This window comes from Psychromonas arctica (assembly GCF_036697365.1).
GTDB classification, from domain to species: Bacteria; Pseudomonadota; Gammaproteobacteria; order Enterobacterales; family Psychromonadaceae; genus Psychromonas; species Psychromonas arctica_A.
On sequence record NZ_JBAHZA010000013.1, the window covers coordinates 1 to 57,671 of the forward strand.

The 57,671-nt window shown below is 35.7% G+C and carries 50 protein-coding genes and 2 tRNA genes; 43 read left to right on the forward strand and 9 right to left on the reverse strand.

What is annotated here, in order from left to right:
• The 7 genes from V5290_RS13605 to V5290_RS13635 all read left to right on the forward strand — a co-directional run.
• Positions 1-3,021: VCBS domain-containing protein (locus tag V5290_RS13605; protein ID WP_333386821.1), on the forward strand; the 3,021-nt coding region annotated here is incomplete at its 5' end.
• A gap of 115 nt (positions 3,022-3,136) precedes the next feature.
• Positions 3,137-5,317: a type I secretion system permease/ATPase gene (locus V5290_RS13610; protein WP_333386824.1), complete on the forward strand. Its 2,181-nt coding sequence runs from the start codon at positions 3,137-3,139 to the stop codon at positions 5,315-5,317.
• Positions 5,317-6,690, forward strand: coding sequence for an HlyD family type I secretion periplasmic adaptor subunit (locus V5290_RS13615; RefSeq protein ID WP_333386827.1), 1,374 nt, complete (start codon positions 5,317-5,319; stop codon positions 6,688-6,690). Before V5290_RS13610 ends, V5290_RS13615 begins: the two co-directional genes overlap by 1 nt.
• Before the next feature lie 25 nt (positions 6,691-6,715).
• Positions 6,716-8,122, forward strand: coding sequence for a TolC family outer membrane protein (locus tag V5290_RS13620; protein ID WP_333386831.1), 1,407 nt, complete (start codon positions 6,716-6,718; stop codon positions 8,120-8,122).
• Complete coding sequence (locus tag V5290_RS13625) at positions 8,109-8,714, forward strand: OmpA family protein (RefSeq protein ID WP_333386833.1); 606 nt, start codon at positions 8,109-8,111, stop codon at positions 8,712-8,714. Before V5290_RS13620 ends, V5290_RS13625 begins: the two co-directional genes overlap by 14 nt.
• 20 nt (positions 8,715-8,734) lie before the next feature.
• On the forward strand, positions 8,735-9,415 hold the full coding sequence (locus V5290_RS13630) for a transglutaminase-like cysteine peptidase (RefSeq protein WP_333386836.1): 681 nt from the start codon (positions 8,735-8,737) through the stop codon (positions 9,413-9,415).
• A gap of 7 nt (positions 9,416-9,422) precedes the next feature.
• Positions 9,423-11,363, forward strand: a complete 1,941-nt coding sequence (locus V5290_RS13635; protein WP_333386841.1) for a bifunctional diguanylate cyclase/phosphodiesterase — start codon at positions 9,423-9,425, stop codon at positions 11,361-11,363.
• 64 nt (positions 11,364-11,427) lie between these two features.
• Here the strand turns inward: V5290_RS13635 and msrA are convergent, their stop codons facing one another.
• A complete protein-coding gene (gene msrA, locus V5290_RS13640) occupies positions 11,428-11,967 on the reverse strand; it encodes a peptide-methionine (S)-S-oxide reductase MsrA (protein WP_333386844.1) in 540 nt (179 codons plus the stop codon).
• Between the two features lie 476 nt (positions 11,968-12,443).
• Between msrA and nrdR the strand changes: the two genes are divergently transcribed.
• The 9 genes from nrdR to V5290_RS13685 all read left to right on the forward strand — a co-directional run bounded on the left by nrdR (position 12,444) and on the right by V5290_RS13685 (position 21,093).
• Positions 12,444-12,902, forward strand: coding sequence for a transcriptional regulator NrdR (nrdR, locus tag V5290_RS13645; RefSeq protein ID WP_333387029.1), 459 nt, complete (start codon positions 12,444-12,446; stop codon positions 12,900-12,902).
• Between the two features lie 30 nt (positions 12,903-12,932).
• Positions 12,933-14,072 carry a bifunctional diaminohydroxyphosphoribosylaminopyrimidine deaminase/5-amino-6-(5-phosphoribosylamino)uracil reductase RibD gene (ribD, locus tag V5290_RS13650; RefSeq protein WP_333386847.1) on the forward strand — a complete coding sequence of 380 codons (1,140 nt, stop codon included), beginning with the start codon at positions 12,933-12,935 and terminating at the stop codon, positions 14,070-14,072.
• 1 nt (position 14,073) lies between these two features.
• Complete coding sequence (locus tag V5290_RS13655) at positions 14,074-14,736, forward strand: riboflavin synthase (RefSeq protein WP_333386850.1); 663 nt, start codon at positions 14,074-14,076, stop codon at positions 14,734-14,736.
• A gap of 48 nt (positions 14,737-14,784) precedes the next feature.
• The gene (gene ribBA / locus V5290_RS13660; RefSeq protein ID WP_333386852.1) at positions 14,785-15,891 is read left to right on the forward strand and encodes a bifunctional 3,4-dihydroxy-2-butanone-4-phosphate synthase/GTP cyclohydrolase II; all 1,107 of its coding nucleotides are present in this window, start codon (positions 14,785-14,787) and stop codon (positions 15,889-15,891) included.
• Positions 15,892-15,953: 62 nt separating this feature from the next.
• Positions 15,954-16,421, forward strand: coding sequence for a 6,7-dimethyl-8-ribityllumazine synthase (gene ribE / locus V5290_RS13665; protein WP_290039134.1), 468 nt, complete (start codon positions 15,954-15,956; stop codon positions 16,419-16,421).
• Positions 16,422-16,426: 5 nt separating this feature from the next.
• Positions 16,427-16,855: a transcription antitermination factor NusB gene (gene nusB / locus V5290_RS13670; protein ID WP_333386857.1), complete on the forward strand. Its 429-nt coding sequence runs from the start codon at positions 16,427-16,429 to the stop codon at positions 16,853-16,855.
• A 113-nt stretch (positions 16,856-16,968) separates the two neighbouring features.
• Positions 16,969-17,688, forward strand: a complete 720-nt coding sequence (locus V5290_RS13675; protein ID WP_333386860.1) for a DUF445 domain-containing protein — start codon at positions 16,969-16,971, stop codon at positions 17,686-17,688.
• Positions 17,689-17,922: 234 nt separating this feature from the next.
• The gene (locus V5290_RS13680) at positions 17,923-18,822 is read left to right on the forward strand and encodes a DMT family transporter (protein WP_333386863.1); all 900 of its coding nucleotides are present in this window, start codon (positions 17,923-17,925) and stop codon (positions 18,820-18,822) included.
• A gap of 435 nt (positions 18,823-19,257) precedes the next feature.
• Positions 19,258-21,093 (forward strand): chondroitinase-B domain-containing protein, encoded by a 1,836-nt coding sequence (locus tag V5290_RS13685; protein ID WP_333386865.1) that lies wholly within the window; start codon positions 19,258-19,260, stop codon positions 21,091-21,093.
• A 109-nt stretch (positions 21,094-21,202) separates the two neighbouring features.
• On the opposite strand, the gene metG is transcribed toward V5290_RS13685, so the two are convergent.
• Positions 21,203-23,263: a methionine--tRNA ligase gene (metG, locus tag V5290_RS13690; RefSeq protein ID WP_333386868.1), complete on the reverse strand. Its 2,061-nt coding sequence runs from the start codon at positions 23,261-23,263 to the stop codon at positions 21,203-21,205.
• 269 nt (positions 23,264-23,532) lie between these two features.
• Between metG and apbC the strand changes: the two genes are divergently transcribed.
• From apbC to V5290_RS13710, 4 genes are all read left to right on the forward strand, one after another.
• The gene (gene apbC / locus V5290_RS13695) at positions 23,533-24,618 is read left to right on the forward strand and encodes an iron-sulfur cluster carrier protein ApbC (RefSeq protein ID WP_333386871.1); all 1,086 of its coding nucleotides are present in this window, start codon (positions 23,533-23,535) and stop codon (positions 24,616-24,618) included.
• A 296-nt stretch (positions 24,619-24,914) separates the two neighbouring features.
• Positions 24,915-25,514 (forward strand): recombination mediator RecR, encoded by a 600-nt coding sequence (gene recR, locus V5290_RS13700; protein WP_333386874.1) that lies wholly within the window; start codon positions 24,915-24,917, stop codon positions 25,512-25,514.
• A 228-nt stretch (positions 25,515-25,742) separates the two neighbouring features.
• Positions 25,743-26,435: a hypothetical protein gene (locus V5290_RS13705; RefSeq protein ID WP_333386877.1), complete on the forward strand. Its 693-nt coding sequence runs from the start codon at positions 25,743-25,745 to the stop codon at positions 26,433-26,435.
• A gap of 615 nt (positions 26,436-27,050) precedes the next feature.
• Positions 27,051-27,713: a hypothetical protein gene (locus V5290_RS13710; RefSeq protein ID WP_333386880.1), complete on the forward strand. Its 663-nt coding sequence runs from the start codon at positions 27,051-27,053 to the stop codon at positions 27,711-27,713.
• 103 nt (positions 27,714-27,816) lie between these two features.
• On the opposite strand, the gene V5290_RS13715 is transcribed toward V5290_RS13710, so the two are convergent.
• Together V5290_RS13715 and V5290_RS13720 are read right to left on the reverse strand one after the other, a co-directional pair.
• A complete protein-coding gene (locus V5290_RS13715) occupies positions 27,817-30,018 on the reverse strand; it encodes a YgiQ family radical SAM protein (protein ID WP_333387031.1) in 2,202 nt (733 codons plus the stop codon).
• A gap of 243 nt (positions 30,019-30,261) precedes the next feature.
• Positions 30,262-32,223: an exoribonuclease II gene (locus V5290_RS13720; RefSeq protein WP_333386882.1), complete on the reverse strand. Its 1,962-nt coding sequence runs from the start codon at positions 32,221-32,223 to the stop codon at positions 30,262-30,264.
• A 237-nt stretch (positions 32,224-32,460) separates the two neighbouring features.
• Between V5290_RS13720 and V5290_RS13725 the strand changes: the two genes are divergently transcribed.
• The 10 genes from V5290_RS13725 to V5290_RS13770 all read left to right on the forward strand — a co-directional run bounded on the left by V5290_RS13725 (position 32,461) and on the right by V5290_RS13770 (position 43,190).
• Positions 32,461-32,551 (forward strand) — tRNA-Ser (locus tag V5290_RS13725).
• A gap of 696 nt (positions 32,552-33,247) precedes the next feature.
• Positions 33,248-33,338: transfer RNA gene (locus V5290_RS13730), tRNA-Ser, on the forward strand.
• Positions 33,339-33,894: 556 nt separating this feature from the next.
• Complete coding sequence (locus V5290_RS13735) at positions 33,895-34,242, forward strand: hypothetical protein (protein WP_333386885.1); 348 nt, start codon at positions 33,895-33,897, stop codon at positions 34,240-34,242.
• A gap of 1,116 nt (positions 34,243-35,358) precedes the next feature.
• Positions 35,359-36,882 carry a hypothetical protein gene (locus V5290_RS13740; RefSeq protein ID WP_333386887.1) on the forward strand — a complete coding sequence of 508 codons (1,524 nt, stop codon included), beginning with the start codon at positions 35,359-35,361 and terminating at the stop codon, positions 36,880-36,882.
• Positions 36,883-37,119: 237 nt separating this feature from the next.
• Positions 37,120-37,245, forward strand: a complete 126-nt coding sequence (locus tag V5290_RS13745; RefSeq protein WP_333386890.1) for a hypothetical protein — start codon at positions 37,120-37,122, stop codon at positions 37,243-37,245.
• Between the two features lie 437 nt (positions 37,246-37,682).
• The gene (gene serC / locus V5290_RS13750; protein ID WP_333386892.1) at positions 37,683-38,867 is read left to right on the forward strand and encodes a 3-phosphoserine/phosphohydroxythreonine transaminase; all 1,185 of its coding nucleotides are present in this window, start codon (positions 37,683-37,685) and stop codon (positions 38,865-38,867) included.
• Between the two features lie 643 nt (positions 38,868-39,510).
• Complete coding sequence (locus tag V5290_RS13755) at positions 39,511-41,103, forward strand: GGDEF domain-containing phosphodiesterase (protein ID WP_333386893.1); 1,593 nt, start codon at positions 39,511-39,513, stop codon at positions 41,101-41,103.
• 207 nt (positions 41,104-41,310) lie between these two features.
• A complete protein-coding gene (locus V5290_RS13760) occupies positions 41,311-41,784 on the forward strand; it encodes a Dps family protein (protein WP_290039150.1) in 474 nt (157 codons plus the stop codon).
• A gap of 77 nt (positions 41,785-41,861) precedes the next feature.
• Complete coding sequence (locus V5290_RS13765; RefSeq protein WP_333386898.1) at positions 41,862-42,524, forward strand: YoaK family protein; 663 nt, start codon at positions 41,862-41,864, stop codon at positions 42,522-42,524.
• Between the two features lie 36 nt (positions 42,525-42,560).
• Positions 42,561-43,190 (forward strand): LysE family translocator, encoded by a 630-nt coding sequence (locus tag V5290_RS13770; RefSeq protein WP_333386901.1) that lies wholly within the window; start codon positions 42,561-42,563, stop codon positions 43,188-43,190.
• 51 nt (positions 43,191-43,241) lie between these two features.
• Here the strand turns inward: V5290_RS13770 and V5290_RS13775 are convergent, their stop codons facing one another.
• Both V5290_RS13775 and V5290_RS13780 read right to left on the reverse strand, forming a co-directional pair.
• Positions 43,242-44,234 (reverse strand): LLM class flavin-dependent oxidoreductase, encoded by a 993-nt coding sequence (locus V5290_RS13775; protein WP_333386905.1) that lies wholly within the window; start codon positions 44,232-44,234, stop codon positions 43,242-43,244.
• Between the two features lie 143 nt (positions 44,235-44,377).
• Complete coding sequence (locus V5290_RS13780; protein WP_333386909.1) at positions 44,378-45,124, reverse strand: siderophore-interacting protein; 747 nt, start codon at positions 45,122-45,124, stop codon at positions 44,378-44,380.
• Positions 45,125-45,474: 350 nt separating this feature from the next.
• Here V5290_RS13780 and V5290_RS13785 point away from each other — a divergent pair, with 350 nt between their 5' ends.
• From V5290_RS13785 to V5290_RS13820, 8 genes are all read left to right on the forward strand, one after another.
• The gene (locus tag V5290_RS13785; protein WP_333386912.1) at positions 45,475-45,894 is read left to right on the forward strand and encodes a MarR family winged helix-turn-helix transcriptional regulator; all 420 of its coding nucleotides are present in this window, start codon (positions 45,475-45,477) and stop codon (positions 45,892-45,894) included.
• A 44-nt stretch (positions 45,895-45,938) separates the two neighbouring features.
• A complete protein-coding gene (locus V5290_RS13790; protein WP_333386915.1) occupies positions 45,939-46,478 on the forward strand; it encodes a DUF924 family protein in 540 nt (179 codons plus the stop codon).
• A 45-nt stretch (positions 46,479-46,523) separates the two neighbouring features.
• On the forward strand, positions 46,524-47,018 hold the full coding sequence (locus tag V5290_RS13795) for an N-acetyltransferase (protein ID WP_333386917.1): 495 nt from the start codon (positions 46,524-46,526) through the stop codon (positions 47,016-47,018).
• A gap of 182 nt (positions 47,019-47,200) precedes the next feature.
• On the forward strand, positions 47,201-47,602 hold the full coding sequence (locus V5290_RS13800) for a phosphate-starvation-inducible protein PsiE (protein WP_113819168.1): 402 nt from the start codon (positions 47,201-47,203) through the stop codon (positions 47,600-47,602).
• Between the two features lie 35 nt (positions 47,603-47,637).
• Positions 47,638-48,114: a GNAT family N-acetyltransferase gene (locus tag V5290_RS13805; protein WP_333386921.1), complete on the forward strand. Its 477-nt coding sequence runs from the start codon at positions 47,638-47,640 to the stop codon at positions 48,112-48,114.
• Between the two features lie 24 nt (positions 48,115-48,138).
• Positions 48,139-48,702, forward strand: a complete 564-nt coding sequence (locus V5290_RS13810) for a DJ-1/PfpI family protein (protein WP_333386924.1) — start codon at positions 48,139-48,141, stop codon at positions 48,700-48,702.
• Between the two features lie 9 nt (positions 48,703-48,711).
• Positions 48,712-48,963, forward strand: coding sequence for a Rho-binding antiterminator (locus V5290_RS13815; protein WP_333386926.1), 252 nt, complete (start codon positions 48,712-48,714; stop codon positions 48,961-48,963).
• Positions 48,964-48,994: 31 nt separating this feature from the next.
• Positions 48,995-49,783 carry a hypothetical protein gene (locus V5290_RS13820; RefSeq protein ID WP_333386929.1) on the forward strand — a complete coding sequence of 263 codons (789 nt, stop codon included), beginning with the start codon at positions 48,995-48,997 and terminating at the stop codon, positions 49,781-49,783.
• Between the two features lie 69 nt (positions 49,784-49,852).
• Here V5290_RS13820 and V5290_RS13825 read toward each other — a convergent pair whose 3' ends face one another.
• Positions 49,853-50,728 (reverse strand): flagellar protein MotY, encoded by an 876-nt coding sequence (locus V5290_RS13825; protein WP_333386932.1) that lies wholly within the window; start codon positions 50,726-50,728, stop codon positions 49,853-49,855.
• A gap of 125 nt (positions 50,729-50,853) precedes the next feature.
• Here V5290_RS13825 and rnt point away from each other — a divergent pair, with 125 nt between their 5' ends.
• Positions 50,854-51,465 carry a ribonuclease T gene (gene rnt / locus V5290_RS13830; RefSeq protein WP_333386935.1) on the forward strand — a complete coding sequence of 204 codons (612 nt, stop codon included), beginning with the start codon at positions 50,854-50,856 and terminating at the stop codon, positions 51,463-51,465.
• Between the two features lie 450 nt (positions 51,466-51,915).
• A complete protein-coding gene (locus V5290_RS13835) occupies positions 51,916-52,320 on the forward strand; it encodes a fibronectin type III domain-containing protein (RefSeq protein WP_333386937.1) in 405 nt (134 codons plus the stop codon).
• A 128-nt stretch (positions 52,321-52,448) separates the two neighbouring features.
• Here the strand turns inward: V5290_RS13835 and grxD are convergent, their stop codons facing one another.
• Complete coding sequence (gene grxD, locus V5290_RS13840; protein WP_333386940.1) at positions 52,449-52,781, reverse strand: Grx4 family monothiol glutaredoxin; 333 nt, start codon at positions 52,779-52,781, stop codon at positions 52,449-52,451.
• A 205-nt stretch (positions 52,782-52,986) separates the two neighbouring features.
• Here grxD and sodB point away from each other — a divergent pair, with 205 nt between their 5' ends.
• The gene (sodB, locus tag V5290_RS13845) at positions 52,987-53,571 is read left to right on the forward strand and encodes a superoxide dismutase [Fe] (RefSeq protein WP_113819160.1); all 585 of its coding nucleotides are present in this window, start codon (positions 52,987-52,989) and stop codon (positions 53,569-53,571) included.
• 142 nt (positions 53,572-53,713) lie between these two features.
• On the opposite strand, the gene cysZ is transcribed toward sodB, so the two are convergent.
• Complete coding sequence (cysZ, locus tag V5290_RS13850) at positions 53,714-54,493, reverse strand: sulfate transporter CysZ (protein ID WP_333386943.1); 780 nt, start codon at positions 54,491-54,493, stop codon at positions 53,714-53,716.
• 190 nt (positions 54,494-54,683) lie between these two features.
• On the opposite strand from cysZ, the gene zipA reads away from it, so the two are divergent.
• Both zipA and ligA read left to right on the forward strand, forming a co-directional pair.
• The gene (gene zipA / locus V5290_RS13855) at positions 54,684-55,562 is read left to right on the forward strand and encodes a cell division protein ZipA (protein ID WP_333386945.1); all 879 of its coding nucleotides are present in this window, start codon (positions 54,684-54,686) and stop codon (positions 55,560-55,562) included.
• An 86-nt stretch (positions 55,563-55,648) separates the two neighbouring features.
• A complete protein-coding gene (gene ligA, locus V5290_RS13860) occupies positions 55,649-57,667 on the forward strand; it encodes an NAD-dependent DNA ligase LigA (protein ID WP_333386947.1) in 2,019 nt (672 codons plus the stop codon).
• Positions 57,668-57,671 lie beyond the last annotated feature (4 nt).

The following is a 57,671-nucleotide window of genomic DNA, read 5'->3' on the forward strand; positions in this document are numbered from 1 at the left end:
GAAGATACGCCAGTGGTTATCGATGTCGTCGCAAATGATACCGATGCAGATGGTGTCACATCTCCTGTTGCGTCAGTAACAGACGGCACAAACGGGACTGTAGCAATTAACGCTGACGGTACCGTGACCTACACGCCAAACGCAGACTTCAATGGTGAAGACGAATTTACGTACACTAATGAAGATGGCAATACAGAAACTGTGACAGTGACGGTTGATCCGATTGATGATCCAACTGAAATTCTAGTAGGAGCATCAGATAGTGATACTGGTGAAGTAACTGAAGATGAAGATGTAAGTACTACACAAACTTTAACGGATTCAGGAACATTAACATTTTCTGATGTAGATGCTGAAGATAGTGCGAACTTTGCACCTACTGTAGCGTTTTCTCCTGAGAACGAAGGCGATACTGCTTTAGGTGAAATATCTATCGATGCTGATGGAAATTGGACTTATGAAGTAGATAATAGTGCTGTTCAATACTTAGCAGAAAATGAGTCATTAGTAGAAGTATTCACAGTGACATTAAACGGAACTACACACGATATTTCAGTCACCATTAATGGTACTGATGATCCTACAACCATTGAACCAGTAGGAACAAGAGATGCGTACGCTAGACTTACTGAAGATGACGATGTTACATCTGGATTCTTAACAACAAATGATACTCTTGAATTTACGGATGCAGATGATTCGGATAATGCTTCTTTTGAGCCTGAAGTTAACTTTACAAGTACCACTTCTAACTTAGGTCAATTAGGAACAGTCACTTTAGAGAGTGACGGTAACTGGAGCTATAGTGTTGATAACTCATTAGTTCAACATTTAGATGAAAACGAAATAATAACTGAAATATATACGGTCACTTTAAATGGTACCGAAGAAATTATTACGATTGATATTATAGGTGCCGAAGATCCTACTGAAATTATTGTTGATAGCAGTGTTGGCGATAGTGCAGAAGGGCAAGTATCAGAAAATAGTGCGGATACCACTGCAACATTAACCGATTCTGGAAAGGTTACTTTTGCTGATGTAGATGACTCGGATAGAAGTAATTTTTCACCAACAGTCACATTTGCTTCTTCAACAGCAGGTACTAGTGCACTTGGCTCGTTGATTATCGATGCAGATGGGAATTGGACATATGAAGTTGATAACAGTGATATTGAGGATCTAGATACTGGTGAAACTATTGTAGAAACATTTACCGTAGAATTAAATGGTGAAACTCAGGATATTTCTATCACCATTAATGGTGCTGATCCTGTAATAGCAGTTGATGATGCGGAAGCACCTATCACTGGGTTAATCGGACAATACTGGGGATACGATGAAAATGCAGAAGGTCAAAATACTGAAACCTTAACAATTGTAAAAGATTATATCGATGCAAACCCTGTTGCAGATATTTCATTTGTTTCAACTGAATTAGATTATGGGAATGTAAACGGTTCTAATTTAGCTACTGGAGTTCAAGATGGAGTGCCAAATCGCCTAGTTGGGTTTTTAAATAATGATGCCGACTCTATTGAGACAATTAATGGTGGTTCATCAAACACAGCAACTGACGCGATTATTGATTTAACAGGTAATTTATATGTCGCTGAAACAGGCTTATATACTATTGATGTTCAACATGATGATGGATTTCAGCTGTTAATTGATGGCGAAGAAGTCATTACTTTTTCTGAAATCACACCAAGTATCCAAACAAGTGTTTCATTAACTCTAGCTGAAGGTTATCACTCAATAGAGATTATTTATTGGGATCAGGCTGGCGATTATGAATTGACTCTAGATATGAGTTTAGCGAATGGAGATAATATTTGGGTTGCTGAAAACTTATCTTACGCTGATGGAGCAAGTGTCGACACAGGAAGTTCAGTTGAACTAGATCTGTTATCTAATGATACTGGTAACGGTCTTTCGATCAATTCAATTAGCGATCCCGATAATGGTACTATCACTTTGGTTAATGGGGTTGCTACTTATATTCCAGATGATGGTTATACAGGTATTGATTCGTTTACTTATGATGTGATTGATGAAAATGGTAATGTATCAAACACTGCGACAGGATATGTAACCGTTACTCATGCTAGTCCAGATGGGATCATTGACAGTACAATTGACGAAACAGATTCGACTACCACTGACGAAGCTGTAGATGGTAATGAAACAGATTCGGATACCACTAACGAACCTGTAGATAGTAATGAAACAGAGGGCCAGAACATCGAAGGGACTGGTAACGCCGATACACTAGAAGGCGGTGCTGGTGATGATCAAATTAACGGTAACTCTGGTGATGATATAATTTATGGTAATGCTGGAGAAGATACTATTTCTGGTGGCGATAATAACGATCAAATATTCGGTGGAGTTGGTAACGATACATTAAGTGGCGGCACTGGTAGCGATACTGTACTAGGCGAAGACGGTAATGATACTATCTACGGTGGAGATGGAAGCGATACCCTTCATGGTAATGCTGGTGATGACACTATTTTTGGAGGAGACTATGCTTCAGATGTATTGTTTGGCGGAGATGGTGACGACTTATTAACAGGCGGTATCGGAGGCGGTGACATACTTACAGGTGGAGATGGAGCAGATACCTTTATTTGGGGAGATGCAGATACTTATGGTAGCGATTCAATCACCGACTTTAACGTCGCAGAAGGGGATAAGTTAGACTTGAGTGATTTATTGCAGGGAGAAACAGAAGACTCTCTTGGACAATACTTTGATATTAGTTTTGATGGAACCGATACGACGATTAGTGTTAGCAGTAACGATATTAATGAAAACCCAAATAACACATATAAAGGCACAACGATTGTGTTGGAAGATACGCAGTTAGACGGTATTACTCATGAGGGAGATTTAACTTCCGATGAAGTAGAAACTGTTATTAATACTTTATACGATGAAGGAGCATTGATTATTACTGAAGCAGATTCAGGAGAGGTGTCTACCTCTTCAGCTGGCATAGATGATAATATTGTGTAATAAAATGATATCATCAACAAAAGCGTGCTGATGGTCAATAAAAGGTATTTAATAGGTCATGACAATGCTGTTGGAAAAATAGTATCATCATGACTATTAATTTTAAGGGGTAACTTTGAATCCAAACAATTCTCAACAAAATAAATGGGAAATTAACGCGTCAACACGCATCGGGCATGATCCTTTATTAGACTGTTTAGTTCTCTTAAGTGAATATTTTTCTACACCATGTTCTGCGGAAGCATTGGCAGCTGGTTTACCATTGGCACAGCAAAACTTAACTCCTGAATTAGTTCCTCAAGCCGCTAGCCGAGCTGGGTTAAGTGCAAAGCTTGATCGTCGAAACTTAGATTCATTACCTGGTATGTTATTGCCTTGTATCTTAATGCTTAAAAATAAACAAGCATGTATTTTACATGAAATAGATACGCAAAATAATGAAGCAAAAGTATCCTTCCCTGAAACTGGAGGGCAAGAAGTACTCAGTATTGAAGCGTTAGAATCTGAGTACGTTGGTTATCTGTTTTTAATTAAGCAGAAATACCACGGTGATCGACATTTCGATGTTCATATTCATGAATCTACCAATACTTGGTTGTGGGATAGCATTAAAGAGTCTGCATCTATATATCGAGATGTCATTATTGCGTCTGTTTTGATTAATATTTTTGCCTTACTCTCACCGTTATTTGTAATGAATGTTTACGATAAGGTTGTTCCTAATTTAGCTTTTGAAACATTATGGGTGCTAGCTATAGGTGCTTTTATAGCTTATATTTTTGATTTCATCTTAAAGCAAATTAGGGCTTATTTAATCGATGTTGCTGGTAAAAAAGTTGACGTTGAAATATCTTCCAAACTATTTTCAAAAGTTATTGGGGTACCACTAGAAAAAAGGTCGTCAAGTGTCGGTGGTATGGCTCGCCAACTTGGTGAGTTTGATAGTGTTCGAGAATTTTTATCTTCTGCAACAATCACTGCTTTGGTTGATCTCCCTTTTTCTATTTTATTTATGTTTATCATTTGGCTTGTCGCAGGTGATCTAGTTTACTTTCCAGTTATTGCAACTTTCTTAATTATTGGATATAGCTTTACTGTTCAATCAAGGCTAAAGGTTGCTATTGAAGAAAGTAATAAGTTTTCGGGTTTACGACATGGGCATCTTGTGGAAAGTTTATCTTCATTAGAGTCGATTAAAGCAAATGGAGCAGAAGGGCTTATTCAACATACCTGGCAGCAGATGGTTGGTCACACAGCTAAATGGCAGCTAAAGGTGAAAATGATCACTAACTCTGTATCTAATGTTTCAAGTTTCGTTATTCAAGCCTCGGTTATTGCGGTTATTGTTCTTGGGGTTTATCGTGTCTCTGAAGGATTAATCTCAATGGGGGCTATTATTGCTGCAGTTATGTTATCGAGCCGAGCAATAGGACCTATGGCAAGAATTGCTGCTTTGATGACTCGTTATAATCAAACAACTAGTTCACTCCGCCAAATTGATGGAATAATGGAGCAAGAGAGTGAATTTGAAAATAAAGGGCATCTAGTCAGTCGTAATAAGTTGGAAGGTAATATTGAATGTGAGCAAGTTTCGTTTCAATATCCTAACAACGAGAAAACAGCATTATATCCATTTTCACTAAAAATTAAGCCTGCTGAAAAAGTCGCTATTATTGGACGTAATGGCTCTGGTAAAACAACTTTAGCTAAATTGATTCTAGGGTTATATAAACCATCATCTGGCAGTATTCGTTATGATGGTTTGCATCAAGAGCAAATACACCCGAGTGATTTACGAAGTAATATTGGCTATTTACCTCAAGATATAACACTTTTTCACGGTACAATTAAAGACAATATCTTATTTGGTACAAGACAAGTTACTGAATACCAATTACTGCGTGCAGCGCAATTATCAGGTGTTTGTTTGTTTACGGATTTAGCATCGGAAGGATTAGATTTACAAGTAGGAGAAGGTGGTATTTCTTTATCTAGAGGGCAAAGACAAGCCGTTGCTTTGGCTCGTACTATTTTAAATGATCCTCAAATATTATTATTAGATGAACCCACTGCGAGTTTAGATGCGCGAGCTGAAAAACAATTCATTAATTCAATGAAACAAACAATTAAAGATCGTAGCATGTTATTAATTACACATAAAATGCATCTTTTACAATTAGTTGACCGTATCATCATTGTCGATAATGGAAAAATTGTTGCGGATGGACCTAAAGAAAATGTATTAGAAAAACTAGCATCAGGCCAATATGCTACAGCAACAAAAGAGGCTGAATAATGAAAGGTTCTAAGCAAGATTTAGAGATGGCTGATGATGTATACGGAGCAATGATAACCGAAACACCAACAGCACAACGCTTAACAATATGGGCTTTATTTGCATTATTTTTATGTTTTTTTATATGGGCTTATTTTGCTAAATTAGATCGCGTTGTCAGAGGGGAAGGTAAAGTCGTACCTTCATCACAAGTACAAGTTATTCAAAGTTTAGACGGCGGTATTCTTCAAGAACTTTACGTTAAAGAGGGAATGCTTGTGACTAAAGGGCAACCCTTAGCACGTATTGATGACACTAGATTCCGTTCAGATCTTGCCCAGCAAGGACAGGAAGTAGACGCTTTAAGAGCAGATATTATTCGTTTGCGTGCTGAACTAAGTAGTATTCTTATTGCAAATGTAAAAGATTGGACTCTGCAAATTCAGATTCAGCAAAAGAAATTAGAGTTCCCCGAAGATATGCAAACTACAGCAGCGGCATTAGTGGAACAACAGCAAGATGAATATATAGGCCGTTTGAATAGCTTAGAAAATCAAGTGGCTATCCAAGCACAGCAAATTAAACAAAGACAACAAGAGATCACTGAACTTAATTCAAAAATGCGTACTTTAAGAAGTAGTTTAAATTTAGCTAACAGAGAGTTAAAGTTGACTCGTCCGTTAGCACTGAAAAATATTGTACCTGAAGTCGAATTACTAAAATTAGAAAGAACGGTCAATGAGTTAAGTGGTGAATTACGTTCATTACAAACACAGTTACCAAGGAATGAGTCTGCATTACAAGAGTCTATTTTAAAGCGTCAAGAGTTAGTGTTGGAGTTTCGTAAAGATGCTCGAGCTCAACTTAATGAAAAACAAGCGGCTTTATCAAGTATTACCGAAGCTCAAGTTGGCGTGCAAGATAAAGTAAGTAAAGCACTAATTACCTCCCCAGTAGTAGGTACAATAAAGACGCTACACATCAATACTTTAGGTGGAGTCGTGAAGCCTGGTCAGGTATTATTAGAAATAGTACCAACAGAGGATAAATTGTTGGTTGAGGCTAAAATTATCCCTAAAGATATTGCATTCATTCATGTTGGATTACCAGCGCGAGTAAAAATAACTGCTTATGATTTTACACGTTACGGTGCTTTGGATGGTGTTGTTGAATTAATTAGTGCGGATACCACTCAAGACGAAGAAGGTAATAGCTTTTATATTGTAAGAATTCGTACGACTGAATCGAGTATGAATAAAGACAATAAAAACGAAATGTCTATTATTCCAGGGATGTTAACCAGTGTTGATGTCATGGTAAGTAAAAGAACCGTACTTGAATATATGTTTAATCCAATTTTAAGAGCCAAAGAATCGGCTTTACGAGAGTATTAAGTTGAGTAAAGGATATGGAGAAAGAATGAAATCATTACAAAATGGAATTACTAAAAAAGTGGCCTTAGTTGCCTTCAGTTCTTTAGTATTAATGCCTTTTCAGGCGCAAAGCCAATCTTTAGAGGAGGCCGTTGCACATACTCTAGATACAAATCCAGAGATTCACACTTCCTTTACACAATTTAAAGTGAAAGAAAAACAAGTGGAGCAAGCAGAAGCTGATTATTATCCAACGCTTGAGGCTACTGGTGGTATTGGCTATGAATATACAGATAGCCCGACAACAAGGCGTTATACTGATAGTTTAAATAATACAGAAGAACTTACTAGACGAGAACTTGGGTTAAGTTTAACTCAAAATCTATTCAATGGTTTTAAAACCAGTGGTGAAGTCGATCGTACTAGTTATGCAACAAGTGCTGAACAGTGGCGTCTACATTCTATTGCTGAAGATATTACACTAGAGGTGACTAAAGTTTATATTGACTTGATTGAAGCTGAAAAGTTAGTGGTTTTATCAGAAAAAAATCTTCAGTCGCATATCGATATTTATGACCAAATAAAAGAACGTACTGAGTCTGGTTTTAGTAGTAAAGCAGATTTGTCTCAAATAAGTGGTCGTTTAGCACAAGCTGAATCAAACTTAATTGCTGCTAAGAATAATTATTTAGACAGTAAAACTATGTTTTATAGTGTAGTTGATCAAACACCTGAAAACTTAGTTATTCCTTTTCCAGATAACAGCATGCTACCTAAAACACAGGCAGAAGGGCTAGAAGCCGCACTTAAAAATCACCCTTCAATCTGGGCATCAACTAATGATATTCAGTCTGCGAATGCACAATATAAAAGCGCAAAGTCGACTTTTTATCCGGAATTAAACTTAGAGATTGAAGCTAATTTTAACGATAATATAGACGGTGTAGATGGTTACAATGGTACTAATGATGTAGGGGGTAACAATGATGACGTTGTTGCAATGTTACGTTTTAGGTATAACTTGTATAATGGCGGAAGAGATAAAGCTTACGCTAAAGAAACTGCTTACAAAATTAATGAAGCTAAAGCACTGAATATGAAAGCTCACCGTGAAGTAAAAGAAGGTTTTACATTATCATGGGATGCTTTCGAATTACTTAATAAGCAAAAGCAATATATCAAAATGCATGTTATTGCAGCTAAAGACTCTCAAGAAGATTACAAAGAGCAGTTTAAAATTGGTCAACGTAGCTTGTTAGACTTGCTTGATACTGAAAATGAGCTTTTTGAAGCAAGAAAAGATTTTTTAGAAGCTGAATTTGATGAAATTACAGCACAATATAGAGTATTACATGCAATGGGAACATTGCTGGATTCTTTACGTGTAACACGCCCTGAAGCGTGGAAAGGGGAGCAAGAATTTGATGGTGGAGTTTACAATGAAAAAGATTAGTTTATTAGCCGGAGTCGTTTTATTAAGTGGTTGCTCAATCAATGTCATTGATCCTGCCAATGTAACCACTGAGCAACTTTATGATTTATCTGACCCTGAAGGTGATGGTGTAATCAATGCTCGTGATAATTGTATTGATACTCCTTTGGGAGCTGCTATCGATAATAGTGGTTGTAGTGAAGATGTCATTGAAAAAATGAGAGTGACGTTGTTAGTAAACTTCGATAATGACTCATCCATAGTAGACCCTAAGTATTTTCCTGAAATACAAAAGCTAGCTATCCTATTAAAGGATTATAAATCTGTGAATGTTTCAATTGAGGGACATACAAGCAAAGTTGGCTCAGCTGAGTATAATAAACAGTTATCATTAAAACGAGCTGAAGCTGTTAAATCGATTTTAGTGAATAGATACAGCGTTAACCAAGATCGTGTAAAAGCGATTGGTTATGGCTTCGAAAAACTATTATCTGAAGGCGATAGTGATTATGCAAACGCACAAAATCGTCGTATTGTTGCTGAAATTGCCGGTGGTAAAGAAGTTATTGATATGAAATGGAATATTTACAGTGTAGATAAGCGTGATCAATAGTCTATATTACGACTAATAAAGTGTCATTTTTAACAAAATTCATAATAACTGTTTTGCTTTTGTATGTAAGTAATCTTTATACCTATGCAAGCAGTTCATTAAGTTTTAATACAAGTAAACTCATTTCTACATTAAGTCAAAACTATGGAGATAGGGCTGCATTACGTGGAAAAGCTTGGTTGAAATTATTAAATGCAAGTTATGAAAATGAACAGCAAAAATTACTTCGCACTAATAGATTTTTTAATCAATTACGATTTACAACGGATAAAAAATTATGGGGCGAAAGTAATTATTGGGCTACACCTGTAGAGTTTATTGGTGTTAATGCTGGAGATTGTGAAGACTTTGCATTAGCTAAGTACTTCACATTATTAGCAATTGGTGTTGATGACGATAAGCTTCGTATTGTTATGGTTAAGTCATTAACTTTAAATCAATATCATATGGTTGTTGCTTATTATGATAAGCCTACATCGGAACCGTTAATTTTAGACAATATTGATGGCCGAATAAAAAAGGCGAGTAACCGAAGTGATTTGGTTCCTATATATAGCTTTAACGGTAAAAGGCTATGGTTAAACAATGAAAAAAGACAAGGTCGTGTCGCAGGAAAACCAAGTAGACTCAAACGATGGAATGATTTAAATACTCGTATGGGACTTAACAAACTAAAACAACCTGTATTATCTATGGAGTAACTTATTTATGACACTGTTTAATCAGATCAACTCATTATTACTAGGGCTATTTTTACTAGTAGTAACGAGTTTGGCGTATTTTCAGTTCACCGAAACTAAAACGTTTATGGACAGCCAGATAGCATCTGACTTAAATAATACAACTAATGCATTAACATTAATGTTAAAGCCGCATTTAGAAACTGGTGATATAGCATCTGCAGAAACGGTCATCAATGTTATTTTTGAAGGTGGTTTTTATAAGAAAGTTAGTTTAACTTGGCTTGAAAATGGCAAGACTCAGGTTTGGGATAATCCAGTACAAGCTCAAGGTGTGCCTGATTGGTTTATCAATTTAGAGCTATTTGAAACGCAAAGCACAGAAAGCACCATTACTAATGGCTGGATACAGTTAGCGACATTAAAGTTAGAAGCTAATCCTGCAATTGGTTACAGCCAATTATGGAAAGTAATGGCCGATACACTGATTACACTAACTATTTTATTTATCTTATCTGTTATTATTTTACGCCTTCGTTTAACTAGGATCTTGGCTCCACTTCATCGTGTTGCAGATCAAGCTAAGTTGATTGCAAAACGTGAATTTCAACCAGATCTTAATATTCCTGAAACCATTGAATTGAAAGAAGTTGTACTAGCAATCAATAGTATGTCCGGTCAACTTCAGACCGTCTTCTCTCAACTTGATAAAGAAGTTGTTTCATTAAAAAATGAAAAACTGACTGACAAAGTATCGCAATTACCGAATCGATTATACCTCAATGGCCAATTAGGAAGCTGGATGAAAGATCCTGGCTATGGTGGCGTTTTAATTGCGAGATTAGATTGGCTACAAGAGATCGATGATCAATTTGGTTACCAAGTAAGAGATAATACGATTCAAATTTTAGCAAAGGAGATGCAACGTTCTTTACCCTCTATTGCGCCTTGTGTTATCGCCCGTATTTCTAGTAGAGAGTTTGTGTTTTTAGTTACTAAAGCTTCAAATGAACAATTAAAAGTATATTTACAGAGCGTTATTCGTCTTATTAACCAAGCAATGATCAGCGCTAATTATCAAGAAGAAGACCAATTCTCAATTGGTGTAGCTGTTAGAGCACAAGGTATGACTGCATCTCAGTTATTAGGGAATGCAGATAGTGCTTTGCAATCTGCTTTATCAGACAAACAAGTTTGTCAATGGTTTGAGAATAACGAAGAGCAAGAAGTTGCTATTTCACAATGGCGAGACCTGTTACAAGAAGCAATTGTTAAACGAAATTTCCTATTACAATGGCATCCGGCACTATCTTTTGAAGATGGTACAGTTATGCAACGTGAAATTTATAGTGGATTAAAAATAGAAGAAAATATTGTTCGTGCTGCTCAATTTATGCCTTATATTGAACAACTTGAGTTAGGTAGTGAGTTTGATCAGTCGTTATTAAAAGTGATTGCCGAAAACTCAACTATTTTATCAAAACAAGAAAAAGTGGCGATTAATATAACCCAAGACAGTATCTTAGACTTACATTTCCATGATTGGTTGGAGTTGTTCATGAGTCGTCAAAAGAACCCACAACGTTTTCATTTTGAAATACAAGAAAGTACTGTGTTGACGTACCCTAAACAGTCGCAGAAATTCACTAATATCGTTAAGCAGCAGGGTGGTAAAGTGGGTATTGATCACTATGGACGAGAAATTGGCTCGGTAGCTTACTTACAATCAGTAAAACCTGACTATGTTAAATTAGATCAATCGCTGTCTTGTAATTTGAAAAATGAGATGGAAGTGGATGAATTAACCGAACGCCTAGCTCTAAGCCGAGCAGTAATTAATACTGCACGTGGTTTGGGTATTGAAGTTATTATCACCGCAGTGGAAGATCAAGAGCAATTAAATATGCTTAAAAGCTTACACGCTAACGGTTATCAAGGCTTTATTACACCACCGACTTATATTAGCTAAACTAGCTCTTAATGTTAATAAATGAATAAGCCCTGTGCACCTGTACAGGGCTTTTTATTAATGTCTATTTCTTCAATAAAGCCTGATGTTGTGCTTTAAATTTTTGAAATTTAGGGGAAATCACTGCCATGCAGTACCCTTGGTTTGGATTATTTAAGTAATAATTTTGGTGATAATCTTCAGCAATAAAAAACTCAGTTCCAGCTTCTAATGTCGTCACAATATCTTGATCAAATAATTGTTGCTCATTAATTGTATTGATCATTGCTTGCGCTATTTCTTTCTGTTCTTTGCTTTGATAGAAGATAACAGAGCGATATTGGGTACCAATATCATTACCCTGTCGATTTAGTTGTGTTGCATCATGCACACTAAAGAAAAGAGTTAATAGTTGAGAGTAATTGATAACTTGATTATCAAAAGTGACTTCAACTACTTCGACATGTCCAGTGTTACCAGTACAAACTGCTTGGTAATTGGCTTGTGATGCTTCTGACCCTCCGGTGTACCCAGAAACCGCCTTGATTACACCTTCAATTTGATTAAATGCTGCTTCTACGCACCAAAAGCAACCTGCACCAACAACCATTTTTTCTTGTGCCATAAAACCTCTCGTTAAATTATATCGATCATCAAGGATTGAAATAATAGGAAATAGTGAATCTCTCTTTTTATTTACAGCATATTGGTATTAGTTTCCATTATTCATACCAATTACATTAAATAAGTGACCTAGATTTTACGCAGAAAAAATGACTGAGTTCAAGGCGTAATTTAAGTTAAATATTTGTTCTATTTGCGAAAATTACAACGAAGAAATAAGTTATTTTAACAAGTAAAATAGATCAGTTAATTAGTGTGATTGGTTTTAACAATCAAATGATTAAAATAATAGCAATTATGCTTGTGGAACACCTTATTCATAAGGCTTTGTTCAGCAAAATTTACTGATAAAAAATGCCAAATATTGTAGAAATTATGTTAACTTACTTATCAATTTTAATCTTTATTATTAGTTGCTTAACTGAGTCTAGAACAGGCTTTTAAGTGGCAGTCGTTTATTACACAGAGAAATACGCCATGTTTTGTCCTTTTTGTAATACTCAAGATACAAAGGTTATCGATTCTCGCCTTGTATCCGAGGGTTCTCAGGTGCGTCGCCGTCGTTCATGTAATGAATGTAATGAGCGTTTTACTACCTTTGAACTTGCAGAGTTAATTATGCCTCGTTTGATTAAATCAGACGGAAGTAGAGAACCATTTAACGAAGAAAAATTACTCGTTGGTATCAATATCGCTTTAGAAAAAAGACCGGTAAGTATTGAAGCTGTTGAGAGTGCTGTTAATAAACTAAAATCCACCTTACGAGCAACAGGAGAGCGTGAGGTACCAAGTAAAATGGTAGGAGAATTAGTCATGGATTTACTTAAAGGGCTGGACAAAATAGCCTATATCCGTTTTGCTTCCGTTTATCGTGCATTTGAAGATGTTAAAGAATTTGGCGAAGAAATTGCTAAATTAGATACAACGAATAAATAAACTTACCTACAACTTAAAAAGTATTTATACATGTTATTTACTGACGCAGATTATCATTACATGCAACGTGCCTTATTACTTGCTAAAAAAGGGCGTTTTACTACCTCACCAAACCCAAATGTTGGTTGCGTTATTGTCAAAGATGCTGCAATCATTGGTGAAGGCTTCCATCAAAAAGCCGGTACTCCTCATGCAGAAGTACATGCTTTAGCGATGGCTGGTGAATTAGCTAAAGATGCAACTTGTTATGTTACTTTAGAACCTTGTGCTCATTTCGGTCGTACTGGACCTTGTGCATTAGCATTAGTAAAAGCTGGTGTTAAACGAGTTGTTGTCGCAATGATCGATCCTAACCCCAAAGTGGCTGGAGGAGGAATACGTATTTTACAAGAGGCAGACATACAAGTTGATGTTGGCTTATTGACTAAAGAGGCTGAACTGTTAAATCCGGGTTTTATTACTCGTATGAAGCACCAACGTCCACGTATCACCGTAAAAATGGCATCCAGTTTAGATGGTAAAACGGCTTTAAAGAATGGCGTAAGTAAATGGATTACAGGTGCAGATGCTCGCGCTGATGTTCAATATTATCGAGCACAGCAAAGCGCTATTTTAACAGGTAATCAAACTGTATTGGCGGACGACCCTAGTTTGAATGTTCGTTATCAAGAGTTATTAAATAGTGCTAGCTTCGACCGAGAGTTATTGACTGAATCGAAATTGCGTCAACCCATCCGTATTATTTTGGATTCTCATAATAAATTGACGTTAAATGAGAAGCTATTTGATTTGCCTGGAAAGGTATGGATTATTTCTACTGTTGAACGCGATACGACAGGTTTCTCAACTAAAAAAGCATTAATAGAACAAATTATTGTACCTGCAAACAACAACAACCAAATTGATTTACAAGCTTTGTTAACAACACTGAATGCTCGTGAAATTAATGATTTATGGGTTGAAGCCGGTGCGACCTTAGCGGGTGAGTTTTTTAAAGAGGATTTGGTAGATGAATTTATTCTTTACCAAGCGCCAAAATTACTGGGCGATCAAGGCAGAAACTTAGTAAACTTACCAGAATTTTCCACGATGAATGATATTGTTAATCTGACTTTGCACTCAGTTGTAAAAGTAGGTGATGATATTCGTCTTATTAACCATCGAGAATAATATGTTTACAGGCATTGTAGCCGCAGTGGGCAAAGTCACTGCAATTCAAAATAACGAAAAAGATATGACTATTACCGTGCATGCCGGAGATCTTGGTATGAATGATGTTAAATTAGGCGATAGTATTGCTAATAATGGGGTGTGTTTAACAGTAACGCACCTAACGACTGATAGTTTTAATGTAGACCTTTCCTATGAAACACTTAAATTGAGTGCCTTTTCAGGTATTCAACCAGGTTTTCTGGTGAATTTAGAAAAAGCGATGCAGATGAATGATCGCTTTGGTGGACATATTGTAAGCGGACATGTCGATGGTGTCGGTGAAATAACCGCCATTTCACCACTAGGTAATGCTGTGGAATATTGGATAAAAGCCCCAACAAACTTAGCAAAATATATTGCTAAAAAAGGCTCAATTACCGTCGATGGTATTAGCTTAACGACTAATGACGTTGATGGCGCTAGTTTTAAGTTAACTATTATTCCTCACACAATTAGTCAAACGACCATGCAGCAATATAGTGTTGGTAGTAAAGTGAATTTAGAAGTTGATGTGATTGCTCGTTACCTTGAGCGCTTAATGTTAGGCGAACAAGCTGCAAAACCAAACGACAAACAAAAATCGACAATGGAACTATTAGCAAAAAGCGGTTTCATGGGTTAACACAAATTTAAGTACATATTTTAAAGTACAGAGCGTTAAGGAAAAATAATGAAGTTGAATACAAGTGCAGAAATTATCGAAGATATTCGCTTGGGTAAGATGGTTATATTGATGGATGATGAAGATCGTGAAAATGAAGGCGATTTAATCATGGCTGCTGATATGGTCACTCCTGAAGCAATTAACTTTATGGCGACACATGGCCGAGGTTTGATTTGCTTAACATTAACAGGGCAACGTTGCGAACAGCTTAAATTACCATTAATGGTAGAAGATAACACAGCAGCATTTTCAACTAACTTTACTGTTTCCATTGAAGCAGCTGAAGGTGTTACGACAGGTATTTCTGCTGCTGACCGAGCTGCAACAGTATTAGCAGCAATAGCAAAAGATGCAAAACCAACAGATATTGTAATGCCTGGTCATATCTTCCCACTAAAAGCACAAGAGGGTGGCGTATTAACTAGAGCAGGGCATACAGAAGCAGGTTGTGATCTAGCTCGTCTAGCTGGTCGTGAACCTGCTGGAGTTATTGTAGAAATTCTTAAGGAAGATGGCAGCATGGCTCGCCGAGCTGACTTAGAAATCTTTGCAGAAAAACACGGTATTAAGTTAGGTACAGTTGCCGATTTAATTGAGTACCGTAATAATAACGAAACCACTATTGAGCGTGTTAGTCAGTGTAAATTACCTACTGAATTTGGCGAATTTGACCTCGTTGCTTATCAAGATACTATTGATAAGCAAGTTCACTTTGCATTAGTAAACGGTGATATAAAGCCTGGTGATACAACAAATGTTCGTGTTCACCTGCAAAATACTTTTGCTGACAACTTCTTCTCTGATCGTTTAGCTCCTCGTACTTGGCCTATGCATACGGCTTTAGCGCGTTTAGCAAAAGATGGTGGTGTATTAGTGATGTTAGGGCACCAAGAAACCGCTGAATCATTAATAGAGCAAATTAAATACATTAATAAAGAAGATGCAGGCGAGCGCGTAGCCGCTAAAGCTCAGGGAGCTAGCCGTCGTGTTGGTGTTGGTTCTCAAATATTGCAAGATCTTGGTGTACAGAAGATGGCGTTATTTAGTTCGCAGAAAAAATATCATGCACTTTCAGGTTTTGGGCTAGAAGTGGTTGAATATATCACTGAATAAACAGTGTCGATATAGAAATGAATTGTGTTAGAATGCACAAAATTTTGTAATAAGGGTAGAAAATGAAAATAATTGAAGGTGGCTTAGCCGCTCCACACGCTAAAATCGCAATCGTGATTTCTCGCTTTAACAGCTTTATTAACGAGCAATTATTAGCTGGTGCCGTTGATACCCTTAAACGAACAGGTCAAATTGCAGATGATAATATTACTGTCGTTCGTGTACCTGGTGCTGTTGAATTACCGTTAACTGCAAAACGTGTTGCAGCGTCTGAAAAATTTGATGCAATTGTTGCATTAGGTTGTGTTATTCGTGGCGGAACACCACATTTTGAACTTGTTATCAATGAATGTAATAAAGGTTTAGCACAAGTGTCATTAGACTTTAGTGTTCCAGTTGCATTCGGTGTGTTGTCTACAGACTCTATCGATCAAGCAATTGAGCGAGCAGGAACGAAAATGGGTAACAAAGGTAGTGAAGCTGCTTTAAGTGCGTTAGAAATGGTTAATGTAATGGCGGAATTAGGATAATGGCAATGAAACCAGCTGAACGTCGCCGTGCTCGTCAATTTGCAGTACAAGCTGTTTACCAATGGCAAATCACTCAAGCGGGTGTAACGCAAATTGTTGAGCAGTTTGCTGTTGACCAAGATATGTCTAAAGCGGATGTACCTTATTTTAAAGAGTTATTAATGGGGGTTGTTAAAAACTCTGATTCTTTAGATGATAAATTAGCACCGTACCTTTCTCGTAAAATTGACGATGTTGACATGGTTGACCTTGCGGTATTACGTTTAGCAATGTTTGAATTGACTTTCCGTACTGATGTACCACATAAAGTAGTATTGAATGAAGCAATTGAACTAGCAAAAGATTTTGCTACTGATGAGTCATACAAGTTTGTAAACGGCGTATTAGACAAAGCACTTCGAAGCTTAAAGTTACGTGAAGATATTGCTAAATAAATACTAGTTATATTTTATGATGTAATAAAATCCAGTTATTTATAACTGGATTTTTTTTGTTAAAAATATCATATCAAAGTCTATTAATTTGTTAATCCAAATAAGGAAAAATCATGAATAAAAGTTTAATGACTAATTTAATTGCTGCATTAATTTTAGTGATTGGCCTATTACTTGAGGAAAGTACCGCTTCTTCTATCTTAGTAATGGTAGGGTTATTTGCCTTATCAGGTGCAGTCACAAACTGGCTTGCAGTATTCATGCTTTTTGAAAAAGTCCCTCTTTTATATGGCTCAGGCGTTATACCTGCTCATTTTGAAGAGTTTAAATCAGGTATTAGAAACTTGATGATGAAACAGTTTTTTACAGCCCAAAATGTAGAGCGTTTTTTATCGGCAGGGAGCTTTTCATCAACTCAATTAAATCTTGAACCTGTGATTGAAAAAATAGATTTAAATCCAACTTATGACGGGCTGATTAAAGTGATTATGGAGTCTTCTTTCGGTAACATGATAGCTATGTTTGGCGGTGAAGAGTCATTACAGCCATTACGAGAACCTTTTATTAAACACATGAAAAGCTCTGTGATTGATTTGACACAATCTGATAAATTCAATGAGCTCTTGCAAAGTGAAATGGATCAACCTGAAATGATGAATAGTATTTTAACTAAAATAGAAAGCATCATTGAACAGCGTTTAGATGAATTAACACCACAAATAGTCAAAGAAATTATTCAAGCAATGATCCGTAAACACCTTGGGTGGTTAGTCGTTTGGGGTGGAGTATTTGGTGGTTTAATTGGCTTTGTTAGTGCATTAATTGTTGCATAAATATCTACAGGGTCTTGATATAGAGGTCATTTCATCAACATGAAATGACCTTTTTTATTTACCAAGTATCCTCTATCTTCATGAGTAAGTTATTCTTGATTTTTAATACCAGCTTATAACTAATCACTGATTCTCTGTTATAAATTTTATATTTAGATAGTTAAGATGATTAGACTCTTCCTCTTAAATCTGTCATAACTAATTTTAATTATCTTAAATAACAAGAGCCTAGTCATGTTAAATAATGCCTATAACACTTATAAAACCTTTTTCTTAACCAGCTTTGCATTATTAGCCTTTGCCGCTAACTCTGTTTTTTGTCGTTTAGCGTTAGGGGATCAGCAAGTTGATGCAGGGAGTTTCACCGTTATTCGTTTGTTATCGGGCAGTTTATTTTTAGGTTTATTTCTTGCCGTAAAACACTTTTATTTTGATAAGAAGAATAAAGCTGCTTCAACCGGATTAAATACAAAAAAAAGCACAGGTAGCTGGTTAAATGCAATTTGGTTGTTTGTTTATGCGTTAACGTTTTCATTTGCTTACATACAACTAGATACAGCAACAGGGGCGTTAGTATTATTTGCGACGGTACAGGTAACCATGTTGCTAACGCGTGTTTTAAAAGGACACCTATTGAGTCGTGCTGAGTTAATTGGCTTAATATTAGCTGTTGCTGGATTTATTTTATTATTAGCACCACAAGTATCAAGCCCATCTTTAATTGCTTTTATCTTAATGTGTGCTTCTGGCGTCAGTTGGGCTTTTTATACCTTAGCAGGCAAGAAAAGTGTCGATCCAACCTCGGATACTATCTTTAACTTTTTCCGAACAACACCTTTCATTATTATTTTTGCACTGATTAATTTTGATAGTACTTATTTGAGTATTGATGGTGTTTTGTATGCCATTCTTTCTGGTGTACTTGCTTCTGCGCTAGGTTATTTGCTGTGGTATCAAGCATTAACTAGCTTACGCCATAACGTCGCTGCAGTGGTGCAGTTATTGGTGCCTGTGTTAGCCGCTGTGGCGGGCTTTATCTTTCTTGGGGAAAGTGTGTCAGTAGTTTTCGTTATCTCCAGTCTAATCATTCTAAGTGGGATTTTATTAGTGATTAAAAACCCAACTTTAAAATAGACTTTTTCTTAATATGGTATTTTAATTTAACGGCTTACTTCAGTAAGTTGTTAAATTTTCATAATGCATCTTATTAGGAAATAATGATCGAGCTCGAATATTATAGTATTAACTCTCTTCTACTCTAGAGTATCTATCGCCAACAAACTTATCTTAATTTCTTAATTTTATCGTGCTTAATTATCACTATCGTTCCTATTATTAATGTTTTTAATGGATATAACTAAGTATTAGTGTGTAGTTTTAGAGCCAATACTTATGATTTCATATCTATTTAATAACTTATCACTGCTTAATATAATTATTATAAAAGATATTGATCACAGCATCGGTAGCATTATGTTGGTGTAAATATAAAATGTGATCTCTGTAATTGTATTAATATAATATAGAACTACATTGTGAATTACCTTTAATCAAACCAAGGAATGGACCGTGTATAAAAAATTATTATTACTCTCAGCGATGGCTGGATTAACTGCATGTGGTGGCTCTGATAGTAGTTCAAATGATGCTGGTGACGTAAGTAATGAGCAAGTGACAGAATCTACAGCGGCAATAATAAGTGGAACCACCTCGGTTGAATTGTATTATAAAAATGGTGATGTTAATGAATCACTAACTATTGTCGACCCCGATGATGGCGAAGAAGCTTTCATTGTTCAAACCGATATAGCGACTACTTACGGTATATTCTCACTTAATTCAGATGGAGAATGGACCTATGAAGTACCAGAAAATGAAACGCTGGGCGACTTAAATGAAAATGAAAGCGTTTCGGATAGTATCACCGTCAACTCTATTGATGGCACTGAAGCAACGATACGTTTCACTATCCTTTCTGCTGATGCACTTTCTGAGGACAGTGATGACGATGATCAAGGTGATAGCGATGACGATGTTGACACTTATGCATGTTCAGATGCATTCGACGATGACGGGTCTGATGATGCAAATCCTGTTGTGACAGGGGCAACTCATAATTCAACACTCGATGATTTAAATGAGTTATTAAACAGTGGTGATGTGCAGGGTGGGGATGAAATCATTGTGTCAGGTGATGGTGAAATATCGATTAAAGACACTTGTTTCGATGTCCAAGTATTAATCAGAGCTGAAAGTGTTGGCAGTATCAGTTTAGAAACGGCTGCTATTTCCAATTCTCAAAATATTACTTTGCAAGGTTTTGTATTGGGCCCAAATGATGCCAGTACATTACTCAAAATTGTAAACTCAAAAAACATTAAAGTGTTACGTAATACATTTGATCATAAAGATATTACTGATGGGCAAACGTCTGTGGTGCTAACTGAATCAAGTGAAGAAGTCTCAATTGCATATAATGAATTCTTGGATAAAAACATTGTTGTTGAAGATGACGATGGACAAATAAATTCAGGCAGTTACATCAAATTTCAATATGATGATGATACTGAAACAATGACAACTAATGCACACATTCATCACAACTACTTTAAAAATATTGTCCCTTACGTAAAAGAGGGCAATATAACCCCTGAAGGTGATTCGGACCGTGAAGCAATCGTCTTCGGAGATTCAGGTTCTCAAGATGTAGAAACAAACCATCTAATTGAATATAACTTGTTTGAAGATACCGATGGTGAAAATGAAATTATGACAGTCAAAACGTCAAATAATACCTTCTCAAATAATACTTTTTTAAACTCTATGGGCTCGCTATCGTTCCGTTTAGGACATGATAATAAAGCAGAAAATAATTATTTTTATGGAACTGGCGATAGCACGTTAGTATCCGATGCCAACTACGAAACCGGTGGTATTCGAGTATATGGCTCAAACCATACAGTCAGTAATAACTATATGGAAAACCTATCGGGTACTAGTTGGAGAAGTCCTATATTAATTGATTCAGGTGATGTATCTGATAGCTCTAATGGCAATAGTCATGAAGCTCCAACTAATGTGACTGTAACTAACAATACGTTAGTAAACAATTTAGGTGGCGGTATTTTTATTGGTCGAGATAATTATACTATTGTACCTCAGGACATTACTATTTCAGATAACTTAGTGACGGGAAATGAAGGCAGTTTATTCAATAACTACGCTAATGATGATTCTAATACTTGGTCTGGCAATCAATCATATGCAACAGGTTCTGCAGTTGATAATGAAGATGGCACATTAGGCGCTGGTCAGTTAGAAGTACTTTCATCAGAGCCTACTATTATTGCTCCTATCCCTTTAACAACAGAAGATGTTGGCCCAACTGCAGACTTGTCTAGCTAACAGCCATCATATTAATCTAATAAAATTAATGCTATAAAAAAGCCGATTATATTAACATATAGTCGGCTTTTTCTATTTTAAATAGCTATATTAACAACCACTTTGAGGGTTACATAATACGCTGTCCTGGTTTAGCTCCAGAGTCTGGATTTAAGATATGAATATCTTCTCCACCAGGGCCAGCTGCTAATACCATACCTTCAGATAAACCAAACTTCATTTGACGTGGTGCAAGGTTTGCTACCATTACAGTTAGTTTACCTTCTAAGTCCTCAGGTTTGTAAGCTGACTTAATACCAGCAAACACAGTACGTGTCTCACCACCTAAGTCTAAAGTTAGCTTTAATAGTTTGTTTGCTTTAGGCACATGCTCCGCTTTAGCAATCAAGGCAACACGTAAATCTGTCTTAGCAAATGTGTCAAAGTCAATCTCAGGCGCGATTGGCTCTTTATCTAGTTCACTTTGACTCGCTACTTGTGATGCTGCCACAGCTTTGTCTTTTGCTGCTGCGTCTGCCGCTGCACTTGCTTTAGAAGACTCAACCATTGCTTCAATATTCTTTGGATCAATACGTTGGAACAAAGCTTTAAATTTATTGATTTGATGGCCCGCTAAAGGAGTGTTGATGCTATCCCAAGTTAATGTTTCATTTAAGAAAGCTTCACTACGCTCTGTTAGTTTAGGCATGATTGGTTTCAAGTAAGTCATTAATACTCGGAACAAGTTAATTCCCATCGAACAGATATCTTGTACTTCTGCTTCTTTACCTTCTACTTTTGCTAAAGCCCATGGTGCTTTTTCATCAATGTATTTATTCGCGATATCAGCTAATGCCATAATTTCACGAATAGCACGTGCGAACTCACGCTTTTCGAATTGCTCTGCAATAGACTTGCCTGCGTCAACAAACTCTTGGTATAAAGCAGGTTCAGAAACCTCTACAGATAGTTTGCCATCGTATTTTTTAGCAATGAAACCTGCTGTACGAGAAGCTAAATTAACTAATTTATTCACCACATCAGAGTTAACACGTTGTGCGAAATCTTCTAAGTTGAAGTCTAAATCATCAACGCGTGATGTTAATTTTGCAGCATAGTAATAACGTAAACACTCAGGATCTAAGTTTTCTAGGTAAGTGCTCGCTTTAATGAAAGTGCCTTTTGACTTAGACATCTTCTCACCATTAACACTCACATAACCATGAACATTTACACCTGTTGGTTTACGGAAGCCGGCGCCTTCTAACATCGCTGGCCAGAATAAGCCGTGGAAGTTGATGATATCTTTGCCAATAAAGTGGTATAGCTCTGCTGTACTGTCTTTTTTCCAGTAATCATCAAAGTTAAGGTTGTCAGAGCGATCACATAGGTTTTTAAAACTTCCCATATAACCGATAGGGGCATCTAGCCACACGTAGAAAAATTTTCCAGGTGCACCAGGAATTTCAAATCCAAAATAAGGTGCATCACGGGTAATATCCCAGGCTTTTAAGCCACTCTCAAACCATTCGCCTAATTTATTTGCTACTTCGCTTTGTAATGCACCTGATTTTGTCCATTCAACTAGCATATCTTGAAATTGAGGTGCATCGAAAAATAAGTTCTCAGTATCTTTCATTACCGGCGTTGCATCAGAAACCACTGATTTTGGATTAATCATTTCAGCTGGGCTATAAGTCGCACCACAAACATCACAGTTATCGCCGTACTGGTCTTCAGCTTTACATTTCGGACAAGTACCTTTTACAAAGCGATCCGGTAAAAACATCTCTTTTTCTGGATCGTACAATTGTGAAACGACTTTTTTAGTGATGTAACCATTATCACGTAGTGCTAAGTAAACTTGTGATGATAAGGCTTTGTTCTCTTCTGAATGCGTAGAATGGTAATTATCAAAGCTGATATTAAACCCAGCAAAATCTTTTTCGTGATCAGCTTGTACATCGGCAATTAATTGCTCAGGTGTAATACCCATCTCTTGAGCTTTAAGCATGATTGCAGTGCCATGAGCATCATCAGCACAAACAAAATGAATATTATTGCCACGTAAGCGTTGGAAACGCACCCAGATGTCAGCTTGTACATGCTCTAGCATATGCCCTAAATGGATTGGACCATTTGCATAGGGAAGGGCGCAGGTAACAAGTATATTACGGTCTTGATTAGCCATTTATTTGATATTCCTTAAGTCTAGGCGAATTTTTTTAAGCCTATAATTCTACCGAAAAAATGCTAATAATCCCACTCTTATCTCAGACAGTTAAGGGCAATGTTTTGAAATCTGCATTGGTTGATTTGATGCTTTTAATACAGTCAATAATTGAGTCATAATTTATCCATCAATATTAAAAAATAAGGCTTATTATCGTTTTATTAATAAGGATGATTTATCTGATTATTTTGATAGACTAATCAATCAATATAGATAAGAGGTTGTATATGCTGTTTCAAAATAAAACCAATCAACAACAAGTGTTAGATTGCTTAACACAATTTATCGAGCCCGAAATATTTAATAAATTACAGCAACAATCTCTCTTGACGGTTAATGTTGATGCGGCCGAAATTGTTATCTGTTTGCCATTCCATGCACCTGCATGGTTAACCAATTTAAAAGCAAAAACCGAGCAGCCTTTAACTGAATTATTTAAACAAAGCCCTGCATGGAAAGTTTCTTATAAAGTGCCGAGTTTTGAACATAAAAAAGCACCTAAACAAAATGCTAACATTAAAAATATAATTGCTGTTTCTTCAGGCAAAGGCGGTGTTGGGAAATCTACCGTAAGTGTTAATTTAGCTTTGGCTTTAGCCAAGAATGGCGCAAAAATAGGCTTACTTGATGCTGACATTTATGGTCCTTCAGTACCTATGATGCTTGGCGAGAAAGCAACAAAATCAACCTCTTCGGATGGAAAACTATTACAGGCAATTTCAGCTCACGGTATTGTTTGTAATAGCATTGGTTTTTTAATCGAAGATAAAGATGCCATGGTATGGCGTGGTCCGATGGCAAGTAAAGCTTTACAACAAGTATTAAACGAAACAGATTGGCCTGAATTGGATTATCTGGTTGTAGATATGCCTCCTGGCACAGGTGATATTCAACTTACTATGTCACAAAACGTTGCTCTAACGAGCGCGGTTATAGTCACTACACCGCAAGATGTGGCATTAATTGACGCTAAAAAAGGCGTTACTATGTTTAACAAAGTGGATGTGCATGTCACTGGATTAATTGAAAATATGAGTATCTATTCTTGTGTTAAATGTGGCCATCAAGAAGCTATTTTTGGGACAGGCGGCGGTAAGAAATTGGCTGAGGAATTTAACTTACCTTTCTTAGGAGCATTACCTCTTCATATCCAATACCGTGAAAACACTGATCAAGGCTATCCAACTGTTGCTAAAAATGAACAATCTGAATTAGTTGCTCCTTATTTAGCATTAGCTGAATCGGTTGCTATTAACTTATTTAAAGATTTACAACCTACGATAGAGCAAATCAAGATTACAGAGCTTAAGTAATAGAAACTAGTTTTCAACTGCAGGCAAAACGAGATAGGAATAAACAAAATAATTTGTGAGCAGATTGCCCTTGAAGTTAGGTTAATTTAACAAAAAAATTTGTTAGTTTTTAATGAAAATATGAATGTTGTTGATGATAGCGAAGGTTTAAACGATACGGGATCTTCATTAGATGATAAACTTTATGTTATTGCAAAATTCTTTTGAAAACTTAAAAAGTTAACTCAGTTCAATGCAAAATATTAAGCCAATTTAAGTTGCTTAATCGACCTAATTTAATGTTAAGAAGAAAAATAATGTCAAATAAACCATTAATCGAAGAGCTAACACAAGCTCTACAATGTTTACCAAGTGTTGGTCCTAAGTCTGCACAGCGTATGGTTTATCATTTGTTAGATAAAAACCGTAATGGTGCTTTGAAACTGAGTGATGTGTTAGCAAGAGCGGTTACAGAAATAGGCCATTGCAAACAATGCCGAACCTTTACAGAAGAAGATCTTTGCTCTATTTGTAGTAATCAAAAACGCAATGACAACGGAGTAATTTGTATAGTCGAAATGCCCGTTGATGTAGTTGCAATCGAGCAAACTGCCTTATTTTCTGGCACTTACTTTGTATTAATGGGGCATTTATCTCCATTGGATGGTGTTGGACCTGAGCAATTAGGCTTGCATTTACTTGAGCAGCAGATGCAAAAAGGTAATATTACAGAAGTTATTTTAGCAACTAACCCGACGGTGGAAGGTGAAGCAACAGCTTATTACATTGCAGAAATGGCAAGAAAGCAAAAAATTCAGGTAAGCCGTATTGCACATGGCGTGCCAGTGGGGGGAGAGCTTGAGTTTGTAGATAGCACAACCTTGTCACACTCTTTTACTGGACGTTCGATGTTATAAGTTAGTATTACTTTGAATGGTAAAACATGGATACGATAGAAATATTTATCGAGCTGATTACTGGAGAAACCATTCAAACAAGCGAATCCAAACTAATATGCACAGTGAGTAGATGGTAGAACTAAAAAATAGATAATATCTCACTCACTATAAGCCCATTTTTATATTGAAATTTATACTAAAAATATAAACTCATAATATTTAGGACTACAGCTAAAAGGAAATTTAATGTTCAAAATAATAATTATTACCGTATTAAGCACTTTATTATACGCGTGCACAAACAACTCTCATACCTTAGAAGGACAGTGGTTTTCCCCTAAACCCACTAAAGTAATTGAATTTAAAAATGGCAAAGTCATTGCGCACCGAATTGGAAGTGAAGAAGTATTAGAACTCGCTGAATATGAGCAATTGACTGATTCAACATACATACTAAAAGGTGAAAAAATAAATAAAGGAGTATTAACTATCACTGCGGATTGGAAGGATAACTCCTTTTCACTTACTGAGATGAGTGAGTATAAAGATAAAGTCACTGGCCCTTTTACGCCTGTGCCTAAAGCTAAACTATCAGATATTACCGGAACATGGTATGAACATACAATTGATCAAGAGTATGAAACTTCTATTATTATCACTCAAAGAGAATTATCATATGATTATGATTCTCTTGAAATTAATCATAATAACAAAACCTATTCAAGGATGTTCACGCCAAACATACCATTTACTTTTAAAGATGGATTTATATTTAATGAAATAGACCCAGAAACAGGGGACACATTTTCGTATTACTTGACTTCTTATAATGATAAGGAAGTCAGTTTTATCGGTCAATATGGTAATTTTTGGACTCAAACAAGATCAAAAAATCCTAGCCATATAGCTATTCCTAAAGGTTATACAGAAAAAAAATAGAGGAAATAAAAAGCCTCAAAGTTCGATTAACTTAATTGTGCTTTGGGCTTCATAATAATTTATATTAATGAGTAGCCAACTTTTAACCTTGTATATAAAAGGTTGAACAAGTAGGTGGCGTTTTATTCACTATTAAGAGTCCTTTATTAATAAGCTCTAATACCAATGCCTTAATTTTTAGATTCAGCTGTTTTATATGCGTTGATCTTTGTTCAATTTCTTTTATAAATCAAACAATGTTTCATTGCTGTCACAAACAGTGAATAACGTTTTTTGATATTTAAAGCTCTATTGATTGGATTGTGTCATTCAATTTTATTTCTTATTTATTACAAATACCTGAATGAAGTTGCAAAAATAATGCATTCTGATTATCACTAAAATTAAATATTTTTGTTGTACTTGAAAAAGTTTAACCAATTCATGGAGCGTTGACGTGGGGCTATGAAGAACTTTCGCGGTATAACGATTGCTGGTTATCTTAGTACTCTGTGGAATAAAGTATGTAACCAAAGTTAACTTTATTTAATTTAGACTAACGGAAGTTTTCAACTCATCTTGATAATTCGTTATTATATGGTTAAGCAATAATATATTTACGTTTCAAGGAAATAGATGTCTAACAATCAAAAAGGGACTTTTAAGGGTTCTGATAAAGCAAAAACAGCAATACAGGATTCGTTAGCTCGATCTATTTTTAATACGTTAATTGCTAATCGAATCCCTATCTCGATTGCTGATAAATTATCTCATCAAGCCGCTACACGCGTAGATATGGTGACACTTTATAGTGTGGTCGCACAAGATATCCAGTCTCTGCATCAACCAAAACAACGTATCTTAGATAGAACGATAGTGCATATGTTTGAAATTTTATTTCGTTTAATTAATGCACCTGCTGAAGACAAGAAGCCTAATGCCGAATTTTTTAATTTAGTACCACGTGGGGAGTGCTTAGACTTGTTTTTACAATTAGTTAAAGAATATTGTATGGGTGATATTGAGATACAAGGATATACGGCTAAGATAGAACCACTGACACAGCAGTACAATAAAGTAGGTGTCATTGATTGGGATAGTTTATACCAAAGTGAAGCATTTAAAGGATATCTATCAGGGCTCCTAAAGTTAATTTTGACTCACTTAAAGGAAGACAAGAAACCTATTCCTGCATTAGAGAATCGTATTCCTACACATTTCCAACCATACAGAATCAATTCTTTCTTAAATCAGGTATGTAAATTAAACCAGTCTGGTCAAATAGGCTTGGGTATGTAATTGGTATAATATCAGCTAATGAACTCATTAACCGGGTCGTATTAAAAAGGGCTAGCTTTGTGATAAAGCCAGCCCTTTTTAGTATTAATAAGTTAAACACCAATTATTTTTGAAATTGATTGGTACTGAAGCGTGTTAGGCCTTGTTTACCATTCGCTGGTTTAGTGCCAAACTTGGGCTTAGGTTTACGTCTATTATTTGCGGCTGCTTTACCTTGTCCTTTTGGCGTGCCTTTATTACCTTTTAAAGGTGCTTTTGCTTTTTTAGTATTACGACTAAGAATTTCAGCACGTGTTTCTTTTGGTACTAAACAAGTTGCTTTACTACCTATCAAGGTTTTATCTAAACCCATCTTGATTAAAGCTTCACGAATAATAGGCCAGTTGGCTGGATCGTGATAACGCAATATAGCTTTATGAAGGCGACGCTGGATTGTGCCTTTTGGAATAGATACGGATTCACTATTTCTTTTTACATTACGCAGCGAGTTAATCTCTGTGTGATACAAAGTTGTTGCGTTAGCTAAAGGTGAAGGGTAGAAGTTTTGCACTTGATCCAATTTAAAGTCATTCTCTTTAAGCCACATTGCCAGATTGATCATGTCCATATCCGTTGTGCCTGGATGAGCGGAAATAAAGTACGGGATCAGGTACTGCTTTTTACCGGCTACTTTAGAGTAGTGATCAAATAGCTCTTTGAATTTATCATAGCTTCCCATACCTGGCTTCATCATTTTATTTAATGGGCCTTCTTCCGTATGTTCCGGTGCTATTTTTAAATATCCACCAACATGGTGTGTTGCCAGTTCTTTAATGTAATCAGGATCTTCAATCGCTAAGTCATAACGTACGCCTGAGGCAATCAATACTTTCTTAATGCCTGGTACTCTTCGAGCTGCTCGGTATAGCTCAATGGTTGGCGTGTGGTCTGTATCAAGGTGTCCACAAATCGTTGGCCATACACAAGAGGGTTTACGGCACGTTGCTTCGGCTTTTGCACTCTTACAACGCAGTTTATACATATTAGCTGTTGGGCCACCAAGATCTGAAATAACGCCAGTAAACCCAGGCACTTTAAGTTTAATATCTTCAATTTCATTAATAATGGATTCTTGCGAACGGCTTTGTATGATGCGTCCTTCGTGCTCGGTGATACTACAGAAGGTACAACCACCGAAACATCCTCTCATGATATTGATAGATGTTTTTATCATATCGTAAGCTGGAATTTTAGCATCGCCATAACTTGGGTGCGGCACACGAGCATAAGGTAAACCAAACACACCATCCATTTCACTTTCTTCTAGTGGTGTTGCTGGTGGGTTTAACCAAATTGCGCGATTACCATGTTTCTGCATCAATGCTTTTGCTGACGTTGGATTCACTTCTTGGTGAAAAATACGAGATGCATGCGCATATAGTATTTTATTGTCTTTCACTTGTTCAAAAGTGGGTAAATTAATATAGGTAGTTGACCAAGCTTTTGCTTTCTCTATCCACCTCTTTTCACGCTCTTCTTGTGGTGTACTTTTATGAGGTGTCATCTGAATAACTTGTGCTGTTTTTGTTACATCAGACGTTTCATCAACCACATCATCATCTTTTGCAGTATCACATTTTTCAGTAAGATCTTGGTACGGGCTAGGGATCGGATCTATTTTACCTGGCTTATCGACGCTACGAGAGTCTATACCTGTCCAACCTGGTAATGCACTATTGGTTAAAAAAGCACTGCCACGAACATCGGTAATGGTTTTGACATCTTCACCTTGTGCAATACGGTGTGAAATTTCAATTAGCGGGCGTTCTGCATTACCATAAATTAACAGGTCTGCCTTTGAATCAAATAAAACAGATTGACGTACTTTGTCTGACCAATAATCATAATGTGCAATACGGCGTAAACTTGCTTCAATACCACCAATGATAATTGGAACACCTTTATAGGCTTCTTTACAACGCTGTGTATAAGCAGTAACGGCACGGTCAGGACGTTTGCCTCCTTCATCATTTGGCGTGTAAGCATCATCGTGTCTTAGTCTTCTTTCTGCTGTGTAGCGGTTGATCATTGAATCCATGTTACCGGCAGTCACACCAAAATATAAATTAGGTTTACCTAACTGCATAAACGCATCTTTCGAATGCCAATCAGGTTGTGCAATAATACCTACTCTAAAGCCTTGGACTTCAAGCATTCGTCCAATCACAGCCATGCCAAAACTAGGGTGGTCTACATAAGCATCACCTGTTACTAAAATAATATCGCAACTATCCCAGCCGAGCTTTTTCATCTCTTTGCGAGACATAGGTAAAAAAGGAGCAGCCTTAGAGGAAGCTTCACCTCTGTATTTAGGATATGAAAATAAATTGCGGTCTTTGGGGGTAGTTATTGGCTTCAAGAAAAATAATCTCTAGTGTTGGAATATAAAATTGCGCCATTATAACATAGAGTTTAACAAAGGTGGTTGTTGTACTGATTAAATAAAATCAACAAGTACAAATGTTAACCAGTTGATGATGAAAATCAACTGGTTAACATTTTAAGTTTTTTAACCTAATGGCTCAGCTAATTTTGCGATTAATTGGCGAGACTCTGGTTTAACAGAAGTAAGCATGACATCGATGACATCGCCAAGTTGTAATTCTATTTGCTCGCCTACTTTAACAACACCTTGTTCGCGCATACACTCTATCTTTTTGGCATCATTACTTGTCTTACCTAATAGACTACTTGGGATAAAGAAAGTCGCGCCGTTTTCTTGAACTCGAACACGACAACCAGCTTTAACAATATCAAAAATTTCTGCTTTATAGCGCCAATCTGAGTTTTCTTGATCTTTTAAGTAATTGCAGTACAACAGATTATTGACATCACGTTCCGCCATTCGTTGAGATTTACGTGCTTCATTTAAATGAATACCGATATCAACTGCAACAGGGCTAGCAGCTTGCTGTGTAAGCACAGATTTAATTAAACGATGGTTAATTAAATCACCGTATTTACGAATAGGTGATGTCCAAGTTGCGTAATGAGCGACGCCCATTGTGAAATGAGGAGCTGGTGTAGCGCTAGTATCTGCATAAGATAATAAACGACGAAGTCGGTGGTCTAAGTAAGCGTTATGTAATTTAGCCACCTGTTGACGCATTTCTACATAACCGTTCAATGTGACCAGTGACTCTGCTGTAACCTCAATACCATATTCTGCTAATAAGCTAACAGCTTTATTAATACGATCGCTAGCAATACCGGAATGAACATTAAACACACCAGCCTGTTTATGCTTTGCTAAAAAGTCACCTGCACAAACATTGGCTGCTATCATAGATTCTTCTACCAGTCGGTTAGCGCTGCGGCGAGGTTCGCATAAGATCTCATACACTTCACCTTTGTTGTTCAATTTTAGTGTGTAATCAGGTTGGTTTTTCATCACAATGGTGTTTTCACAACGCCATTGATGGCGAGCTGCGGTTGCTGTATCCAGAATTTTTAATAACTGACTTAATTCTCTATTTGGTTTCCACTGATCTTCTTTTAACTCATCACTTTCTAAATAAGTTGATACGTCATGATAGTTAAGGCGATAATGTGATTTTATCCAAGCCGCAAAAAAACTAGGCTCTTGTGTCATTGCACCTGTTTTATCAATGTGCATAGTACAACAGATAGTGGCACGTTTTTCACACTCCTTTAAGGAGCATAAACTATCGCTGAGATCTCTTGGTAACATTGGTACATTAAAATTCGGTAAATATAAAGTAAAAGCACGTTGCCACGCTTCTTTATCCATCTCTGTTTGTTCTGGTACATAAGCAGAAGGATCTGAAATAGCGACTGTTAGTGCCCAGCCTTGCTCATTTTCTTCAATATACAAAGCATCATCCATATCCTGAGTATTAACACCATCAATAGTAAAAAAGGGCGTTTTAGTCAGGTCTTGTCGTGCTAACTCAGGGTCAATAACTTGCCAAGGGTGGTCGAACTCAGGTGCTTTGTTTGGTAGTTTGTGTGTTGCTACTGCGATCATACGGTACGCAAAAGGGTCATTATACTCTGCTACTTTTTCAACAACTTCTACTAAAAAACCATTATCCTTTAATGCATGGTTTAATAGTTTAACCTTAACCCAATCGCCATCATGGTAACCTTGAGTCGTTAGCTGCATCGCCCCTTTAATTTTAAAGAAGCCATTGATCAGTGGATTATTTGCTTTGATCGAGACACGTTTACCACTTATTGATAATTGTGCAACAAATTCTGAAATGTCTGTTTGCTTTAGCTCTACAGGTGTTGCCGTTGACTTGTCACCATTTTCTTGAATGGTCGCGCTAATACGGTCCCCGTGTAATACTTTTTTCATCTCGTTAGGTGCGATAAAAAAACGTTTACCTTTATCGGTTTCTAGAAAGCCAAATCCACGCTCTGATGCTTTGACAATACCAGTACGCTTAGGCGTATTGTCTTGCATTGTTTGTTTAAGTTGATTAAGTAATGGATTGTCTTGAAACATGCTTGAAACCTTTAATAAATTACAATAAGTAAGGTGTTTAGAGAGAAAGTTTTATCAACAATAAGTCTGAAATAATAAAAGCGTTGAAATCTATAAACTTGTGTTGAGATAGTAAAGGTGAATGGTATTTAATTAAAGGTTGAACTGCTGAATTCGTGAAATTTAAATAGATTTATAAAAAAATGGAAAAAAGACTTGGCTTTTATTTTAACTTGTATATTATACGCCTCGTTCTGCGGAGGGGTGGCAGAGCGGCTGAATGCACTGGTCTTGAAAACCAGCGAGGGTTAATAGCTCTCCGAGAGTTCAAATCTCTCCTCCTCCGCCACATTAAGAAAAAAGGCTTCTCATTGAGAAGCCTTTTTTCGTTATAAATCTAGTGACTTACCTCAACTAATATTATTTTGTTTAACCTTCTGATCAAAATTAGTTTTACTTATATCAATAAGACTAATTAACTAATTTACTTCACTTCTTAAAATAACTTATTTATTCATTGTTATTTTCGCAAATAGAACAAGTATTAAAGAATTAACATCTTACCGTCAATTCTCCGATAAACTATTAACGAAGTTAATCGACGAAAGTCTTAAATTGCGCCTTGAACTCAATCATTTTTCCTGCGTAAAATTTAGATCACTTATTTAATATAATTGGTATAACGAAGCCATCTTTGGAGGTTTCAATTTACGTATTCGAAAAATAGTTCATTTTTTAGGGATAAATTGTTCTAAAGTGCTGTTCCCCTAATTAAGTTTATAACGAAAAGAGGGCTGATTAAGAAGTAAGTTAGATAAGCTATTTATTGGAGGCGGTATAATTATTTAATATAAGTGGTATTACATACAAAGAGAATAATTAATAGATATTGTATAACAAGCTGATTTCCTTGTTGTTGTGCTTTTTTATTCGCCACATTTAATGCGTTAAACAACAACTAGTTTGAAAAGTAAGCACTTAAACAGTTTTTTTAAAAAATAGCTTGGCTTTTATCTCAGATTCTATAATATACGCCTCGTTCTGCGGAGGGGTGGCAGAGCGGCTGAATGCACTGGTCTTGAAAACCAGCGAGGGTTAATAGCTCTCCGAGAGTTCAAATCTCTCCTCCTCCGCCACATTAAGAAAAAAGGCTTCTCATTGAGAAGCCTTTTTTCGTTTTGCTCCAAACAACTATTTATAATCCTGCATTTTATTTCTACTATATACAACCTCTCCCTGATTTAATTTTTTGACTCCCTTTTAACTCAAATGTTTTAGTACTAATTGTGTTTAATATGTAGATTTGGTGGCGTTGTTAAAACACAACTCTAACCATTTATCCTTCTATTAACTTTATTATTACGATTAAAACATATCTTGTCTAAATAAAGCGGCAATCACTGCCTCTATGGCAATATGAGCCTGCAATTTTATTGCCTATTTCTTATTTAAATCCTAGTAATTATTCTTTTTTACACAATATAGTCATTATTTTTTTACTACTTTTGAAATATTGTTCTATTATTTAAGTAGTATTTATCGTTTATTCGTCGAACCATTCATAATGGCATAAATAATGCTTTTGTTTATTTTGTAAACGGTAAGTTTTTTTAAATAAAAAAAGAAAAAGCTTAAGTTTTTTATTTTCCTGTCGATAAATTGACGTGGACATTGAACTAATTAGAGGGATTTATGACAAACATTGGCATTAATCATTACAACACTAATCTTAAAGTTGCCCAGCCTCAAAATGCACAAGCTAAAGAGGCTGAAGCGACTAAAGAGGCAACAGCTGTTGCACCAGCAGAAAATAAACATGTTGAGTTATCTGCTAAGGCTAAAGAGCTTTCAGCAGCGGAACTTGCACAGACGGCTAAACCTGAAGAAGAAGGCACAAGTAAAGTTGAATCTTTTGCCCATGGAATGTTAGGCATGGATCATCCTGAAAAAGATAAAGAAGAAGCTGATGATAGCTATTCTGCTGGGCAATTTTTGAAAGGTGCCTTGTCTGTCGGTGCTTTATTACTTGCAGTGGTTTAATGCAATAATAAATGTAAACATGATGCCAATCTTTAGCACAGTCTACTTAGTTGGTCGAGTTATATGCAGTGCAGTTTTTTGTAGATAGCGACTTATAGTAAGTAGACTAGCTTGGCTTATGTTCTGTCTTTATTTTTGAATGTTTGTTTCATATCAGTTTTGTATCGCTTTCATTACTTTCTATTTAACTTTGAATCCATCGCATTTTATATTGTTTTTGAATCTTTACAGCTAACGTTAATTTTTATACCTTCCTCTGCACATAAACTGAATGGTAATAGGGCTCCTTATATTACTTTCTATCCCTTATACCAATCGCACTAATTAATTGATCTATTTGACTTGTTAAAATGACTTATACCAATCACACTAAGTAACTGATCTATTTTGCTTGTTAAAATAACTTATTTCTTCGATGTAACTTTCGTAAATAGAACAACTATTTAACTTAAGTTACGCCTTAAACTAAGTCATTTTTCCTGCGCAAAATTTAGATCATTTATTTAATGCAATTGGTATTATTTCTTTGTTGTAATTTTCGCCAATAGAAAAACTATTAAAGAATTAACATTTCACCGTTAATTCTCCGATAGACTATTAACGATGTTAATCGACGAAAGGCTTAAATTACGTCTTGAACTCAGCCATTTTTCCTGTGTAAAATTTAGATCACTTATTTAATATAATTGGTATTATTATTTATTAGCTTTAATTTTTACGTAATAAAAATAACTAAATTAACAACTTCCTTTTTTCTTTTTCCTATTTAAATATTCCAATGTTAATTAATAGCCTTTAATGGTTTTTTAAAGGCTATTAATTAACATCTCTAAAAATTCTTTTTCTAGGCTACATTTAAAGATGTGTTGAATTTAAATAAAATTAATTCATGTTGATTATTTTGTGGCATGGATTCTGCTTTATCTAAGTATATTCACAGTGATTATTACTTTAAGTTTGTTTATTTACGTTATTAACACAAATAAATGTCATAAAAATGGCGTTAAATATCAAAAAATCGACACAAGCTTTATCAAGTTATCGGCAGCACCAGATACTTTGGAAAATTTTGGCTGTATTCATATTAAACACTATTTTATTTTAAGGATTAAAATAATGAAAAAGTCCATTTTAGCGTCTCTCATTGTACCTGCATTAGTTGTTGGGTGTGGTTCAGGATCTTCAGGCTCAAGTGCTCCAACTTATCAATGGCAAGTGGTGCAATTAAAATCAGTAAGCGAAAGCTCGTTAAGTAGTAAGTGTATTATATACGCTGACTCAGAATTAAATGACGGAGAAGTGATCACTGCTTATGTCGCTGAGGATGATTACAATATTCTTTACCATAATGCTGATGGAACTATTGCAGAAACTTTCTCTGCGGACGATATTACCAATGGTTTGTTTACCATTACCAGTACTGATGTACCAGATGACGGTTATGTGACACTGGAAGAGATTGAAAGCTTAACTGGTGGTGATCGTGGTAGTTACATGTTTAGTGTACAAAAAGATCTGCTTGAAGATTTGGTGTTAAACATTACTCAAGAGCAAGATAGTGCTTGCTATACTGGCAGCGATTACCGAGAGACTGATTCAGATACTGCTTTAGTAAATGTACAACAACCAGATTCAGATCCCGATTATTACCAAAGTAGTTACGATGTTGACTCTGTGAATGGCAAAGCGACAGCAACAGCTATTCCTGTTGACTCTCCTTACCCTGCATCTCGTGACGTATTGATTACCGCTTTTGCTTCATATGATTCAAGCTCAACAGAGTACACTGAACTTTCAGAATGGGCATTTATTAGCTCTGCTAACTTATATGAAGATTCTAATGATACTGCAAGCACACTTACAGCCAGTCTTTCAGGCAACGGCTTAACAGATGTTTACTGGTTTACCACTGATACTGTAGAGCTAGACAGCGACAGTGCAATTATTGCAATACATGATAATCAAAGTTACTTTTGGCAACCTATTTATGACGATGTTGATCTATTAACTTTAGCTTATGATACATCGGAAGTGTCTTTGTGGAGTGGATACCTATCAGGTACTATTACTTCAAACGATTGGTTATTCACAACTTTCACTGAATTGGATGATGTTACTTTCCTTGAGTTAGAAGCATTTGCTTTGGTAGAAGATGTTTTAGACGGTGTGAGTGTGGCTAGCACTTGTGATGTAGCTGACGCATTTTGTCTTGATATGAATGGAAGCTATTCGAGTGATGACTTTGATTATCAACGTGTACATTTCCGTTTAGATGAAGATCGTACAAGTTCTTCTAGTAATATCTCTTATCAATCAATTTATTCACTTGCTAACGAAGAACCTGTTATATTAGTTAGTAGCCTATTTGATTATACCGACCCAACATTATCACGTATTGAAGTTAATTTAGTGAGCTCTGATGCTGACAGTGGAGATGTAATTCAATACCTGATGACAACTAATGTCGACCTAGTTGATTTAGGTGAATATAGTGCCTCTGATTTTGTAGATGATGATGCTGCGACAGAGTTTTATAGTGATTTAAACGGTTTAATTACTACCACTTCTGATACAGAAGATTTGTATCAAGCTATGCTAGAGAGTAATACTACTACTTTAAGTAATGCTTACGAATTTTAAATTTTATTAATTTGAGCCCTTTAGCCCTGCCTTTCAGCAGGGTTTTTTTTGCTTAGTATTTTTGCCTGTACCAGATGTATTAGGCCCTTTTAGAAGGGATTCACATAAAACTAAGATTGGTTGGCTAAAGTACGTGTTGTAGATGTGCTGTTAATTTTAGGTTTTGGAACCTATTGGCTAGTATGTTGTCTATTAGATTATCAAGTTAATTGTAATTATTTTATTTTTGGAGCTCATATGCGTTTATTAACTTTAGTAGGTATTCTTTCTTTATCATTGTCTTTATCTGGTTGTGGATTTTTTCATCATCATGGCGGTGGTCATGGAGGCGGTAATCATAGCAATCATAGTGACCGTCACTAAATCGTTACTAATAACTACCGACAAAGAATTTTGTCGCTACAATATAATTCATCTTAAATACTAATTAAGATGAATTATATTAAGTTTGCTGGGGTATTAATGTTAACTTTACTTGTTAAAATAGCCCACTTTTTCGTAGTAAATTTCGTAAAGGGACCTGCCATTAAAGAATTAACATCTTTTAGTTAATTCTTAGTTAGATCATTAACTAAGTAAATCTTTGAAAACCTCTATTTACCTCTTGAATTGAACTGTCTTTCCAAGACAACATATTTAATGTAATTGGTATTATTTTTAAGTATTGCTTTCGTTTCTGGGATCAAGAAAAGCTTATTCTGGCACTAAGCAAGCTATAAATTTGCTTGCATAATCAGTCTACTAAAAATTAACTGCTTTTTTTAGGTTAATATGGACTTGATTATGTAAGGTAATACATCATGAATATAGAGACTCATCCAGCCCTTGTCGGCTCACTTAGTTCTACCGCTCCTTCTGAAGAAGTAATCAATTTTAGCCCTGGTCCAACTTCGCTCCCAAAAGACGTTGAAGCACAAATTGCTGCTAGTTTTAATAAACCAGGTTTTACATCATTATCATTATCGCATCGAGCACCAGAATTTTTAGCTATTTTAGAGCATGCTATTGCCACCGCACGTGCAGTAATGGAAATCCCAGAAGAATATGAAGTACTTTTCACTCATGGTGGCGGTCATGGTCAATTTGCAGCATTACCTTTAAATTTATGTACAGATATGTCAGATATTGCGACTTATGTAGTTAATGGCACATGGTCTGCTCGTGGTCGAGATGAAGCAAGTAGATATTGTGATGTACATACTATTGATGGGAGTGATCCTGAAACTGGTTTATTTACACATTTTCCAGAATTAACTGAATCTAATGTCCATACTGATAGTAAGTATGTTTATTTTTGTTCAAACGAAACTGTAAATGGGGTTGAGCTACATCGCTTACCTAGCTTACCTGAATCATTGAAACATATTCCATTAGTTGTTGATGCGAGTTCCGATTTTACTACAAAACCGATTGATTGGCGTGGTAGTGGAGTCGGTATATTGTTTGCTTGTGCATCAAAAAATATTGGTCATCCAGGTCTAACAATTACGGTTGTTCGTAAAGATCTATTAGGCAAAGCATCACCGCTATGTCCGGGTATATTTAATTACACAACTAACAGTGAAGCTGGAAATCTGTGGAATACACCGGCTACTTTTAATATTGAAGTGGTAGGTATGGTCATGGATTGGTTACTTAAAGAAGGAGGTGTACATGAGTGTGAACGCCGATCTATTGCTAAATCCGAGGCGCTATATAAAGTAATTGATCATTCTAACGGCTTCTATGGAACACCTGTTAATAATAAAGTATTGCGTAGTCGTATGAACGTTCCTTTTAATATAGCTGGTGGGGATGATGCATTAACCAACAAGTTCTTAATTGAAAGTTGGGATAAAGGCATGGTGGGTCTTAGAACATTAACTCCTTTTGGTGTTGGCGATTATTTACGTGCAAGCTTATACAATGGTGTCACAGTTGAAGAAGCAAACAAACTCGCTGCTTTCATGACTCGCTTTCAAATAGAAAATGATCTTTCTAAATAATAGGCTGTAATAAATTGTGTTGCTGCTTATAAACAACCCTAGGTTTTTTTGTTTAGAAAGCCGTTAAACAGTGCCTATCAATTATATTTTTAATATGCTGGTTTACACTCGTAGTCCGGCATTTTCTATTTTAAAAACGCAATTATTAGAATTACTACTTTTTGAGCAATATAAACCACTCATATCATTAATTAATAATAAATATTATTCCTTTATGGATAAAAAAGTTATATATTAAATAACATCATAAAGTAAGCTTACTAACAAAAATAAGTCAGTCTGATGGTTGGTTCTTATTTACCTACATGGAGTTTTGTAAGTATTAATAAATAGTTTAATTCAATTTTATTGATTCATTATTTACTTAAATAACTTATTTTATCGTTGTCATTTTTCCAATGAAATAATCACATCATTTAAAATAAGTTATTGCCAGGCATAAAACGTAAAAGAGAATTACTAATATTTTTAATTAACCTATACTTTTATTAGTTAACTATTCTCTAAGGATGTCATATTTTAAATATCATTGATAACTTAACCTCTGCTATTTTCCTTTTTCCAAAAGTTATTGTTACCTATTATGCATGACAACAGTAAAACTCTTTTAGCAGCAATCACTGTATATAGAGGCAGTGTCAATATGGTAACAAGTTGTAATGATGCTTTTATTGAACTATCAGGCTTCTCCCGAGCAACTATTCGTAACCTACACCTGCAAAGTAAACTGATACTTGATAAGAGTAATCGTTATTCGACGTTAGATGTTTTATTTGATGAAACAATGCATAGCGACGAAGGGGTTATTACTAGCGCTAAAATATTTAATCAATTTTATTATGCAGTAAGTGTAAAACTACATTGTGTCTATGAGGGAGCGGATATTTTTAAGTTGTACTTTAATGTTTCTGAGAATAAATCTATTGATCCAATCACTAACCTACCAAATGGTTGGGCTTTAATTTCTCGTGTTAATTATTTACTAGATAGCGGTCGTTTTGCATTAAAAGATATGGTGCTATTAGTACTAGAAGCCGACAATTTCTCTGCTATTAATTTTCGTTATGATTATACCATTGGTGATCAATATCTCACTTTATTGGGGCAGCGTTTACAGTCTTTATTAAAAAGTTTTGGGTTTGTTATTCGTTTTTCTAATGCTAAATATGCGATACTCATTGAAGACAATGAAAATTTATCAGAGTTAGTACTAAGAAAGCGTATTGAGCTTATTTGCCAAAATCTTTGCTTCTCTTTAGCTAAACCTATTGTTATCTCTGATGATCTGGCTATTAGTAAGTCATTTAGTATTGGAGTGAGTGCCCCTGGCTATGACTACCACAGTTATCATTCGATGCAAATTGCAGCAGAAACAGTAAAACAAAAAGCTAAAAAATACAGTATTAACAATTATTTTATTGCTACACCTGAGCCCAAAGAAGATTTCTTACGGTATAAATTGATCATAGAAGCTCTGCCTAAAGCAATGTCTGCGGATATTATCGATATCCATTATCAGCCTCAATATGATATGCATACCCAAGCGTTAGTTGGATTAGAAGCACTTTCTCGTTGGACAGATCCGAGCCTAGGTGTTATTCAGCCAGATATTTTTGTCGCTATTACTGAAGAAATTGGTTTGCACTTTGAGTTTGATCTATGGGTATTTGAAAAAGTATGTAAGCAGTTAACACTCTGGCAACGTCAAAGTATCCATGTGCCAAGAATTGCTATTAATGTATCTTTTAAAACCATGGAAATGAGTGATTTTATTGAGCGTATTAAACAGATTCTTGTAAGGACAAACTGCCCGACACATTTTATCGAATTAGAAGTAACTGAAACCTCATCAATTAATAACGATAAAATGCTTTCTGATAATATGTTGCAAGTGAAAGCATTAGGAATGCATATCGCTTTAGATGATTTCGGTACAGGCTATTCATCCTTAAGTTTGATTCGAAACTTTCACCATTCCATCAATAAACTAAAACTGGATCGTAGTTTGGTTGATAAAATTTGTCATACTGAACTAGATAGAAATTTTATTAAACATATCATTGAACTGGGAAGAATTTTGGATGTAAGAGTATTAGCTGAAGGAGTGGAGACTGAACAACAACTTGAGCTATTAATAGAGTTAGGTTGTGATTATGTTCAAGGCTACTTTTTTTCCAAAGCTTTACCTCTATCAGAGATTATTGAGCTAATTAAACAAGATACTGCAATAATTTAATTCATATAATATAGGATTTTATTAGCCCATAAAACTTTTCTAAATAGTAAAAGATCAGCTGGCTTGTATTGCTCATTAGTTATTAATGCAGTAACCTAAAGACGTTAATTAGTTTTAGTGATGATCCAATTAAGAGATTGTTATTAGTTACTTTTTTGTTTCACTAGGCTGTTATGTGAGTAACAGTTATTACTGTAAGGAAATAAGATGACAGAGATTGATATTGGTATTAGTAAAGAAAATCGTGCAGAAATATCTGAAGGCTTGAAACGTCTTTTAGCGGATTCTTATACTCTATATTTACAAACGCACAACTTTCATTGGAATGTTACGGGCCCACAGTTCCGTGAGTTACATTTAATGTTTGAAGAGCATTATACAGAACTTGCAGTTGCAGTTGATGATATTGCTGAACGTATTAGAACCTTAGGTGATGCTGCACCGGGTACTTATAAAGAGTTTGCAAGACTTAGCTCGATTGAAGAAGTTGAAGGTGTACCAAGTGCATCAGATATGGTTTCTCTATTGACGAAAGCACACGAGCAAGTTGTAAAGACATCTCGTAAAGTATTAAAAGTTGCACAAGAAGCAGATGATGAGTCTACTGCATCTTTAGTATCAGACCGTATGCGTATTCATGAAAAAACGGCTTGGATGTTAAGAGCGACTAAAGCGCTATAATTTAGTCTTTTTAGACGAATAATAAGCGTGTGGTCGTCATGATCACGCGCTTTTTTATTTTTAAAAAAGTTATGCCTATGATATCAAGACTTCCACGTTGGGTTGAATCTGGTGCATTTATACTTGCGTTAATCGCAGGGTTTATCAATTCAATTGGCCTATTAGGTTTCCAACATCAAGCTATTTCACATCTTTCTGGTACTGCAACACAATTTGGTACAGGATTGATCACAGCCTCTTTTTCATCTAGTTTACATCTTTTATTTATTCTAATTAGCTTTGTTATTGGTTCTGTTATTTCTGGTTATTACTTGAAAGGTGGTTCGTTAAAATTAGGCCGACGTTATAGTGGGTTACTGTACTTAGAAGGGTTGTTGCTTTTAATGAGTATTTTTTATTTATCAAAGGATGGGGTAGCTGGACATTATTTTGCTTCCGCTGCCTGTGGTTTGCAAAATGCTTTAGCCACAACCTATAGTGGAGCGGTAATTAGAACAACCCATATGACTGGCATTTTTACCGATATCGGTATTATGATAGGTGCTAAATTACGTGGCGAAGCTTTTGATAAAAGAAAGTTACTGCTCTTTATGTTAATTATTACAGGATTTATTAGTGGAGGAGTACTGGGGGCTTATTTTTTCGATCTTTTTTACTTTCAAGCTTTATACATCCCTGTGTTCATATGTATATTCCTCGCATTATCTTATTCAATTTATAGTTTAAAAATGAATAGATAAAATGGATTTTTAATCTCTTTAAAGGAAAGTTAAATAATGGAAGCACACTCATTAATTTTATTTGTTATTGCAGCATTATCGATTAACTTGATTCCTGGGCCTGATGTTATTTACATTGTAAGCAATACCATGAAAGGTAATATAAAATCTGGTATTCAAGCGTCGTTGGGATTAGGAGCGGGTTATTTAATTCATACTTTTGCCGCAGTGATAGGATTATCTGCATTGATTGTCAGTTCAGCTTTGTTATTTACGGTAATAAAATATTTAGGGGCTGCTTATCTTTTGTATTTAGGGGTTCGCTCACTAATTAACTGTTATCAACAACAAAGTGCTTTTTCTATTAATACCAATGAGAATCAAAAATCTAAACATGTATTTAAACAAGGGATGATTGTAAGTGTATTGAACCCTAAAGTGGCTATGTTTTTTCTGGCTTTTTTACCGCAATTTATTGATCCTGCTAGTAGTAATGCGAGTCATCATTTGTTGATATTAGGTTTATTGTTTAGTGCATTAGCAACGCTGTGCAATTTACTATATGCCAGTTTAGGCAGTGTGTTAATTAAAGGCACAAAAGCACAAGGCTATAGCCGAATACTAGAAGGAGTATCCGGTAGCGTTTTAATTGGACTAAGCGCAAAAATAGCGTTAACTAAGAGTTAATAATAATTAACTAAAGTAATTGATTGATACTGTACGACGGTAGAAAATAACTTATTGATCTTTTACCGATATAATTATTTCTAAAGCATGTTGACGCTCTTGGTCATCATATAAGTCATTGGTAAAAATAAATTCATCAACAGTAAATTGCTTTGCGATAACCTCAAGCTTATGTTTAATGCTAGTCGGCCCACCCACTATACTTAAACTCAAAAAACTGTCGACTTGTGCTTTTTCTTGAGCTGTCCATAAGCCCGTCATAGAGTCGACAGGTGGTTTTAACCAGAGCGGTTGCCCGCGCATTAATGCGAGTACTCTTTGTTTAGAGGTCGTTGATAAATATTCGGCTTGTTGATCTGTTTCAGCGGCAACAATAGGTAAAGCTAACATAAAATAAGGCTTAGTTAAGGTTGCAGAAGCTTTAAACTCTTTACGATAAAGTGCGACTGCTTGCTCTAAAAATTGCGGGGCAAAATGTCCCGCAAATACGTAAGGCAACCCTTTTTCTGCTGCTAGTTTAGCACTGAATAAACTTGAACCTAATAGCCAAATTGGTATATTTGTGTCTTCTCCTGGAATAGCTCGTACAGAAGCATTCGCATTCTCAGACCCTAACAACCTTTGTAGTTGGCTAACCTCTTCAGGAAACTGTTGTGCTCGTTGCAGGTCACTATTCAAGGCTCTGCTGGTGACACTATCACTACCAGGTGCTCTGCCTAATCCTAAGTCTATGCGGCCAGGGTATAAGCTTTCTAAGGTACCGAATTGCTCTGCAACGACCAAAGGGGAATGATTAGGCAACATTATGCCGCCTGAGCCTACGCGAATACGTTTGGTTTTACCTGCAATATGACCAATTAAAATACTGGTGGCGGCACAAATGATACCTGGCATATTATGATGTTCGGCAAGCCAAAAGCGGTTGTAACCAAGCTGATCTGCTTTTTGTGCGTATTGTGTGCTTTTGGATAATGTTTCTGCAACGCTTGCTTCTTTTTGCATTGGTGCAAGTTCTAAAAGGGAGAAAGGAATTGTTGATAACAAAAAAATACCTCTGCATAGAGTTGTACATACCTTAGCGATGGCATGAATAGAAATGAACTCAGTTAGTTTGACAGTTTTTTAATGCACTGTTAACAGCAATTTAATAAATAGGCGAGGGAACTATTCAATAAAGTACTATTGATTTACTGTGTGTTTGCTAATTGTTGGCGTTGAAGTTTATAGTTTTCAGAATCCACACCTTGTTTCCAGTAGCCTGAAGCGACTATTTGAGTGCGAGATACTTGGTATTGTTGAGTAAAAAAATCTTTTAGCTTACCCATTAATCCAGCTTCAATAGCCATAAAAATAATACTATCTTGTGAAATAGACAATTTATCCAACGCACTTGGAACATCTTGATTCGGTGTTTCTGTCACTAGCCAATTTACCGATCTTTTTGTGTCTAATTCTATAATATCTTGTTCAGTTGGGACATGAACAATGGCATCAATGCGAGCTGAGTTCGGTAGCAGGTGGAGGTAACCTTTAATCGCGTTAACTGAAGTTAAGTCTCCAATTAATACATAATGTGGTTGATTTAATTCATCGAGCTTTTTAGGTCCTGGTCCAGCAATGGCCAACTTATCACCGACCTTAGCTGTTTTTGCCCAATCGGTAGCAGGCCCTTGATGCATATTAATAACAAAATCCAAAGTTAATGCACCAGTGTTTTCTTGTACATCTTGAATGGTGTAAGAGCGCATCCAGGCATTTTTCATCTCTATATCACTAATTGGTTCGGCCTCTTTAGCGAGTAACACTTTGACATAGCTGCCTATTAAAGAGGAAGTAAAGCCTTTAAATTCCTCAGACCCAATGACAATTCGTTGTAAATGAGGAGTGATCTTTTGCGTACTTAATACATTTGCTTGTCGAATTTGTTTGCGCATATTATTCCTTGTTGAACTTATACCAATCACAATAATTAATTGACCTATTTTACTTGTTAAAATAACTTATTTCTTCGTTGTAATTTTCGCAAATAGAATAACTATTTAACTCAAATTACGCCTTGAACTCAGTCATTTTTCCTGCGCAAAATTTAGATCATTTACTTAATGTAATTGGTATTACAGTGTTGGCGATATCAATCATTATTGTTAAAAATATTATATAAGCTCTTCACGTAGATAGTGCTCATTTTAAAACTCATATCTATATTTGCTATTGTGCATGTGTTATGGTTGATAATGTCAACTATAGCGTTTTGGTTGACTTTGTCAATCAATGTGAGGCGCGCATGGATACTCCCCTAATTAATTCACTTTTTACATTAATGCAACATTACCGAGTAACGATACGAGAAAGTATCAATGCTAATGAACTGGGTTTAAATGCTATGCATGTACGTTGCTTGTACATCATTAATGATATAGAAAATTGTACTGCAAACGATATAGTACAAAAAATGCGGCGTGATAAAGCGCAAATAGCACGTTTAATCAAAGAGTTGATTAATTTAGGATTGGTCGAAAAGACAGCATCTATCAAAGATAAAAGATGTTTTATTATCTCTTTTACAACTGAAGGAAAAGCGCTATTAACCAAAGTGTTAGAAGCAGAAAAAGCAATTAATGAAAAGATGTGTAAAAATATTTCTGAGGAGCAAGTTAACACATTTACAAACGTCATCGATAAAATGAATAACAATTTAAAATAGCTTATCTTGTTAAGGATAGCGCTAAAAACTTAAAAGAGGCTAGTATGAATTATCAGGATATTTATGATTTTTGGTTTACTCAATTACAACCTGAACAATGGTGGAAAAAAGACGTTGCCGTAGATAGTTACATTACAACTAATTTCAAAACATTACATCAGCAAGCAAATCGCGGTGAATTATTCCAGTGGCGAAAAACGCCAAAGGGACGGTTAGCTGAAATCATCTTGCTAGATCAATTTTCACGTAATATGTTCAGAGGATCATCGCGAGCATTCGCTTCGGACTCACTCGCACTGATACTTGCACAGGAAGCAATCTCAATAGGTGTAGAGAAAGAGTTAACGGCTGTTGAGCGAAGTTTTATATATATGCCATTTATGCACAGTGAGTCTTTGCTAATTCATGACCAGGCAGTACAGCTTTTTACGCAAAATGGACTGCAATCTAATCTCGATTTCGAGATTATGCACAGAAATATTATTGTCAAATTCGGACGTTACCCTCATCGTAATGAAATATTAAAACGTACTTCGACAACTGAAGAGCTCGCTTTCTTAACGCAGCCAAATTCGAGTTTTTAACCATTAACGACAAAAAACAATAACCAATAGTTGGAACCCAGTACTATGAACGATCTATTCAATATACGAGAAGCAAAAACAAGTGATTTAGATAGATGTTATGAGATTGAGCGAGCCGCTTATGCCGGTGATGAAGCGGCGAGTAAAGAAAAAATATTGTGTCGAATTCAGCAATACCCACAAGGTTTTCTTATTTTAGAAAATGATATAGAGATTATCGGTTTTGTGAATTCAGGTGCGACACACCATGTACAGTTATCAGATGAAGCCTTTAAAGAATTAGTCGGGCATGATGCAGCGGGGAAACATATTGTGGTGATGTCCGTTGTTGTTCATCCTGATTACCAAGGTAAAGGTTATGCAGATACTTTATTATCGGCTTTTATAGCGCAAATGCAGGCGTTAAAAAAATCAGACATCTATTTAATCTGTCAAACAGAGTTAATCCATTTATATGCTAAGCACGGTTTTACTCATTTAGGACCGTCAGACTCATTACATGGCGGTTTAAGTTGGCATGAAATGTCACTTTCTTTATAAATATCAATTGATTAGATTATAATTTAGATGTTAATTACAACCTAATTAAGAAAGGCAGCAAATTGTATCAATGAATATGTTATTAAGTAATTGATTATACGTGTAATTTTGATATTGTGATGTTAATTTTATATTTTCTGATTTGTTATTGTACAGAGCCGTTTATTTAGTAGGGGAGTCGCATGTCAAATGTGAAAAAAGCAGGCTACAAAGCCTTATCGTTGGTGGAGCACATTGGCTTATTTACCATTGCCGTATTAACAGTTATTGCAATGGCTGCAGAAGTCTGGATTGTTTTCAAAAATTGGGAAGTGACTTTAGCGGATTTATTACTATTATTTATCTACTTAGAAGTATTTGCCATGGTGAGTTTATATTTAAAGTCTGGCCGTTTACCTGTAAGAATGCCGCTATATATCGCCGTTGTTGCTTTGGCACGTTATATGATTTTGGATATGAAAAATTTGGATACGTGGAGAATGCTCGGTTTATCGGCATCGATTTTAATTATTGTGTTAGCCATTTTAGTTATTCGTTACGGTCATATTAAATACCCTTATGGAAAATCCGATAAAGATATCTAGCCTACCATTAACATTTCTAAGCGGGGATGATAACAATGCGAGAAAATTATAAAGTCGTAAGTTATTGTCCTTCAAGAGCTAAAGAAATTGCAGAGCTATTTTATCTGTCTGTTCATTCCATTGACCCAAATATTTATTCAGTTTCACAACAGTGTGCTTGGGCTCCTTCCCCCATAAATTATCACAAATGGGAGAAGCGATTAGCTAATAAAAAGCCATTTTTATTATTGATAAATGATAAAGTCGCAGGCTTCATGGAACTTGAAAAGGATGGACATATCGATTGTGCTTATGTTCACCCTAACTATCAGCAGCGAGGTGTCGCCACTTACCTATTATCTCACCTCATCAAACGTGCAAAGTACTCTTATATCTCTACTTTGTATGTAGAAGCCTCGATAGTTGCTAAACCTTTATTTGAAAAGTTCGATTTTAAGACTATTAAGTCACAAACAGTCATTAGAAATGACGTACCTTTAATGCAATACTTGATGCAAAAGCGATTAGTGTAATTGTATCAGTATTGAGGAAATAGTATGAAAATAGCGATATTAATATTTGATGGCTTTAATGAATTAGACTCTTTTATTGCCGCGGGTATATTGAATCGAATTAAAGAACGAGGCTGGGATGTACAAATTACCAGCCCGTCGCCTTCTGTTGTATCAATGAACGGTGTTACGATTATGTCACAACAATCTTTAGAGTTTGTTAACATTGCAGATGTTGTTTTATTTGGAAGCGAGCTATTAACTCGAGACATTGCTAAAGATAGTCATTTATTATCTCGTTTGAATTTAGATCCTAGTAAACAACTTATTGGTGGCCAGTGTTCAGGTACGTTATTAATGTTTGTACTAGGCTTATTGAATGGCGTCGCAGCATGCACTGATTTAACAACTAAGCCTTGGGTTATTAAGTCGGGTGTAGAGGTGATAAATAAACCTTTTAACGCGCAAGGTAATATTGCAACCGCAGGTGGATGTTTAGCTTCTCAATATTTAGCAACTTGGGTTATTTACAAATTAGTTGGTAAGCAACAGGCAGAAGCTGCGATACATTATGCTTCACCAGTCTCTGAAAAAGTACAATACATTTAAGGTAATCAGATGTTAACTTGTCATCAATATGACTATATCGAAATAGTTTGTATGTATCACTATCCAGTGAAAATATCCTTAAAATCAGGGGATATTATTGAAGGTGTTGCAGTCGACACAGTAAGAGATCAAAACAAACAAGAATGCATTAAAATTGATAATAATGGCCAAGAATTAGTCATTGTCTTAGACCATATAGCTTCTCTTTTGGTGATGGTTGATAACCCACACTTAAAACAGATAAACTTTGTTGAGTCTTAATAAACTTACAATGAGGTAAAAGGAGTGCTGGGTGATTGATAAATTTAACAATAATAAACTTTTTCCTCATCGCATTATTCATCAGCAATTTATTAAGGGAGAAAAACTAGTCGTCAAAGAGTCTGCAACATATAGATGGTTTGAATATGCAGGTTGTTCAATACAATCGATTATGTCTCTATCCAATCCAGTTCAAATAATTATGCCGGTTACGCAATCTTTTTTATTGTTCTTATTAATTAACCCTAAAGCCTTAAACATATTGAATCTTGGGTTGGGTGGAGCTGCGCTAGAACGTTGTCTAGCGCAATATTCTGAGTTTTCTATTACTTCTATTGAGTCTTCATCATCAATTGTCGATATGGCAAAACAGCACTTCTTATTAACAAACCAATCCAATGTCATATGTACTACAGCAGAAGAGTTTGTTGCTAGTAGTGATCAACAATATGATGTTATTTTATCTGATCTGTTTATAGGTGAGCAGGGGAGTAGTTGTTTACTTGAAGAGCAGTTTTACCAACAGCTGATTAATATCACTACTGAGAATGGATTAGTATTAATCAACCTTTATGTAGAAAATGCTCAGAAACTAACTGATATATTATTAACCATAAGAAAATATTTCTCTTATCTAGCATTAGTTGAGTTTAAGAACTTTAGCAATATAGTCGTCATTGCTAGTCGTGTCGGAATTGCCAGCCAACAACAACTTAAGAGAAATAAATTATTGTTCACAGAGATGGATTGGCAGGAAATTGACGATATTATTGAGCAAATAACCTATCTACCTGCGTGTAACATTAAGCGCTGTTATTAAATGCTACATAGCGGCATTGTTGTTAATAAAATTATGTCTCTATGTAGTAAAAAATCTTAGTAAGTAGGATTAAATTTCCTCTTTTTCTTTCTCAATTGAGATAATCACTCGCCTGTTTTCTTGGCGTCCTAAAATATCCCTGTTATCTGCAACATGATGTCTTTCACCGTAACCAGAGACTTTTATATTATCATTGTTGAAACCAAGTTTTGCTAAGTAACTTTTTACCGAGTTTGCGCGTTTTTCAGATAAAATTTGATTGTTATTAATATCTCCATAGCCATCTGTATAACCAGAGACAAGGATAACGTTAATTGATTTATCGTGCTTTATATAATCGCCAATCATTTTTAAACGCTTTTTAGAAAATTGAGTTAACAATGAACCATCTTTCTTATAGCGCAGAATACTGTAAGAAATATCATCAAAGTTATAAGGCAATAATTGTGATATACAATCGTTAAACGCATCATAGGTTTTGTTGAAGTTAATCGATGATAATCCAACACTAATTAATTGCTGGTTGTTGTACCAATCATGAAAATAAAAAGTAGGGACTTGGCCTCGTTCTAATTCACTTAGCATACGCCATGCACTTTGCTTAGTCACATAACCATCAAACTGCTGGTGGAAAGTGACTGTATCAATTAATTCTGGTGCCGCGCCAGGGTGCCATTCTGGTGGAACAGATTTTAATTGTACAACTTCGGTACTAGGCATTGCTCTTTTACTATCTAACCTAAAATCTAAATTGATTTTCTTACTCGCTTTAGCAACAAAATTAGCTTGGCCATATCTAGGAATTGGATGCTCAAGTGTACATTGTATTGGTGATGAGCTGCTTAAATACCAATTAGAGTTATCTAGTCCTGCATGATACTGCTTACTTGCAGAGTACACTGGCGTAGTGGTCATAATGAATATTAAAGGTATTATTTTTTTCATAATCGCTCGATGTATTTGATCTCTGTTGTTTATATCGACAGACGACAGAATATCTTTAGTAAATTTATGCGGTTTTTTTTACTTTCTGGCATAATATTTGGACTTTATTTTAACAGTGAGATGAAATGGATAATAAATTAGCAGAAAGGTTCCGAGGGTTTTACCCAGTTATTATTGATATCGAAACATCAGGTTTAGATTCAAATGTGCATGCAATGCTTGAAATTGCGGCAATTTTCCCTGAAATGGATGAACAAGGTTATTTAATCAGTGTTGATAAAATGCATTTTCATGTGATGCCATTTGAAGGTGCAGAATTAGATCCTAAAGCATTGAGTTTCACTGGTATTGACCCTTTTAATCCTCTACGCGGTGCTGTTGATGAACGTGAAGCTCTAACAGAAATTTTTAAAAAAGTACGTAAGTATCAAAAGCAAAATGAATGTAATAGAGCGATTTTAGTGGCTCATAATGCTTCTTTTGATCAAGGTTTCATTAATAAGGCAACGGAGCGTTGTAAATTAAAGCGTGTTCCTTTTCATCCTTTTGCTGCATTTGATACGGCAAGTATGGCTGGTTTAACCTTAGGGCAAACCGTATTAGCTAAAGCCTGTGAAAAAGCTGGTGTTGATTATGACAATAATGAAGCTCATTCTGCTTTATACGATACAGAAGTAACTGCAGAGTTATTCTATTACATGGTTAATCGCTACAAAGCATTAGGTGGTTGGAATTAAATAAAATAAATATTTATTTAATCGTTTCTGATTTAATGATTGTGAATTATAAATTTATTAAATAGAACAACATTATATATTCATTTTAATACTAGTTGTGAATATTTTTTAAACCGTTTCAGTATAAAAAATATATAATATCAGCGCTGTTGCATGAACTAGTTATCGCTGTTTCTGTCATAAAAAAGCTATTAATATTGGAAAATATTAATGGCTTTTTTATTTTTAACAACTACTCTTTATGGGGTAGTTTCTGTAAGCGTTACAAAAACTCGATTTTGATGTTTTTATTGTAAAACACATTGGTAGGCATGAGTAAACTAATTTGATTAATACATTTACTAATCATTGGATTAGCTTTTGTGAGGTCATGTCTGCTACGTAATTTATTGATAAGCAGTCTATTTATTATAAATAGCATAATGGGTTAGAAAGGGGATTGTATAAAAAATGATAAAAAATAAATGCAACAAGCTGATTGTTTTAATGGCTTTTCTTTCAGTCACTGCATGTGGTGGGGGAGATGGTTCTGAAACGGCAGAGCAGGTAGAAGTAAGCGTTGAAGAGTCATTTGAAGAATTAGTTAGTATTACCATTGATGAAGAACCTGAGGAAGTTGAAACCGCATCACTCGAAATTAGCTGGGATGACTTAGCTGATAATGAAGATGGTTTTTTAATTGAGCGAAGTGTGGATGGTGAAGATGACTTTATCGTAGTCACATCAGTAGATGTAAATGAAACTAGTTACGTTGATAATAATGTCGAGGCTAACAGTATTTATTGTTATAGGATCGGTGCTTATAACGAGAATGGTATAGCATATTCAGACATAAGTTGTAGCGAAGATGTTTAATAAACATACTAAAAGAAATATTTTTTGTTTTAAAAATAATTAACTTGTTCGTTAAAGAGTTGGTTATTTAACTCTAAAGAAAAAGGCGCTCACTTGTAAAAGTAAGCGCCTTTTATTACAAAAAAATATTATTCTGCAGGTTGTGCTTTTTCAGCAGTAGCAGTAATTAATTCTTGTAATTCACCTTGTTGAAACATTTCTAAAATAATGTCACAACCACCAACTAATTCACCTTCTACCCATAATTGTGGGAAAGTTGGCCAGTTAGCGTACTTTGGTAATTCAGCTCGAATATCTGGGTTTTGCAGAATATCAACATAAGCGAAAGGTTGACCACATTGCATTAAAGCTTGAGATGCCTGTGATGAGAAACCACAGCTTGGTAATTTAGGCGAACCTTTCATGTATAGTAGAATAGTATTTTCGCTTAATTGTTCTTTGATTTTATCTAATGTTTCCATTATTTTTCCTCTAACGATAGAATATTGTCATTAATTGCACATTATAACAGTTGTATACGTGCAATCTATCCATGAATTTGCGATCATTCTATCATAGATATAAAATGATCTAGGTCAATTTTTATGGTGGCTTTTTCTTACTAAAGAAAGTATAACTAGATCAAACAGATTTACCCCCCCTCAGCCTTTATTAGGAGAATTTAAAATGGCTTTTGAATTACCAGCATTACCTTACGCAAAAGATGCATTAGAACCACATATTTCAGCTGAAACTTTAGAATTTCATCATGGTAAACACCATGCAACTTACGTAGCTAAACTAAATGGTTTAGTGGAAGGTACTGATCTTGCTGAAAAATCTTTAGAAGAAATCATTAAAACTTCTGAAGGTGGTGTTTTCAACAATGCTGCACAAATCTGGAACCACACGTTCTACTGGAACTGTCTTGCACCTAACGCTGGTGGCGAGCCTACTGGTGAATTAGCTGCTGCAATCGATGCTAAATTCGGCTCTTTTGCTGAATTCCAAGCACAATTAAACGATAAAGCGGTTAACAACTTTGGTTCTTCATGGACTTGGTTAGTTAAAAAAGCTGACGGTTCTTTAGAAATCGTTAACACTTCAAATGCAGCAACTCCACTAACTGAAGAAGGTACAACACCGCTTCTAACTGTTGATTTATGGGAACATGCATATTACATCGATTACCGTAATGTTCGTCCTAACTACCTAAATGGTTTCTGGGCTCTAGTTAACTGGGAATTTGTTGCGAAAAACTTCGCTGCATAATCTATGTAACAAATATCATTAGTGCGATGATATTGATATTAAAAACCTAGCTTGTTATTCAAGCTAGGTTTTTTTAGTTTTAAAAGCCTACAAATAAAAACTAACTAGATTAGTTAGGTTGCTGATGAGACTGGATAATGACTTATTCAATACGATTTAATGGATTAGAAAGCACTTGTTGTTTGTAAATATCAACCCAAGCTGCCGTCGCCCCACATACTGCAATTGGCATAATAATAAAATTTAATAATGGGATAGTGGTACAGAAACTAATAATCATGCCAAAAGTAATATTCTTACCAAAGCGCTTTCCTAGAGTTTCACGCATTACAGCAAAAGAGACTTTGTGATTATCAAATGGGTAATCGGCATATTGAATAGCCATCATCCACCCAGCAAAAACTAGCCATATAATTGGTGCAATAGTTTGACCTATCACTGGTATAAAAAATAGAATAAAACAACCTAACATTCTTGGTAAAAAGTATGCCCATTTCTGACATTCACGCTTCAGTATTCTTGGTAAATCTTTTAAAAGATCTTGCCAGCCATCATCATTAATCGCAGACTTAGTCAGTAAAATTTCTGTCTTTTCAGCCAGTAAACCATTAAAGGGTGCGGCAATTAAATTGGCAATGGTTGAAAAAATAAAAGAAAACGAGAATAAAATAGAAAAAATAATCACCGGCCATAATATATAAGATAACCAGCTTAAAAAGGCCGGTAGCGCTTGCATATAGGTTTCTATCCAGTCTGTAATACTGGAGAATAAAAACCAGAAAGCGCTGGCGAAAATTAAGACATTGATAAATAAAGGGACTAATACAAAAACTCTCAATTGAGGGTGTCTAAGAAGTTGTACTCCTTTGAATAAATACCCTAAACCTGTCAGGGGTTGTTCAATTATAGTATTGTTGTTCATAAAGAAGCCTTGTCATTGATATTTCTGATAATATTACCTTTTAGTGAGTAAATATCAGCTAATAAATCGATTGTTTTACCCATTGTACCTAAGTTTTGTAAAAAATTAGGGGCAAATGATAGACGTGCAGTACGATACAGGGTAATTTAACAGTCATAAAGTTATCTATAATGAATCAAGAGAATCAATAATGCAGCACTTTCAATCTATTCTTATCGTTATTGGTATTTTGGCTATCGCCGGCGTATTAATTCACGGTTTTTTGTTAAATAGAAAAAATAAACAAGCGTTAAAAGCTGAACAACAAGCTCAATTAGATGAGTTAGAGGCCTTAGCGCTTGAAGAGGCTGGTGAAGAAGAAGTTATTACGGTCCAATCACCTGTTACAAACAAACTAAATCGAGATTTCGATTCTGTTGCTTTTAGCAGTGATGAGAATGATCATCGTGCAGAGCCTGATGCTCACCAGTTTAATGTTAAAAAAGCCGATGAGTTAACTAATTCAGCTCAGCCATCTCACCCGGAAGTTAAAAGTGAACGAGTTGTACTTTCAACTTTGGATGATTTACCAATTCAACAACACATTGATATGATTGATTCACTAGATGAGCCAGAAACTATCAATGTTGAAACTAAAAAAGTTAAACCTATAACAGAAGAAACTGATTTGTTTATTTTTAATGTTGCGGCTAAAAGTGGTGAGCGCCTAGGCGGACATGAGTTATTGCAGTTCTTTCTAACATCAGGTTTCCGTTATGGTGAAATGAACATTTTCCATCGTCATGAACATTCAGATGGCACCGGCGAAATTTTATTTAGTATCGCGAATATGATGGCACCAGGTACTTTTGATATCGATTGTATGGAACAGTTTAACTCTCAAGGTATTTCTTTCTTTTTTACGGCGCCTAATAAAAATATCAGCGTCAACAAATCTTTTGATATGATGTTGAGAGCGGTAGAGCAAGTCGCAGAAGAGTTCGATTGTGAAGTATTAAACGAGAAACGAGAGAAATTCACTGCTGAGCAGTTTATGGAATATCGTGCCCGTTTAGAAAAATATACGTAATCGCTGAATTAGCGAGAAACCTCTCCTAAGAAAGCCTCGTTTTACGAGGTTTTTTTATTGGCAAAAATATAAAAGAGCAAAGATCCATGAGTAGTAAGATACAAGTTGCAGAACAAAAAATAAAAGAATTAAGTACTTTATTAGAAGAGTATAACTATCAATATTATGTGCAAGATGCACCATCTGTTCCGGATGCTGAGTATGACCGTGTATTCCATGAATTAAAGCAACTAGAAACAGATTACCCAAATTTATTATCCGCGAATTCACCTACTCAGAAAGTTGGGGGAGCGGCGCTTTCTAAATTTGAGCAAGTAACGCATGAATTACCTATGTTAAGTTTAGATAATGTTTTCGATAGCGATTCTTTGAACGATTTTATGCAACGTGTAATGGATAAATCCAATTTAGCTGAAACTGCTTTTTGTATTGAGCCTAAGCTAGATGGGTTAGCTGCCAGTATTATTTATGAAAATGGTGTACTGGTGCAAGCTGCAACACGTGGTGATGGTTTAACAGGGGAAAATGTCACTGAAAATGTTAAAACCATTGGCAATTTACCACTAAAGCTACGCGGAGAGAATATCCCTACTCGTTTGGAAGTACGTGGCGAAGTCTTTATGTTGAAAGCGGGTTTTGAAAAGCTTAATAAAAAATTAATCGATGCAGGTGAAAAACCATTTGTTAATCCTCGTAATGCCGCTGCGGGTAGTTTACGTCAGCTCGACTCAAAAATTGCTGCAATACGACCATTAGCCTTTTATTGTTACTCAGTAGGGATTTTCGAAGGGGAGTTACCTAACAGTCAATATGACCGTATTCAACAGTTAAAACAATGGGGATTACCAGTTTCAAGTGAAGTGAAACGAGTGATTGGTGAACAAGGATGCCATGAGTTTTACGACAATATTGCAGAGAAAAGAGCGGCATTAGCTTATGAAATAGATGGTGTTGTTTATAAAGTTGATGATATTGGATTACAACAAAAAATGGGTTTTGTAGCTCGTGCTCCTCGTTGGGCAACCGCTTATAAATTCCCGGCAGAAGAAGCAGTAACTGTTGTCGATAATGTTGAATTCCAGGTAGGCAGAACCGGAGCGATCACACCTGTTGCTAAATTAAAACCAGTATTTGTTGGCGGTGTGACGGTATCTAATGCAACTTTACACAATAAAGATGAAATTGAACGTTTAGGGATCTTAATTGGTGACGTGGTTGTTGTTCGACGTGCTGGCGACGTTATTCCACAAGTTGCACGGGTTGTGATGGAGCAACGTGATACAGAAAAAACACGTGCTATTGTTTTCCCTGAGACTTGCCCTGTATGTGACAGTGACGTTGAGCGTATTGAAGGAGAAGCCGTTACCCGTTGTACTGGTGGTTTGTACTGTGAAGCACAGCGTAAACAAGCAATTAAACATTTTGCTTCACGTAAAGCATTAGATATTGATGGCTTAGGTGATAAATTAGTGGATCTGTTAGTTGACCATAAGATGATAAAAGACCCTGCACAGCTCTTTTCATTAACGGTGCAGCAGTTGGCTAGTTTACCAAGGATGGGAGAAACATCGGCTAAAAAGTTAGTTAATAGCTTGCAAATAAGTAAAAAGACCACCCTAGCTCGCTTCTTATATTCTTTAGGAATTCGTGAAGTAGGTGAAGCAACCGCAGCGAATCTAGCACAGCACTTCAAAACATTAGAGGCAATAAAAGAAGCAGGCATTGAGTCATTTAAAAGTGTTAGTGATGTTGGTGAAATAGTTGCTAAACATCTGTATTACTTTTTGCGTCAAGACCACAATTTAGAAGTGATCACACAACTTGTAGATGCTGGTATACATTGGCCCGCAATAGAGGTTAAAGATGAAAGTGACCTGCCATTGTTAGATAAAACCTTTGTAATAACGGGTAGTTTTACTGCAATGTCGCGTAATGATATAAAAGCTGCTTTGCAAGCTTTAGGTGCTAAAGTAGCTGGTAGTGTGTCTAAAAAAACCAATACACTAGTTGCAGGCGAAGCCGCTGGTTCGAAACTGACCAAGGCGACTGAACTAGGCATCGAAATTTTAGATGAACAAGCTGTACTAGCCTTATTAGGTAAGTAATGCT

What these genes read in the sequence shown, in the direction of transcription:
- metG (WP_333386868.1), bottom strand. Translation starts at nt 23,263, where the DNA reads ATGGCTAATCAAGACCGTAATATACTTGTTACCTGCGCCCTTCCCTAT.
- V5290_RS13625 (WP_333386833.1), top strand. Translation starts at nt 8,109, where the DNA reads ATGAAAAAGATTAGTTTATTAGCCGGAGTCGTTTTATTAAGTGGTTGC.
- V5290_RS13635 (WP_333386841.1), top strand. Translation starts at nt 9,423, where the DNA reads ATGACACTGTTTAATCAGATCAACTCATTATTACTAGGGCTATTTTTA.
- V5290_RS13680 (WP_333386863.1), top strand. Translation starts at nt 17,923, where the DNA reads ATGTTAAATAATGCCTATAACACTTATAAAACCTTTTTCTTAACCAGC.
- zipA (WP_333386945.1), top strand. Translation starts at nt 54,684, where the DNA reads ATGCAGCACTTTCAATCTATTCTTATCGTTATTGGTATTTTGGCTATC.
- V5290_RS13740 (WP_333386887.1), top strand. Translation starts at nt 35,359, where the DNA reads ATGAAAAAGTCCATTTTAGCGTCTCTCATTGTACCTGCATTAGTTGTT.
- grxD (WP_333386940.1), bottom strand. Translation starts at nt 52,781, where the DNA reads ATGGAAACATTAGATAAAATCAAAGAACAATTAAGCGAAAATACTATT.
- V5290_RS13615 (WP_333386827.1), top strand. Translation starts at nt 5,317, where the DNA reads ATGAAAGGTTCTAAGCAAGATTTAGAGATGGCTGATGATGTATACGGA.
- V5290_RS13780 (WP_333386909.1), bottom strand. Translation starts at nt 45,124, where the DNA reads ATGCGCAAACAAATTCGACAAGCAAATGTATTAAGTACGCAAAAGATC.
- V5290_RS13805 (WP_333386921.1), top strand. Translation starts at nt 47,638, where the DNA reads ATGCGAGAAAATTATAAAGTCGTAAGTTATTGTCCTTCAAGAGCTAAA.
- ribBA (WP_333386852.1), top strand. Translation starts at nt 14,785, where the DNA reads ATGAAGTTGAATACAAGTGCAGAAATTATCGAAGATATTCGCTTGGGT.
- apbC (WP_333386871.1), top strand. Translation starts at nt 23,533, where the DNA reads ATGCTGTTTCAAAATAAAACCAATCAACAACAAGTGTTAGATTGCTTA.
- rnt (WP_333386935.1), top strand. Translation starts at nt 50,854, where the DNA reads ATGGATAATAAATTAGCAGAAAGGTTCCGAGGGTTTTACCCAGTTATT.
- ligA (WP_333386947.1), top strand. Translation starts at nt 55,649, where the DNA reads ATGAGTAGTAAGATACAAGTTGCAGAACAAAAAATAAAAGAATTAAGT.
- recR (WP_333386874.1), top strand. Translation starts at nt 24,915, where the DNA reads ATGTCAAATAAACCATTAATCGAAGAGCTAACACAAGCTCTACAATGT.
- V5290_RS13815 (WP_333386926.1), top strand. Translation starts at nt 48,712, where the DNA reads ATGTTAACTTGTCATCAATATGACTATATCGAAATAGTTTGTATGTAT.
- V5290_RS13705 (WP_333386877.1), top strand. Translation starts at nt 25,743, where the DNA reads ATGTTCAAAATAATAATTATTACCGTATTAAGCACTTTATTATACGCG.
- V5290_RS13825 (WP_333386932.1), bottom strand. Translation starts at nt 50,728, where the DNA reads ATGAAAAAAATAATACCTTTAATATTCATTATGACCACTACGCCAGTG.
- V5290_RS13755 (WP_333386893.1), top strand. Translation starts at nt 39,511, where the DNA reads ATGGTAACAAGTTGTAATGATGCTTTTATTGAACTATCAGGCTTCTCC.
- ribD (WP_333386847.1), top strand. Translation starts at nt 12,933, where the DNA reads ATGTTATTTACTGACGCAGATTATCATTACATGCAACGTGCCTTATTA.
- V5290_RS13810 (WP_333386924.1), top strand. Translation starts at nt 48,139, where the DNA reads ATGAAAATAGCGATATTAATATTTGATGGCTTTAATGAATTAGACTCT.
- V5290_RS13655 (WP_333386850.1), top strand. Translation starts at nt 14,074, where the DNA reads ATGTTTACAGGCATTGTAGCCGCAGTGGGCAAAGTCACTGCAATTCAA.
- V5290_RS13620 (WP_333386831.1), top strand. Translation starts at nt 6,716, where the DNA reads ATGAAATCATTACAAAATGGAATTACTAAAAAAGTGGCCTTAGTTGCC.
- msrA (WP_333386844.1), bottom strand. Translation starts at nt 11,967, where the DNA reads ATGGCACAAGAAAAAATGGTTGTTGGTGCAGGTTGCTTTTGGTGCGTA.
- V5290_RS13760 (WP_290039150.1), top strand. Translation starts at nt 41,311, where the DNA reads ATGACAGAGATTGATATTGGTATTAGTAAAGAAAATCGTGCAGAAATA.
- nusB (WP_333386857.1), top strand. Translation starts at nt 16,427, where the DNA reads ATGAAACCAGCTGAACGTCGCCGTGCTCGTCAATTTGCAGTACAAGCT.
- V5290_RS13800 (WP_113819168.1), top strand. Translation starts at nt 47,201, where the DNA reads ATGTCAAATGTGAAAAAAGCAGGCTACAAAGCCTTATCGTTGGTGGAG.
- V5290_RS13795 (WP_333386917.1), top strand. Translation starts at nt 46,524, where the DNA reads ATGAACGATCTATTCAATATACGAGAAGCAAAAACAAGTGATTTAGAT.
- ribE (WP_290039134.1), top strand. Translation starts at nt 15,954, where the DNA reads ATGAAAATAATTGAAGGTGGCTTAGCCGCTCCACACGCTAAAATCGCA.
- V5290_RS13745 (WP_333386890.1), top strand. Translation starts at nt 37,120, where the DNA reads ATGCGTTTATTAACTTTAGTAGGTATTCTTTCTTTATCATTGTCTTTA.
- V5290_RS13790 (WP_333386915.1), top strand. Translation starts at nt 45,939, where the DNA reads ATGAATTATCAGGATATTTATGATTTTTGGTTTACTCAATTACAACCT.
- serC (WP_333386892.1), top strand. Translation starts at nt 37,683, where the DNA reads ATGAATATAGAGACTCATCCAGCCCTTGTCGGCTCACTTAGTTCTACC.
- V5290_RS13675 (WP_333386860.1), top strand. Translation starts at nt 16,969, where the DNA reads ATGAATAAAAGTTTAATGACTAATTTAATTGCTGCATTAATTTTAGTG.
- V5290_RS13715 (WP_333387031.1), bottom strand. Translation starts at nt 30,018, where the DNA reads ATGTCTCGCAAAGAGATGAAAAAGCTCGGCTGGGATAGTTGCGATATT.
- nrdR (WP_333387029.1), top strand. Translation starts at nt 12,444, where the DNA reads ATGTTTTGTCCTTTTTGTAATACTCAAGATACAAAGGTTATCGATTCT.
- V5290_RS13835 (WP_333386937.1), top strand. Translation starts at nt 51,916, where the DNA reads ATGATAAAAAATAAATGCAACAAGCTGATTGTTTTAATGGCTTTTCTT.
- V5290_RS13785 (WP_333386912.1), top strand. Translation starts at nt 45,475, where the DNA reads ATGGATACTCCCCTAATTAATTCACTTTTTACATTAATGCAACATTAC.
- V5290_RS13770 (WP_333386901.1), top strand. Translation starts at nt 42,561, where the DNA reads ATGGAAGCACACTCATTAATTTTATTTGTTATTGCAGCATTATCGATT.
- sodB (WP_113819160.1), top strand. Translation starts at nt 52,987, where the DNA reads ATGGCTTTTGAATTACCAGCATTACCTTACGCAAAAGATGCATTAGAA.
- V5290_RS13765 (WP_333386898.1), top strand. Translation starts at nt 41,862, where the DNA reads ATGATATCAAGACTTCCACGTTGGGTTGAATCTGGTGCATTTATACTT.
- V5290_RS13735 (WP_333386885.1), top strand. Translation starts at nt 33,895, where the DNA reads ATGACAAACATTGGCATTAATCATTACAACACTAATCTTAAAGTTGCC.
- V5290_RS13720 (WP_333386882.1), bottom strand. Translation starts at nt 32,223, where the DNA reads ATGTTTCAAGACAATCCATTACTTAATCAACTTAAACAAACAATGCAA.
- cysZ (WP_333386943.1), bottom strand. Translation starts at nt 54,493, where the DNA reads ATGAACAACAATACTATAATTGAACAACCCCTGACAGGTTTAGGGTAT.
- V5290_RS13710 (WP_333386880.1), top strand. Translation starts at nt 27,051, where the DNA reads ATGTCTAACAATCAAAAAGGGACTTTTAAGGGTTCTGATAAAGCAAAA.